54 protein-coding genes and 2 tRNA genes (2 of these 56 only partly in view) are annotated in these 57,671 nt (G+C 25.7%); 32 read left to right on the plus strand and 24 right to left on the minus strand.

What is annotated here, in order from left to right:
• Nucleotides 1–488, plus strand: partial view of an OmpA family protein gene (locus H0H35_RS01080; RefSeq protein ID WP_185883110.1) — the end only. 787 nt of this gene lie to the left of the window's left edge; the window shows 488 of its 1,275 coding nt (coding positions 788–1,275); its start codon lies beyond the left edge, outside the window; the stop codon is at nucleotides 486–488.
• Here the strand turns inward: H0H35_RS01080 and tatC are convergent, their stop codons facing one another.
• On the minus strand, nucleotides 489–1,289 hold the full coding sequence (tatC, locus tag H0H35_RS01085) for a twin-arginine translocase subunit TatC (RefSeq protein ID WP_185883181.1): 801 nt from the start codon (nucleotides 1,287–1,289) through the stop codon (nucleotides 489–491). It lies immediately after the preceding gene.
• A 54-nt stretch (nucleotides 1,290–1,343) separates the two neighbouring features.
• On the opposite strand from tatC, the gene H0H35_RS01090 reads away from it, so the two are divergent.
• On the plus strand, nucleotides 1,344–2,360 hold the full coding sequence (locus H0H35_RS01090) for a redox-regulated ATPase YchF (protein ID WP_185883111.1): 1,017 nt from the start codon (nucleotides 1,344–1,346) through the stop codon (nucleotides 2,358–2,360).
• Here the strand turns inward: H0H35_RS01090 and H0H35_RS01095 are convergent.
• Complete coding sequence (locus H0H35_RS01095; protein ID WP_185883112.1) at nucleotides 2,354–3,442, minus strand: zinc-binding metallopeptidase family protein; 1,089 nt, start codon at nucleotides 3,440–3,442, stop codon at nucleotides 2,354–2,356. The two genes, H0H35_RS01090 and H0H35_RS01095, sit on opposite strands and share 7 nt — an antisense overlap.
• 24 nt (nucleotides 3,443–3,466) lie before the next feature.
• Nucleotides 3,467–4,276 (minus strand): diaminopimelate epimerase, encoded by an 810-nt coding sequence (gene dapF / locus H0H35_RS01100; RefSeq protein ID WP_185883113.1) that lies wholly within the window; start codon nucleotides 4,274–4,276, stop codon nucleotides 3,467–3,469.
• A gap of 151 nt (nucleotides 4,277–4,427) precedes the next feature.
• On the opposite strand from dapF, the gene H0H35_RS01105 reads away from it, so the two are divergent.
• Nucleotides 4,428–5,903: a S1C family serine protease gene (locus tag H0H35_RS01105; RefSeq protein ID WP_238892366.1), complete on the plus strand. Its 1,476-nt coding sequence runs from the start codon at nucleotides 4,428–4,430 to the stop codon at nucleotides 5,901–5,903.
• Here the strand turns inward: H0H35_RS01105 and H0H35_RS01110 are convergent.
• Nucleotides 5,900–6,988: an LptF/LptG family permease gene (locus tag H0H35_RS01110; protein ID WP_185883115.1), complete on the minus strand. Its 1,089-nt coding sequence runs from the start codon at nucleotides 6,986–6,988 to the stop codon at nucleotides 5,900–5,902. The two genes, H0H35_RS01105 and H0H35_RS01110, sit on opposite strands and share 4 nt — an antisense overlap.
• A gap of 1 nt (nucleotide 6,989) precedes the next feature.
• Nucleotides 6,990–8,117, minus strand: coding sequence for a tRNA guanosine(34) transglycosylase Tgt (gene tgt, locus H0H35_RS01115; RefSeq protein ID WP_185883116.1), 1,128 nt, complete (start codon nucleotides 8,115–8,117; stop codon nucleotides 6,990–6,992).
• Nucleotides 8,118–8,175: 58 nt separating this feature from the next.
• On the opposite strand from tgt, the gene rsmH reads away from it, so the two are divergent.
• The 14 genes from rsmH to hisS all read left to right on the plus strand — a co-directional run bounded on the left by rsmH (nucleotide 8,176) and on the right by hisS (nucleotide 23,980).
• Nucleotides 8,176–9,075 carry a 16S rRNA (cytosine(1402)-N(4))-methyltransferase RsmH gene (gene rsmH / locus H0H35_RS01120; RefSeq protein WP_185883117.1) on the plus strand — a complete coding sequence of 300 codons (900 nt, stop codon included), beginning with the start codon at nucleotides 8,176–8,178 and terminating at the stop codon, nucleotides 9,073–9,075.
• An 11-nt stretch (nucleotides 9,076–9,086) separates the two neighbouring features.
• A complete protein-coding gene (locus H0H35_RS01125) occupies nucleotides 9,087–9,416 on the plus strand; it encodes an FtsL-like putative cell division protein (RefSeq protein WP_185883118.1) in 330 nt (109 codons plus the stop codon).
• Nucleotides 9,397–11,424, plus strand: coding sequence for a penicillin-binding protein (locus H0H35_RS01130; protein WP_238892370.1), 2,028 nt, complete (start codon nucleotides 9,397–9,399; stop codon nucleotides 11,422–11,424). The genes H0H35_RS01125 and H0H35_RS01130 overlap by 20 nt, the downstream gene beginning before the upstream one ends.
• Nucleotides 11,425–12,900 (plus strand): UDP-N-acetylmuramoyl-L-alanyl-D-glutamate--2,6-diaminopimelate ligase, encoded by a 1,476-nt coding sequence (locus H0H35_RS01135; RefSeq protein WP_185883119.1) that lies wholly within the window; start codon nucleotides 11,425–11,427, stop codon nucleotides 12,898–12,900.
• A 12-nt stretch (nucleotides 12,901–12,912) separates the two neighbouring features.
• Nucleotides 12,913–14,067, plus strand: coding sequence for a phospho-N-acetylmuramoyl-pentapeptide-transferase (mraY, locus tag H0H35_RS01140; RefSeq protein ID WP_185883120.1), 1,155 nt, complete (start codon nucleotides 12,913–12,915; stop codon nucleotides 14,065–14,067).
• Nucleotides 14,068–14,075: 8 nt separating this feature from the next.
• Nucleotides 14,076–14,552 (plus strand): Mur ligase family protein, encoded by a 477-nt coding sequence (locus H0H35_RS02895; protein ID WP_262889573.1) that lies wholly within the window; start codon nucleotides 14,076–14,078, stop codon nucleotides 14,550–14,552.
• On the plus strand, nucleotides 14,540–15,445 hold the full coding sequence (murD, locus tag H0H35_RS01145; RefSeq protein WP_262889574.1) for a UDP-N-acetylmuramoyl-L-alanine--D-glutamate ligase: 906 nt from the start codon (nucleotides 14,540–14,542) through the stop codon (nucleotides 15,443–15,445). The genes H0H35_RS02895 and murD overlap by 13 nt, the downstream gene beginning before the upstream one ends.
• Nucleotides 15,446–15,448: 3 nt before the next feature.
• Nucleotides 15,449–16,606 carry an FtsW/RodA/SpoVE family cell cycle protein gene (locus H0H35_RS01150; RefSeq protein ID WP_185883121.1) on the plus strand — a complete coding sequence of 386 codons (1,158 nt, stop codon included), beginning with the start codon at nucleotides 15,449–15,451 and terminating at the stop codon, nucleotides 16,604–16,606.
• Nucleotides 16,603–17,712 (plus strand): undecaprenyldiphospho-muramoylpentapeptide beta-N-acetylglucosaminyltransferase, encoded by a 1,110-nt coding sequence (gene murG, locus H0H35_RS01155; RefSeq protein ID WP_185883122.1) that lies wholly within the window; start codon nucleotides 16,603–16,605, stop codon nucleotides 17,710–17,712. Before H0H35_RS01150 ends, murG begins: the two co-directional genes overlap by 4 nt.
• On the plus strand, nucleotides 17,709–19,082 hold the full coding sequence (gene murC / locus H0H35_RS01160; protein ID WP_185883123.1) for a UDP-N-acetylmuramate--L-alanine ligase: 1,374 nt from the start codon (nucleotides 17,709–17,711) through the stop codon (nucleotides 19,080–19,082). Before murG ends, murC begins: the two co-directional genes overlap by 4 nt.
• Nucleotides 19,083–19,184: 102 nt before the next feature.
• Nucleotides 19,185–19,847, plus strand: a complete 663-nt coding sequence (locus H0H35_RS01165; protein ID WP_238892371.1) for a cell division protein FtsQ/DivIB — start codon at nucleotides 19,185–19,187, stop codon at nucleotides 19,845–19,847.
• On the plus strand, nucleotides 19,816–21,192 hold the full coding sequence (ftsA, locus tag H0H35_RS01170; protein ID WP_185883125.1) for a cell division protein FtsA: 1,377 nt from the start codon (nucleotides 19,816–19,818) through the stop codon (nucleotides 21,190–21,192). The genes H0H35_RS01165 and ftsA overlap by 32 nt, the downstream gene beginning before the upstream one ends.
• Nucleotides 21,193–21,198: 6 nt before the next feature.
• Entirely contained in the window at nucleotides 21,199–22,542 is a 1,344-nt protein-coding gene (ftsZ, locus tag H0H35_RS01175) for a cell division protein FtsZ (protein ID WP_185883126.1), read from the plus strand.
• Nucleotides 22,543–22,573: 31 nt separating this feature from the next.
• Complete coding sequence (gene hisS, locus H0H35_RS01180; RefSeq protein ID WP_185883127.1) at nucleotides 22,574–23,980, plus strand: histidine--tRNA ligase; 1,407 nt, start codon at nucleotides 22,574–22,576, stop codon at nucleotides 23,978–23,980.
• 153 nt (nucleotides 23,981–24,133) lie between these two features.
• Here hisS and H0H35_RS01185 read toward each other — a convergent pair whose 3' ends face one another.
• Nucleotides 24,134–24,760, minus strand: a complete 627-nt coding sequence (locus tag H0H35_RS01185; RefSeq protein ID WP_185883128.1) for a 4'-phosphopantetheinyl transferase family protein — start codon at nucleotides 24,758–24,760, stop codon at nucleotides 24,134–24,136.
• A gap of 81 nt (nucleotides 24,761–24,841) precedes the next feature.
• Between H0H35_RS01185 and H0H35_RS01190 the strand changes: the two genes are divergently transcribed.
• Entirely contained in the window at nucleotides 24,842–25,846 is a 1,005-nt protein-coding gene (locus H0H35_RS01190) for an Mrp/NBP35 family ATP-binding protein (protein ID WP_185883129.1), read from the plus strand.
• 13 nt (nucleotides 25,847–25,859) lie between these two features.
• On the opposite strand, the gene H0H35_RS01195 is transcribed toward H0H35_RS01190, so the two are convergent.
• Nucleotides 25,860–26,645 carry a phosphorylase family protein gene (locus tag H0H35_RS01195; RefSeq protein WP_185883130.1) on the minus strand — a complete coding sequence of 262 codons (786 nt, stop codon included), beginning with the start codon at nucleotides 26,643–26,645 and terminating at the stop codon, nucleotides 25,860–25,862.
• A gap of 81 nt (nucleotides 26,646–26,726) precedes the next feature.
• Nucleotides 26,727–27,755, minus strand: a complete 1,029-nt coding sequence (gene murB, locus H0H35_RS01200; RefSeq protein ID WP_185883131.1) for a UDP-N-acetylmuramate dehydrogenase — start codon at nucleotides 27,753–27,755, stop codon at nucleotides 26,727–26,729.
• A gap of 91 nt (nucleotides 27,756–27,846) precedes the next feature.
• Between murB and H0H35_RS01205 the strand changes: the two genes are divergently transcribed.
• Entirely contained in the window at nucleotides 27,847–28,122 is a 276-nt protein-coding gene (locus H0H35_RS01205) for a YtxH domain-containing protein (RefSeq protein ID WP_185883132.1), read from the plus strand.
• 340 nt (nucleotides 28,123–28,462) lie between these two features.
• A complete protein-coding gene (rlmB, locus tag H0H35_RS01210; RefSeq protein ID WP_394798830.1) occupies nucleotides 28,463–29,224 on the plus strand; it encodes a 23S rRNA (guanosine(2251)-2'-O)-methyltransferase RlmB in 762 nt (253 codons plus the stop codon).
• Between the two features lie 2 nt (nucleotides 29,225–29,226).
• On the opposite strand, the gene pheS is transcribed toward rlmB, so the two are convergent.
• Nucleotides 29,227–30,222 carry a phenylalanine--tRNA ligase subunit alpha gene (gene pheS, locus H0H35_RS01215; RefSeq protein WP_185883134.1) on the minus strand — a complete coding sequence of 332 codons (996 nt, stop codon included), beginning with the start codon at nucleotides 30,220–30,222 and terminating at the stop codon, nucleotides 29,227–29,229.
• A gap of 260 nt (nucleotides 30,223–30,482) precedes the next feature.
• Between pheS and H0H35_RS01220 the strand changes: the two genes are divergently transcribed.
• Together H0H35_RS01220 and H0H35_RS01225 are read left to right on the plus strand one after the other, a co-directional pair.
• Complete coding sequence (locus H0H35_RS01220) at nucleotides 30,483–31,001, plus strand: CvpA family protein (protein ID WP_185883135.1); 519 nt, start codon at nucleotides 30,483–30,485, stop codon at nucleotides 30,999–31,001.
• A gap of 233 nt (nucleotides 31,002–31,234) precedes the next feature.
• Complete coding sequence (locus H0H35_RS01225; RefSeq protein WP_185883136.1) at nucleotides 31,235–31,558, plus strand: hypothetical protein; 324 nt, start codon at nucleotides 31,235–31,237, stop codon at nucleotides 31,556–31,558.
• A 360-nt stretch (nucleotides 31,559–31,918) separates the two neighbouring features.
• On the opposite strand, the gene H0H35_RS01230 is transcribed toward H0H35_RS01225, so the two are convergent.
• Genes H0H35_RS01230 through der form a run of 3 tightly spaced genes read right to left on the minus strand, consistent with a single transcriptional unit; the run spans nucleotide 31,919 to nucleotide 36,248 of the window.
• Nucleotides 31,919–34,207, minus strand: a complete 2,289-nt coding sequence (locus tag H0H35_RS01230; RefSeq protein ID WP_185883137.1) for an inorganic phosphate transporter — start codon at nucleotides 34,205–34,207, stop codon at nucleotides 31,919–31,921.
• Nucleotides 34,208–34,259: 52 nt separating this feature from the next.
• Complete coding sequence (gene ruvA / locus H0H35_RS01235) at nucleotides 34,260–34,862, minus strand: Holliday junction branch migration protein RuvA (RefSeq protein WP_185883138.1); 603 nt, start codon at nucleotides 34,860–34,862, stop codon at nucleotides 34,260–34,262.
• 27 nt (nucleotides 34,863–34,889) lie between these two features.
• A complete protein-coding gene (gene der, locus H0H35_RS01240; protein ID WP_185883139.1) occupies nucleotides 34,890–36,248 on the minus strand; it encodes a ribosome biogenesis GTPase Der in 1,359 nt (452 codons plus the stop codon).
• A gap of 86 nt (nucleotides 36,249–36,334) precedes the next feature.
• On the opposite strand from der, the gene trmD reads away from it, so the two are divergent.
• The 4 genes from trmD to truB all read left to right on the plus strand — a co-directional run bounded on the left by trmD (nucleotide 36,335) and on the right by truB (nucleotide 40,713).
• Nucleotides 36,335–36,994, plus strand: coding sequence for a tRNA (guanosine(37)-N1)-methyltransferase TrmD (gene trmD, locus H0H35_RS01245; RefSeq protein WP_185883140.1), 660 nt, complete (start codon nucleotides 36,335–36,337; stop codon nucleotides 36,992–36,994).
• Nucleotides 36,995–37,247: 253 nt separating this feature from the next.
• Nucleotides 37,248–39,191, plus strand: coding sequence for a DNA topoisomerase (ATP-hydrolyzing) subunit B (gene gyrB, locus H0H35_RS01250; RefSeq protein WP_185883141.1), 1,944 nt, complete (start codon nucleotides 37,248–37,250; stop codon nucleotides 39,189–39,191).
• A gap of 11 nt (nucleotides 39,192–39,202) precedes the next feature.
• Nucleotides 39,203–40,003 (plus strand): undecaprenyl-diphosphate phosphatase, encoded by an 801-nt coding sequence (locus H0H35_RS01255; protein WP_185883142.1) that lies wholly within the window; start codon nucleotides 39,203–39,205, stop codon nucleotides 40,001–40,003.
• Entirely contained in the window at nucleotides 40,000–40,713 is a 714-nt protein-coding gene (gene truB, locus H0H35_RS01260; protein WP_238892372.1) for a tRNA pseudouridine(55) synthase TruB, read from the plus strand. Before H0H35_RS01255 ends, truB begins: the two co-directional genes overlap by 4 nt.
• Before the next feature lie 17 nt (nucleotides 40,714–40,730).
• Here truB and rpsP read toward each other — a convergent pair whose 3' ends face one another.
• On the minus strand, nucleotides 40,731–41,069 hold the full coding sequence (gene rpsP / locus H0H35_RS01265) for a 30S ribosomal protein S16 (RefSeq protein WP_185883143.1): 339 nt from the start codon (nucleotides 41,067–41,069) through the stop codon (nucleotides 40,731–40,733).
• Between the two features lie 113 nt (nucleotides 41,070–41,182).
• On the opposite strand from rpsP, the gene H0H35_RS01270 reads away from it, so the two are divergent.
• From H0H35_RS01270 to H0H35_RS01285, 4 genes are all read left to right on the plus strand, one after another.
• Nucleotides 41,183–41,253, plus strand: a tRNA-Gln gene (locus tag H0H35_RS01270).
• A gap of 53 nt (nucleotides 41,254–41,306) precedes the next feature.
• Nucleotides 41,307–42,704 (plus strand): dicarboxylate/amino acid:cation symporter, encoded by a 1,398-nt coding sequence (locus H0H35_RS01275; protein ID WP_185883144.1) that lies wholly within the window; start codon nucleotides 41,307–41,309, stop codon nucleotides 42,702–42,704.
• 6 nt (nucleotides 42,705–42,710) lie between these two features.
• Nucleotides 42,711–43,787 carry a diphosphomevalonate/mevalonate 3,5-bisphosphate decarboxylase family protein gene (locus H0H35_RS01280; protein WP_185883145.1) on the plus strand — a complete coding sequence of 359 codons (1,077 nt, stop codon included), beginning with the start codon at nucleotides 42,711–42,713 and terminating at the stop codon, nucleotides 43,785–43,787.
• A gap of 20 nt (nucleotides 43,788–43,807) precedes the next feature.
• A tRNA-His gene (locus H0H35_RS01285) sits at nucleotides 43,808–43,882 on the plus strand.
• A 20-nt stretch (nucleotides 43,883–43,902) separates the two neighbouring features.
• Here H0H35_RS01285 and H0H35_RS01290 read toward each other — a convergent pair.
• Nucleotides 43,903–45,096, minus strand: a complete 1,194-nt coding sequence (locus H0H35_RS01290; protein WP_185883146.1) for a pyridoxal phosphate-dependent aminotransferase — start codon at nucleotides 45,094–45,096, stop codon at nucleotides 43,903–43,905.
• 659 nt (nucleotides 45,097–45,755) lie between these two features.
• Here H0H35_RS01290 and H0H35_RS01295 point away from each other — a divergent pair.
• Nucleotides 45,756–46,721, plus strand: coding sequence for an amidohydrolase family protein (locus tag H0H35_RS01295; RefSeq protein WP_185883147.1), 966 nt, complete (start codon nucleotides 45,756–45,758; stop codon nucleotides 46,719–46,721).
• A gap of 5 nt (nucleotides 46,722–46,726) precedes the next feature.
• Here the strand turns inward: H0H35_RS01295 and lysS are convergent, their stop codons facing one another.
• Nucleotides 46,727–48,214 (minus strand): lysine--tRNA ligase, encoded by a 1,488-nt coding sequence (gene lysS, locus H0H35_RS01300; protein WP_185883148.1) that lies wholly within the window; start codon nucleotides 48,212–48,214, stop codon nucleotides 46,727–46,729.
• A gap of 70 nt (nucleotides 48,215–48,284) precedes the next feature.
• Between lysS and lipB the strand changes: the two genes are divergently transcribed.
• Nucleotides 48,285–48,962 carry a lipoyl(octanoyl) transferase LipB gene (gene lipB / locus H0H35_RS01305; RefSeq protein ID WP_185883149.1) on the plus strand — a complete coding sequence of 226 codons (678 nt, stop codon included), beginning with the start codon at nucleotides 48,285–48,287 and terminating at the stop codon, nucleotides 48,960–48,962.
• Nucleotides 48,963–48,982: 20 nt separating this feature from the next.
• On the opposite strand, the gene mtaB is transcribed toward lipB, so the two are convergent.
• The 9 genes in view from mtaB to H0H35_RS01350 are tightly spaced (at most 57 nt apart) and all read right to left on the minus strand, a layout consistent with a single transcriptional unit that may run on beyond the window.
• Nucleotides 48,983–50,305: a tRNA (N(6)-L-threonylcarbamoyladenosine(37)-C(2))-methylthiotransferase MtaB gene (mtaB, locus tag H0H35_RS01310; protein WP_238892373.1), complete on the minus strand. Its 1,323-nt coding sequence runs from the start codon at nucleotides 50,303–50,305 to the stop codon at nucleotides 48,983–48,985.
• A 20-nt stretch (nucleotides 50,306–50,325) separates the two neighbouring features.
• Nucleotides 50,326–50,958, minus strand: a complete 633-nt coding sequence (locus tag H0H35_RS01315) for a peroxiredoxin (RefSeq protein WP_185883150.1) — start codon at nucleotides 50,956–50,958, stop codon at nucleotides 50,326–50,328.
• Nucleotides 50,959–51,006: 48 nt separating this feature from the next.
• Nucleotides 51,007–52,857, minus strand: coding sequence for a DNA primase (dnaG, locus tag H0H35_RS01320; RefSeq protein ID WP_185883151.1), 1,851 nt, complete (start codon nucleotides 52,855–52,857; stop codon nucleotides 51,007–51,009).
• Between the two features lie 24 nt (nucleotides 52,858–52,881).
• Nucleotides 52,882–53,538, minus strand: coding sequence for a ribulose-phosphate 3-epimerase (rpe, locus tag H0H35_RS01325; protein WP_185883152.1), 657 nt, complete (start codon nucleotides 53,536–53,538; stop codon nucleotides 52,882–52,884).
• Nucleotides 53,539–53,595: 57 nt separating this feature from the next.
• On the minus strand, nucleotides 53,596–54,393 hold the full coding sequence (locus tag H0H35_RS01330) for an enoyl-ACP reductase FabI (protein WP_185883153.1): 798 nt from the start codon (nucleotides 54,391–54,393) through the stop codon (nucleotides 53,596–53,598).
• Nucleotides 54,394–54,401: 8 nt separating this feature from the next.
• A complete protein-coding gene (gene metK / locus H0H35_RS01335; protein WP_185883154.1) occupies nucleotides 54,402–55,658 on the minus strand; it encodes a methionine adenosyltransferase in 1,257 nt (418 codons plus the stop codon).
• Between the two features lie 21 nt (nucleotides 55,659–55,679).
• On the minus strand, nucleotides 55,680–56,768 hold the full coding sequence (locus H0H35_RS01340) for a chorismate mutase (protein WP_185883185.1): 1,089 nt from the start codon (nucleotides 56,766–56,768) through the stop codon (nucleotides 55,680–55,682).
• Between the two features lie 18 nt (nucleotides 56,769–56,786).
• Nucleotides 56,787–57,632 (minus strand): prephenate dehydrogenase, encoded by an 846-nt coding sequence (locus H0H35_RS01345; protein ID WP_185883155.1) that lies wholly within the window; start codon nucleotides 57,630–57,632, stop codon nucleotides 56,787–56,789.
• On the minus strand, nucleotides 57,629–57,671 hold the 3' portion of the coding sequence (locus tag H0H35_RS01350; RefSeq protein WP_185883156.1) for a pyridoxal phosphate-dependent aminotransferase. It continues 1,115 nt past the right edge of the window; the window shows 43 of its 1,158 coding nt (coding positions 1,116–1,158); the start codon falls outside the window, past its right edge; the stop codon is at nucleotides 57,629–57,631. The genes H0H35_RS01345 and H0H35_RS01350 overlap by 4 nt, the downstream gene beginning before the upstream one ends.

Below are 57,671 nucleotides of genomic sequence, written 5' to 3' on the forward strand. Positions count from 1 at the left end.
AGCCAGTACAACAAGGAAAGCCAGTACAACAAGGAGAGCCAGTACAACAAGGAGAGCCAGTACAACAAGGAGAGCAAGTACAACAAGGAGAGCAAGATTTATATAAAGATGATCTTTTATATAAAGCAGATGTTTGCCCCAAAAAATTTGAATTAAAAAAATTTCAAGATTGTCCTAAAGTAACATTCCAACCCATATTTTTTAATTCAGGTAAATATTCATTATCAAATCGTAATATTTTCGCTATTGAAAAAATGGCTAATACAATGAATAATATTATACCTAATTCTAAATTTTATATAGATGGATATGCAGATTCTCATGGAGGATATAATCTGAATAAAATATTATCAACTAAAAGAGCAAAAGCAGTATATAATATTTTAGTTCGTAATGGGGTCGATCCTTCCAGAATTGAAACAAGAGTATTTGTTGGAAAAAAACATACTAAACAAGGAAGACGTGTGAATATTATTTTGAATCAATAATTATTTCGAATTGATAAAAAAATAAGAAATATATATACTTCCTTGATATAGTATCATCAAAGGTATCATAACAATGATTGTGCTTAATATATCACCAGGCGTGATAGCAGAAGATATAATTAACATAATAAAAAAAGCATATCTCCTATATTTTTTTAAATATATAGGAGATATGATTCCTATTTTCGTAAAAAAAAATATAAAAAATGGAAATAAAAAAAGGAAACCCATAGATAAAACAGAATGGATCATCAATGATATATAATCTGACAAATCAAATATATTTTTTGGAAAATGACTGATTTTAAAAGAAAATCCAAAATGAATTAAAAATGGAAATAAAATAAAATAACCAAAAAAAATACCAATAAAAAATAGTGTAGATAAAAACATAATAATTCCTTTCGAATATTTTTTTTCTTTAGCAGAAAGAGCTGGTTTTATAAATTTCCAAAATTCATAAAATATATAAGGAGATGATAAAATCAAACCTCCCATTAAACAAAACCATATATAAGTATTAAATTGTCCAAATATTTTTCTATTTTGAATTTCTAAATTGTCGGATAAATAAAATACAGGTTTTATAAAAAAGCTTATTTTCTTTGTAAAAAGAGATAATAAACGATAAGTAATAAAATTTTTTTTTGCTGGACCGAATAAAATGTAATCAAATATAATTTTCTTATTATTCATTAGAATAACCGTAGATATCGCAATGGCATAAAAACAATGAATTATGTGTTTTCTTAATTCTTCAATGTGTTCCCAAAAAAAAATCTCTTTTTGTTCATCCATGATTTATAGTTAATTTTGAATTATTCAATTTCTTGAAATTTTTTAAATTAAAATCAAATGAAATGCGGAATTATTGGACTTCCAAATATAGGAAAATCGACATTTTTTAATATTATTTCTAATTCTAAAGTTCTTTCACAAAATTTTCCATTTTGTACTATAGAACCTAACCATGGAATGGTAATAGTACCGGATACAAGATTAAATCAATTACAAAAAATCCACCATTCAGAAAAAATTATTCCATCTTTAATCAAGATAGTAGATATAGCAGGATTAGTTAAGGGATCTCATAAAGGAGAAGGATTGGGTAATAAATTTTTATCTCATATCAGAGAAACAAATGTTATTATTCATATGATTCGTTTTTTTCATGATAAAAGTATCACTCATGTCGAAAATTCGATAGATCCTATTAGAGATAAAGAAATTATTGATATGGAATTACAATTAAAAGATTTGGAAACGATCGAAAAAAAAATAAAAAAAATTATAAAAAAAAATAAAAACGATCAACGTATAAAAATATTAAACAATCTTCTTTCTTTTTTAAAAAAAGGAAAAAATATTAGAATGTATCCATTTCAAGAAATGGAAAAAAAATATGTAAAAAAATTTCAACTATTAACTGAAAAACCAGTAATATACATAGCAAATGTAGATGAATTTCAAAACAAAACTTTTTCATATATAAAAAATATGAAAATATTAGTTGAAAAAGAAAAATCAATTCTTATTACATTACCTTTGAAAGGTAGAAAAAACATATCACATAATATACAAAAATTCATCCAAAAAACTCATCATTTATTATCATTACAAAATTTTTTTACCGTAGGTAAAAAAGAAATCCGATCTTGGAGCATACCTAATCCATGTACAGCCTATCATGCTTCTTCCGTCATTCATACCGATTTACAAAAAGGTTTCATCAAAGCAAAAATCATACATTACAATGATTATGTTACATATCAATCAGAAGAAAAAATAAAAAAATTAGGAAAACTACTAATAGTCGGAAAAAATTATTTAATACAAGATGGAGACATCATTCATTTTCGATTCAATCAATAAAATAATTTGTCATGATGATCATTAATACTTTTTAAAGTTTCAAACATTAATGAAATGCCCATTTCTACATCTTTTTTATGAACCATTTCTACCGTAGTATGCATGTATTTAAGTGGAATAGAAATTAACGAAGATAAAACTCCTTTATTGGAATATGCAAAAACATCTAAATCTGTTCCTGTATATCTAGACAAAGACAAACGTTGAAATTTAATATTTTGTTCATTAGCTGTATTAATAATTAATTCTCTAATGTTTTCTTTTATAGATGGAGCGTATCCAATGACAGGACCAGATCCACATTGAATATCTCCTTCTATTTTCTTATCAATCATAGGAGTAGAAGTATGATGTGTCACATCAGTTACAATAACTATATGAGGTTTGATAGATTGTGCTATCATTTTCGCTCCTTTTAGACCAACCTCTTCTTGTACTGAATTAACTATATACAATCCATACTTCAAATTAATGTTATGTTCTACTAATAATTTTGTTACTTCTGCTATAATAAAACCTCCTATTTTATTATCTAAACTTTTGGATACAAAAAAATTATGATTCATGATAAAAAAATTATTAGGATAAGTAATGATACATCCTACATGAATTCCTAATTCCCTCACTTCTTTTCTACTTGAAACTCCAACATCTACGAATATATTATATACGTTAGGATATTTTTCTTCTGAAGATTTTCTTGTATGAATGGCTGGCCATCCAAAAATTCCTGAGATAGTCTTCCCTGTTTTTGTATGAATAATAACTTTTTTAGATGGAGCGATGATATGATCAGAACCTCCATTACGAGATACATATATTAATCCATCTTCTGTAATATAATTTACATACCATGATATTTCATCTACATGAGCCTCTATAATTAATTTATATGGAGAATCTGGATTAATAATACCAATAGCTGTTCCATATAAATCTATATCCATTTTTTCTACATAATGATTCACATAATCCATCCATATTTTTTGTCCTTCATTTTCATTTCCTGATGGTGAAAAGCTCTGAAGATATTTTTCAACAAATTTTATCGATTCATTTTTGATTTTATAACAATTTTTCATATTATGAAATATAATTTGATATAGTTAAACAAAAAAAACACCTTGATATACCATTTGTACTGGTCCAGTTAAATAAATATTTTGATATTCATTTTTTTTTTTTTCAAAAGATACCTCTAGCATTCCTCCTAAAGTTTGTACAAAAAATGTTGTACAATGATGACTAATTCTATTAGTTTCATATGCAGCTATAACAGAAGCAACTACTCCTGTCCCACATGATAAAGTTTCATTTTCTATTCCTCTTTCATAAGTACGAACTTGTATATAATTTTTATCTAATATTTTTACAAAATTAACATTTACACCTTTTTTAGAAAAAGGATATTGATATCGAATGCTGCGACCTTTATCATATACATTTATATTATTAATATTTTCTAAAAATGTAATATAATGTGGAGATCCTGTATTTAAAAATACATATTTTGGTTGAATGATTATATTTTTTTGATTTAAATCAATCAATTTAATGGAAACTATATTTTCATTATCGGTTTTTATATTTCCATAATGATATCCATCCGATGATCGAAAAAATATTGTATGTTTCTCGCATTTTTGGGATTGTTTATAGAAAAATATAGAACATCGAGCTCCATTTCCACACATGGTACTTTCTATTCCATCTGAGTTATAATATTTCATGTAAAAATCACTTTTAACATCTTTTTGAATTAAAATAATTCCATCAGCACCAATTCCAAAATGTCTATCGCATAATTTTTTAAAAAACATTTCATTTTGATCGAATAATTGTAATTCGTTTGTGATAGAATTCAAAATGATAAAATCATTTCCGGTTCCATGCAATTTGAAAAAAACTAAATTCATAATAAACAAAAACCAAGTTTATCCAATTTAAAATAATATCTTGACATACCAAAAGTATCATCTCTATTTTCTATATTTGTTATATACAAGTGATTTTCTATTTTATGTATATATGAAGAGAATAGTTTTTTATATTATAATCAGCAGTTTGATGAGCTCTATCATCAGTATAGTTGCATACAAAAAATATTCTAAAGAAAACAAATCGAAAATTCCAACTTATGCATTAGAAGAAAATAAATTAACGTCATCTACCTTAAATTATTCATCATTGGAACATTCTAACATTCCTGATTTTACAAGAGTAGTCAAAAAAACGATCCATACTGTAGTTAATGTAAAAAATTATTCGGATAAGTATAATGATCAGTTTGATCCATTTGACTTTTTTTTTGGTTTTTCAGAAGATTTTAATAATAACCATCAAAAAATGCAACAAGAGGAACATCCTGGACTTCATGGATCAGGAGTCATCATATCATCTGATGGATATATTGTAACGAATCATCATGTAATACAAAATGCAGATAAAATTGAAATTACTTTGAATAATCAAAGAACTTATGAAGCAAAATTGATCGGTTCAGATCCTAGTACTGATATTTCTTTATTAAAAATAAACGAAAAGAATTTGCCTTTTATATTTTTTTCAGATTCTAATAAAGTCCAAGTTGGAGAATGGGTCTTAGCTATAGGTAATCCTTTTGATTTGAATTCAACTGTAACAGCAGGAATTATTAGCGCAAAAAATAGGAGTATTGGTTTATTAAAAGGAGAGCCTCATTCATCTTCTTCAGCTATCGAGTCTTTTTTTCAAACAGATGCTGCAGTAAATCCAGGAAATAGTGGTGGAGCATTGATCAACACTCAAGGAGAGCTTATTGGAATTAACACCGCTATATCATCAGATTCGGGAAATTTTATAGGATATAGTTTTGCTGCACCTTCTAATTTGGTATCTAAAGTCATTCAAGATATTCAAAAATATGGATCCGTTCAACGTGCTTTTTTAGGTGTTAAAGGAATGGATTTATCTCATTCCGAATTTTTACAAGATTTTAATAAAAAAACAAATAAACATATACAAACCCAAAAAGGATTTCTAATTGGAGAAGTATTTGAAAAAAGTGCAGCAGATGAAGGGGGTCTGATGATGGGAGATGTGATCAAAAAAATAGATGGAAAAATGATAGAAAATGCATCTGATTTATCATTTATTATAGGAATGAAACATCCAGGAGATCAAATTAACATGGATATTTTACGTGATGAACAAAAAATATCATGCAAAATTACTTTAAAAGATTTGATAGGTAACAAAAAAATTGAACATAAATATACAATCACTCCATCTGAATTATTAGGAGGTTCTTTTGAATCAATTGATTTCGATTCAAAGAGATATTTTAATATTAATTTTGGAATAAAAATTAAAAAAATAACAAACGGATTTTTACATGATATGGGTATAGATGAAGGAGATATTATTTTATATATTAATGGAAAAAAAATGGAAAAACCTAAGGATGTAGATCAAGTTTTAAAACAATATTCAGGAGATGTTATGATCAAATTTATCAAGAAAAATGGTCAACTATATATAGTTGGATTTGAAATCAATCATTAATCTTTGATAAAATTTCTGTAACAAAAAAATAACATAGCAATAAATCCAAAAAAAATATTGGGTAACCAAATAGAAATTAAAGAAGAAAGACCATATTTTGTAGATAATATTTTGGATACTTCTGACAAAAAAATATATACAAAAGAAAAAATAATTCCTATTATAATAGGATAATGTATATTTAATTTTTTTATTGAAGAAATAGATAAACCAAGAATAGTAAAGATGAAAGTTGAAAAAGGAAGACTTGTTCTTTGATAAAATTCATTCAAATAAATATTTATGTTTTTATCATTTGTTTTTCTATCGATAAAATTTTTTAAATCATGTATATTCATGGTTTCTGCTATATATTCTTCTGGTAACAATTCATTTGGAGATAATGGAATTTTTACAATTTTATATTTTCCATGAGTTAATACGTCTCTTTTTTTTTGAATTCTAGTTTCATAGTAGTCATATAAAGTGTAAGTTTTACTTTTATGATTCCAAAAAATATATTTTGATTTTATAATATATGTTAATTTTTTCTTCAAAAATTTTTCATATATGTATTCTATTCCTATATTTTTTTTTTTGAAAAATTTTTGAAGAAAAATATATTCATTTTTGGAAATTTGATCAATTATATATTGATTATTTTCATATTTATTTTTATATCTTGAACTTAGTAAATATTGGTAATGAAACTCATTTTTTTTTTTATTAGCTATAGGTAATAAATAATAATTGATTAATAATGTCATTGTTCCTATGATCATAGATGATATAATATATGGATAAGTAAATCTTTTAAAACTAATTCCACTGGTCATGATAGCATCAATTTCCAAATTTTTAGTAAGTTTTGATGTAAAAAAAATAACGGATAAAAAAACAGAAATAGGAGAAAAAGTATTAGCTAACCATATAGACCAAAAAGGATAATATAAAAATAAAGCTTCCTTGATCGTTCCTTTATTTTGTTCTAAACGATGCATCCTTTGTGAGATATCTACAATTATGGATATTGATTGCGATGATATCGTAAAAAATAAAAAAGTAATGATCAAATTTTTCATAATATATCGATCTAGAATCTTCATATTATAAACGTTTTGTTAACGATGAAATAACGGATCGTTTCCAAGAAACAAAATTATTTTGTAAAATATGATCCCTTGCTTGTTTTACTAAGTTAAAATAAAAATAAAGATTATGTATAGATGCAACTTCTTTTCCCAAATTTTCTTTAGAAAGGAAAAGATGTCTTACATAAGATTTGCTATATAATTGATCTACAGGTGATGTTCCTCCTTCGTCTAAACAAGAATAGTCATATTTCCATTTTCTATTTTTTATATTGACGATTCCATTCCATGTAAATAACATACCATGACGACCATTTCTTGTAGGTATGACACAATCGAACATGTCTATTCCAAGTTCTATATTTTCTAAAATATCTTTTGGGCTTCCAACTCCCATCAAATATCGTGGATTTTTTTTAGGTATTATGTTTGTTAATAAATCAGTTATACTATATGTTTTTTCTTTTTTTTCACCTATACTTAAACCTCCAATGGCATACCCATCGACTTCTTCTACAAAATTCATTGTTTCTTCTACAGAATGTTTCCTTAAATCAGGATAAATACTTCCATGTATAATAGGAAAAAAGTATTGTTTATGATTATATATTTCTGGATTTTTTTTTAAAAAATATATACATTGTTTTAACCAAAAGAGTGTCCTTTTTAAGGATTGTTTAGTTTCTAAATAACTACATGGAAAAGAAGGACAATCGTCAAAAGACATAATAATGTCACCTCCAATTATACGTTGTATTTTCATTGATTTGTCTGGAGAAAATAAATGAGAAGATCCATCTAAAATAGATCGAAATATAACTCCATGTTCAGTTACTTTGTTTAATTTTTTTAGTGAAAAAATTTGATAACCACCACTATCTGTTAATATAGGTTTGTTCCAATTCATAAAAGAATGAATTCCTCCTATTTTTTTTATCACTTTCATTCCAGGTTGAATAGATAAATGGTAAGCATTTCCTAATATTATTGATATATCACTAAAATTTTGCATAAGTATAGATTTAATATATCCTTTTGAAGCTATTGGTATAAAAACAGGAGTTTTTATTTTTCCATGATCTGTTTGAATAAGACCTACTCTTGCTTTAGAAAACACATCTGTTTTTATTAAATTGAATTCCATGAATATTTTTTTAAAAATTTATACTTATAAGGTATAATTTCGTGTATAAATAAAAAAAATGAAAAATCCATATCATATATCAGTACTTGTAAAAGAAAGTATAGAAAAATTAATTACCGATAAAAATGGTATATATATAGACGCTACATTTGGAGGAGGAGGCCATTCACATGCTATTTTGAATAGATTAGATCAAAAAGCGACTTTAATTGCCATGGATCAAGATATAGATGCTGTAAAAAGAAATTTGATTAAAGACAAACGTTTTCATTTATTTCATACGAATTTTATTCATATAGAGGATATTTTAAAAAAAAAACAAATAGAAAAAGTATCAGGAATATTGGTTGATTTAGGACCATCTTATTTTCAGATAACAAATCCCAAAAGAGGTTTTTCTAATCAATTAAATTGTATGTTGGATATGAGAATGAATCAAGAATCAAATTATTCAGCGAAACATATTATCAATGAATATTCTAAAAATCAATTAAGCCAGTTATTTCAAAAATATGGAGAATTTAATAATGCAAAAGAAATAGCAAATAAAATATTAAAAAAAAGAATAAAAAAGGAAATTATCACTACTTTTGATTTAAAAAATATTTTTTTCATCAAAGGATCTTCAAAAAGTAAAAAAAGATTTTTTGCTAGATTATTTCAATCTATACGAATAGAAGTAAATAATGAAATCAATCTTTTCCAAGATTTTTTGTTCAAATCGAAGAATATTATTTCACCAGGTGGGCGAATGGCTATTATATCCTATCATTCTATTGAAGATAGAATAGCAAAATTTTTTTTTAAAAATAGAATGTTTTTTATGAAAAAAAATGATATTAGTCGTTTTTCATTTAAAATGATTCATAAAAAAGTTATTAAACCGAGTGTACCAGAAATCAAAAAAAATCCTAGATCTAGAAGCGCTAAATTAAGAGTTGCAGAAAAACAAATTTGAAAAGAATAAAAATGAGTATTCAAGATATTTTAAAAGGAACATTTTTGATTCAAAAAAATTCTCATAAAACATGGAATTTTATTATTTTTCTTACCGCATTATCATTAATTAGTATTACTAGTTCACATATAATGGATCGAAAAATTCGCGAATTTACAAAAATTAGTGAAGAAGTCATCGGATTAAAATCTGAATACGCATATTTACATAGTAAATGCATGAAAATGCAATTGGCATCTTTTTTACAAAAAAAATTATCTCATAAATTAAAACATTTAGAAGAACCTCCATATGAATTAATTTTGAATGATCAAAAAAGAAATGAAAAAGAAATATCCTAGAAAAATAGGTAATATAGAAATGAAAATCGAAAATAAAAATAGATATCTTCCTTTGTATAAATCTTACTTAATTGGTCTACTATTTGTTTTTATTGCTTTGTTGATCATTTTCAATTTATTGCATATTCAAAATGCATACGAAAAGTATAAAAAATATATTATAGAAAAAAGAATAAAAATTAATTTAATTCCAGCTAAACGGGGTAATATTTATTCTGCAGATAACCGAATATTATCTACATCAGTGATAAAATATGATGTTCATATTGATTTTCAATCAATTTCTGATGAATTATTCAATCATAATATCGTTTCTTTATGTAATTCGTTAGAATTTATATTAAAAAGACCAAAAGGTTTTTTTTATAAAAAATTTATAAAAGAAAAAAAAAAAGGAAATAGATATTTTTTATTAGCAAAAAATTTAGATTTTTCAAAATTACAAATGCTTCAAAAACTTCCTATTTTCAATAAAGGAAAAAGGATAGGAGGATTTATTTCAGAACATAAAATATCTAGAATTCATACATTAAATATAGGAATCCGAACATTAGGATATGATGATCATCGAGGAAAAATTGGAATAGAAGGAGCATTTAGTAAATATTTAAGAGGAAAAGATGGAAAAAGATTAGAGCAACGTATTAGCTCAAATATATGGAAACCATTACAATCAAAAAATGAAATCGATCCAGAAGATGGAAAAGATATCCATTCTACTATTGACATATCTTTACAAGATATTTCTTATCATGCCTTGCTACAAAAATTATGTGCATTTAAAGCTGATCATGGATGTGTAGTCTTAATGGAAGTAAAAAGTGGGAAAATATCTGTTATGATCAATCTTGAAAAAACCAAAAATAATACTTATGAAGACATAAGAAATTTTTCCGTATGGGAAGGAAATGAACCAGGATCTACATTTAAAACTATAGCTCTTTTAGCAGCATTATCAGATAAAAAAATAGATATGAACATGTTAGTAGATATTAATGGTGGAGTCATGAAATTTAAAGGAAAAGAAATACGTGATAGTCATCATTATGAAACATACAAAAAATTAAATCCAAAACAAATTTTAGAAATTTCTTCTAATGTAGGAATAGCAAAACTGATTCATGAAAAATATAAAAAAGAACCAGAAAAATTTATCAATCACTTATACAAATGGAATTTAAATAAAAAAATAGGAATAGATATTCCTGGAGAAGGAACTCCTTTTATCCCAAAACCTGGAAAAAAAGAATGGAATGAAATGACTTTACCATGGATGACTTTTGGATATAACATCAAATTAACTCCTTTACAGATCCTTACTTTTTACAATGCTATAGCAAATGGAGGAAAAATGGTAAAACCTATGTTTGTCACAGAAATTAGAGATAAAGGAAAAAATATCAAAACATTCAAAACACCTATTGTCATTAATCCTTCTATAGCAGATCAAGATTCTTTGAACAAGATTCGGTATATGTTAGAAGGAGTAGTGAAAAATGGTACAGCAAAAAAATATTATCATCCAAAATGGCCATATGCAGGAAAAACAGGTACAACTCAATTTGAATATTGGGATAAAAATAAATCTACTACTTATATTAGTTCTTTTGTTGGATTTTTTCCATATCAAAAACCAAAATATACTTGTATTGTCGTCATTTCTAAACCTAAAAAAAAACATTATGGTGTTGAAGTAGCTGTTCCAGTATTTGATCAAATTGTCCAATCAATTTATACAAGAATGAAAAAAAAGGAATTTCCTATTAATAAAAAACGAAATCAAACAGATTGGAAGAAAAAAATCAAAGAACGCAAAAATATTTTTTTATCCGATAAAAAAATTATGCCAAATGTTCTATCTCTTCCTGGTAAAGAAGTGATTCCATTGTTAGAAAATAAAGGATACATCATTCAATATGATGGAATAGGGAAAGTCATTCAACAATCAATCAAACCAGGAAAAAAAATAAAAAAAAACCAAGTTATTTTTCTAAAATTAGAAAAGTAGATGAAAAAAGTATTAAAAAATGTATTGAAAGGAGTCCATATTATTAAAAAAATTGGTAAGGAAACTTCTCAATGGATCATAGGAATTTCTATATCATCTCCAATGATTCATAAACATATGATTTTTATTGCTATAAAAGGAGAACAAACAGATGGTCATTTTTTTATTGAAGAAGCGATCAAAAATGGATCACAAACCATCGTTTGTGAATATGTTCCTATTTCTTATCAAAAAAATGTATTGTATATATTGGTTCCAAATTCTAAAAAAGCTTTAGGAAAAATTTCGTCTAATTTTTACGAAAATCCCACAAAAAAAATAAAATTGATAGGAATTACAGGTACAAATGGAAAAACATCTGTAGCATATATATTACATCAGTTATTTTCCAATATAGGAAAAAAAAGTATTCTTATTTCTACAATAGGAGTGAAAATACTATCCAAGGTCTATCCTAATTCACATACTACGCCCAATATTATTGATATCAATAAATATTTATATGTTTCAATTCGAAAAGGATGTCAATATGCTTTTATGGAAGTCAGTTCACACGGAATTCATCAACAAAGAATTGAAGGTTTGTCATTTGAAGGAGGAATCTTTACTAATATCACTCACGATCATTTGGATTATCATCAATCTTTTCATCATTATTTATATACTAAGAGAAATTTTTTTCAAAGTTTATCCAAAAAATCTTTTGCTTTGATTAATATCGATGACAAGAATTCACATAAAATAACAAGAAATATTTTGGCCAAGAAATATTTTTATGGATTAAAAAACAATAAAAATTTTTTTGTAAAAGTATTACGAAAAAATCTTAATGGAAGTCAATTATTGATTGATGGTACTTATCCAATATTTACTAAAATTATTGGAAAATTTAATATATACAATATTTTAGCTGTATATGCAACATCTATTTTATTACAAATGGATAAAGATATCATCATAAAAAATTTGTCAAATATAAAACCCGTAAAAGGACGTTTTGAGCAGTTTTTATCAAAAAAAGGAATACGAATTATTGTAGATTATGCGCATAATCCAAATGGATTAAAATCAGTTTTAAAAACTATTACAGATCTTACAAAAAAAAAGGATTCTAAATTGATATGTGTCGTAGGTTGTGGAGGAAATCGAGATAGAAAAAAACGTTCTATTATGGGTAAAATGGTTTATGAAACATGCGATATTTCTATTTTTACATCTGATAATCCAAGATCAGAGGATCCACATAATATAATAAAAGATATGAAAAATTTTTCATCATATTTAAATTCAAAAAAAAATTTCTCTTTTATCAATCGAAAACAAGCAATTAATCAAGCTATTCAAATTGCAAATAAAAATGATATTGTTTTAATAGTAGGAAAAGGACATGAAAATTATCAAGAAATAAAAGGAATTCAATATCCTTTTAATGATATGAAAATTGCTAAAAAATTTCTTTTTGATAACAAAAAATAATTCAAACAAATAATGTTAACCTATTTATTTAATATCGATTCTATTTTTTATAGATCATTTATTTCTTTTTTATTATCATTTTTTATATCTCATTTCTCTTATAAAAGAATTATATGTTGGAATCATAAAACAAAAAATGGTATCAAAGAAAATGTGAGAAATCTTGGTTTGATAGAGGAAAAAAAAAAAATTGGAATTCCAACAATGGGTGGTTTCGTTATGATATTTTCTACACTAATTTCTACTATACTATTTTCATCATTACAAAACATATATGTTATTATACTCATTATTACTTTGATTTTTATAGGATTGATTGGATTTATAGACGATTATATCAAAATAAAATATCATAATAAAAAAGGATTAAGTATAATGGGAAAAATATTAGGACAAACGATTATAAGTTTTTTTATAGGAACTATTATATATTTTTATCCAAATTCTTCTATTCATCAATCATTTTTTGATAAAACAAAACATGGATTCCAAACAACTATTCCTATGTTTTCTCAAAAATATTCAAAAAAAGAATTTGATTATTCTTATATATTAAGTTGGTATAATAAAAAATTAGAAAAATATACATGGATTATTTTTATTCCTATAGTTATTTTCATTGTTATATTTTTTTCTAATGGATCCAATATCACGGATGGAATAGATGGATTAAATGCTGGTCTTTCTGCTATTAGTTTTGTCACTTTATCTATATTATCTATAATTTCAAGTAATAAAATTTATTCTCAATATTTTCATTCAATTTATATTCCTGGTTTAGAAGAAACAATTATATTTTCTTGTTCTTTTTTAGGAACTTTAATCAGTTATCTTTGGTATAACTCCTATCCAGCTCAAATTTTTATGGGAGATATGGGTAGTCTACCTATAGGAGGATCAATAGCTATACTAGCTATTTTAAATAGGAAAGAATTGTTATTACCGTTTATATGTGGAATTTTTTTCATGGAGAATATTTCCGTACTTATACAAATATGTTATTTTAAATTTTCTAAAAAAAAATATGGAATAGGAAGAAGAATTTTTAGGATGACACCTATTCATCATCATTTTCAAAAATTAGGATATCACGAAAATAAAATTTGTAGTCGTTTTTTTATCATACAAATAATACTTTCTATATTGGTATTTATTTTTCTTATATAAAAAAATTGATGAAAAAAGATTTAATCGTAATATTAGGAGGAGGAGAAAGTGGAATAGGAGCTGCTATATTAGCTAATAAATATGGATTGAAAACATTTGTATCAGATTCTGAAAAAATTCCCAATAAATACAAAAATATGTTAATTAAACATCAAATTTCTTTTGAAGAAAAAGGTCATTCAAGGAAATTTATAATGAAAAAAGCGAGTAAAATTATTAAAAGTCCAGGTATTTCTGTCAAAAATTCATTTTTAAAAAAAATAAAATATATGGGAATTCCCATATTATCTGAATTAGAATTTGGAAAAAGTTTTTTAAAAAAATCATATATCATAAGTATTACAGGAAGTAACGGAAAGACTACTACCAGCAAACTAATATACAATATATTGAAAAACAATCAAAAACAAACTGTAGGTTTAGCTGGAAATATTGGAAATAGTTTCTCCAAAGAAATTTTAAAAAAAAAAAAATTTATGTATTAGAGGTAAGTAGTTTTCAATTAGATGATTGTTTAAATTTTCGTTCGAATATTGCAGTTATATTAAATATAACAAGAGATCATTTGAATAGATATGATAATAATATAGATAAATACATACATTCTAAACTAAAACTAGCAATATTTCAAAAAAAAGAAGATATTTTAGTTTACAATTATGATGATCCAATTCTTCGAGAAGGACTGATGAAATATGCAATCCATCCTCAATGCATTCCTTTTTCTATAGAAAAAAAATTACATATGGGTGCTTATTTCAAAGATGATAAAATATGGATTCAAAGTGGAAATAAAAAAAAATTCAAATTTTTGAATATAAAAGATATTCTTTTAATAGGTCATCATAATATTTACAATGTAATGGCTTCATTAATTGTATCTCAAATACTCAACATAGATAAAAAATTTGTAATAAATACTATATCAAAATTTAAACCAATGAAACATCGTATGGAGTATTTTTTTCATATAAACGGAATAACATTCATCAACGATTCTAAAGCTACTAATGTTAATTCCGTTTTTTATGCATTGGATAGTATAAAGGGACCCATTATATTGATTATTGGTGGATATGATAAAGGAAATGATTATCATGAATTGATCCCATTACTGAAAAAAAAAGTTAAAGCTATCATATGTTTAGGGAGAAAAAACAAAAAAATTATTAAATCTTTCGAAAAGATTATCGATTGTATTGAAGAAACCCAATCTATGAGAGAAGCTGTACGAATGGCATATAGATTTTCTTCGTATGGAGACTGTATTTTGTTGTCTCCTGCGTGTTCTAGTTTTGATCTATTCAAGGATTATAAAGAAAAAGGGAACAAATTTAAACAAGAAGTGAAAGAATTGTTCACTAAAAAGATGAAATAAATAATGAAACTTGATATATTTATAAAAAAATATGTAAGAGGAGATAAATATTTATGGTCATTTATATCTCTATTATCTATTTTCTCTTTTTTACCTGTATATTCCGCAAGTATTAATTTAGTGAACGCATATGGATGTAGTTCTAATATTGTTTTTTATTTTTTATTCAAACATACTTTGTTCATATTAATTGGATATGGTATTCTTTTTTTTTCTCAATTCATAAATTATAAATATATTTATCGTACATCTATATATCCAATTCCATTCGTCTCGATTTTATTAATTTTAACATTAATTCAAGGAAAACAATTACATGGAGTGAATGCATCTCGTTGGTTATACATTCCTATTCTTAATATATCTTTTCAAACTTCGAATATTGCTGGATTAGCACTTTTTATTTATTGCTCCAAATTTCTTTATCAAAAAAAAAATTGTGGTTTTATTTATTCATTGTTTACATTGTGGTTCCCAATATTTTTTGTTATAGGACTAATTTTACCCGCTAATGGATCTACGGCTGTTCTTATTTTTTTTTCGATTTGCATTTTACTTTTTATAGGTGGATACCCAATATCAAGATTAATAGGAATTTTATTCATGGGAATATTATTTGCAACAATATACATTTACTCCGTTCTAAAATGGGGTGAAAACCAACCAGTTCATAGAGTTTTTACATGGAAAAGTCGAATAGAAAAATTCTATAATCCATCTGGAGACAATTATCAAATTCAATTAGCAAAATCAGCTATTTTTTTAGGAAAAAAATTTGGACGTGGACCAGGAAAAAGTGTATTAAAAGCTTTTCTCCCACAATCCTCTTCAGATTTTATTTATGCTATTATTATAGAAGAATATGGATTGATAGGGGGAGTTCTCCTTTTATTCATATATTTGCTTATATTACTCAGAATCATTATAATAGCAACAAAAATACAAAATTATTACTGTACTTTGCTTGTACTGTCATTAGGTTTCCCTATAATTACTCAAGCATTCATTAATATGGGGATAGTGGTTGGATTATTTCCTGTAACAGGACAAAATTTACCTCTGATAAGTTCTGGAGGAACATCTATGTGGGTTACTTTTTTTAGTTTTGGTATTATACTTAGTGTCAGTAAATTAATAAATAAAAAATCGATAAGTCAATGAATTTCAATTTGCATCCAAAAGTGTTAATTAGCAGTGGTGGAACTGGAGGTCATATTTATACAGGTATAGCCATCGCAGATGCCATCACGAAAATCATTCCAAAATCAAAAATTTTATTTATTGGTTCCAAAAAACACATGGAAATCAAAAAAATACCAAAATCTGGTTATTCTATTGAAAAAATTCATATAACAGGCGGTAGAAATAGATTAAAATCTGTTTTAGGCTGTATATCATTACTGATGGAAGTAATAAATAGTTTTTTTTTAGCAGATAAAATTCTAAAAAAATTTTTGCCTAATATAGTAATTGGTACAGGTGGTTTTACTAGTTTTCCTACATTAAGTGCTGCAATCAAAAATGGAATACCTATTCTTATTCAAGAACAAAATGCGTTCCCAGGATTGACTAATAGAATATTTTCTAGATATGCTAAAAAGATATGCATAGCCTATGAAGAAGCTAAACAATATTTACCAAAAAACAAAACAATAGTTACTGGAAATCCAATTCGTTCCAAAATTTTAAAAACAGATCTTAGTAAAAAAGATGCTTGCATTCAGTTAGGTATAAATATAGAAAATCCTGTTATTTTATCTATAGGAGGAAGTCAAGGTTCTGAAAATATAAATAATGCTTGGATGAATGGATTACAACGATTAATCCATTTAAATATACAACTGATTTGGCATACAGGAAAATTTATTCATCAAATTAAAAATAACAAAATATCTCATCATTCTAATTTTATTTTAATGGAATTTATTGATAATATAGAAATTTGTTATGCAGCTGCTGATGTAATTGTATCTAGAGCTGGGGCTTTAACTATATCAGAAATATGTTTGATAAGAAAGCCTTATATATTAATTCCTTTTCCTTGGTCAACGGATGATCATCAAAATAAAAATGCAAAAGTATTAGAAAATCAAAAAGCAGCATTAATCATTAAGAATAATGAAATAAATCAAAAGTTAGTGGATTCTACAATAAGATTATTACAAGATTCTTGTTTAAAAAAACAAATGATGCAAAATATGATTCAATTTGGAAAACCTAATGCAACAAAAGACATTGTAAATGAAATTTTACATATTATATTATGAATTTAAATAAAATTAATTTTTTTTATTTTCTAGGTATAGGTGGAATTGGAATGAGTTCATTAGCTAGATACTTTCATTATATGGGAAAAGTAGTACATGGACATGATCAAAATAAAACTTATCTAACTAAAAATTTAGAACAAGAAGGTATTATGATTAATTATCGTGATAATATAAAATTTTTACCAAAATGGATTGATTCTAAAAAATGTTTAATCATATATACTCCAGCTATTCCTCATGATCATCAACAATGGATGGCTTTAAAAAAATGTGGAAAAAATATAAAAAAAAGATCTCAAGTATTATCTTTAATAACAAAAGAATCTATTTGTATCGCTATAGGAGGTACTCATGGAAAAACAACTACATGCAGTATATTAAGTCATATTTTTTATAATGCTGGAATAAGTTTTACTGCTTTTTTAGGAGGAATACCAGATAACTATGGATCGAATTTAATATTAAATGGGAATAAATTTATTCTAGTAGAAGCTGATGAATTTGATCATTCTTTCTTATACTTATCACCAAATATAGCTTGTATTACATCTATAGATCAAGATCATGTAGATATTTATCCTAAAAAAACATGTATGAAAAAAGCTTATATCAATTTTTCAAATCAAATAAAAAAACCATATAATAAACTCTTTCTTTGTAAAGAAGATACATTTTTTCAAGAAAATGCTATTTATTATTCAGTAGAAAAAAAAGAAAGTTATTATTCGAATCGAATTTACATTAAACAAAATAGATGGTATTTTGATTTTCATACTCCAAAAGAAATATGGAGATCGATCCCATTACCTATTCCAGGAATTCATAATGTAAAAAATACTACTGCGGCTTTGGCTATTTCTGATTATTTAAATATTCATCAAGAAAAAGTTCGAAATGCATTATATTTATTTTCAGGAATTCAAAGAAGATTTTATTTTCATTATATATCTAAAAAAAAAATATATATAGATGATTATGCTCATCATCCAACAGAAATTAATGCATTAATTCATACTGTGAGAAAATGCTATCCTAAAAAAATCATATTAGGTATTTTTCAACCACACTTATTTAGTAGAACTAAGTTTTTTGAAAAATCTTTTGCAAGAAGTTTGGAAAAATTAGATTTATTAATCTTGCTAGATATTTATCCAGCAAGAGAATCTCCTATGGATCATAATATTAATTCGAATATTTTATTGCAAAAAATAAAAATCAGTCCTCAAAATAAAGAAATATCTTCATTGTCAAAAATTTTAGAAAAAATTAAAAAAAAATGTTTCGATATTATTATTACAATAGGAGCAGGAAATATAGATAATTTAATTATTCCTATCAAAAAATGGTTGAATAAAACATATGGATAAATGAAAAGAAAGAGAGTCTCTTTTATTTTTATTTTATTCTTATATATTATATTTTTAATGTTATTGACTTTTTTTACTGTTAAAAACCATAAAAATAGGAGTTTGAAAAAATTCCATATTATTATTCATTCCAAATCCAATAATCATTTTATCAATAAAAAAATCATTCAAAATATTATTTTTCATGAATCAAACAAAAATGAAAAAACCATTGGTCAATTATGTATATTAGAAATAGAAAAAAAATTGAATCGTTATCCTTTTATAAGAAAATCCGAAGTATTTTTGAATACAAATGGATCGATATATATCGAAATTTTTCAAAAAAAACCTATTTTAAGAATCAAAAATAACAGTCAAGAATATTATCTTACTGAAGATGCAGAAGAATTAAAATTATCGAACTTTTATTCATCTCCAGTCATGTTAGCTAATGGTGCTTTTTCAAAAAAGGAAAAAAAAATTTTAGTAGAATTAATAGAATTTATAAATTCTGACTATCTATTAAAAGATCAAATTATCAGCTTGAAAAAGGAAAATAACCATTCAATTATTTTAATGCCAAAAGTAGGAAATCATCGTATTATATTAGGTGATATGAAAGATTTTAAAAATAAATTGAATAAATTACGATCATTTTATGAACAATATCTAAACAAAATAGATATCAATCAATATCAAAGTATTAATTTACAATATAAAGACCAAGTAGTAGCAAAAAAAAGATTAATCTATGGAATATCAAGATATAGCTATAGGTCTTGATGTAGGGACCACAAAAATTGTAGCTATGGTAGGAAGGAGAAATGAATATCATAAAATTGAAATTTTAGGTATAGGTAGGTCTAAAAGTATAGGGGTACATAGAGGTGTAGTAAATAATATTACTCAAACTATCGAAGCAATTCGCGAAGCCGTATCGGAAGCCGAACATAGTTCTGGATTAAAAATAAAAGAAGTGATCGTAGGAATAGCAGGGCAACATATTAGAAGTTTGCAGCATAATGATTATATCACTCGTTTAGATTTTGAAAATGTGATCAATCAAAAAGATATACAGAGATTGATCAATCAAGTTCATAAATTGGTTATGTTACCAGGAGAAGAAATCATTCATGTTCTTCCCCAAGAATATAAAGTAGATAGTCAATCGGAAATAGGAGAACCTATAGGAATGTATGGAAGTCGTTTAGAAGCTAATTTTCATGTAGTAGTAGGACAAATTTCTTCAATTCGTAATATTGGAAGATGTGTAAAAGCTGCAGGATTAAATTTATCAGGTCTAACCTTAGAACCTTTAGCTTCTGCTGAAGCAGTATTAAGTAAGGAAGAGAGGGAAGCAGGCGTTGCTTTAGTTGACATTGGAGGAGGAACAACCGATATTGCTATATTTAAAGATAATATTATACGACATACAGCTGTGATTCCTTTTGGAGGAAATGTGATTACTGATAATATTAAAACAGACTGTTTAATTATTGAAAGACAAGCAGAACTACTAAAGATTAAATTTGGATCAGCATGGCCAGGAGAAAACAAAGAAACAGAAATAGTTTGTATTCCCGGATTAAGAGGACGTGATCCTAAAGAAATTTCTTTAAAAAATCTTTCTCAAATTATTCATGTACGAGTTGGTGGAATTTTAGAACATGTGAATGTAGAACTCAATAATTATGGAAATGAAGAACAAAAAAAGAGATTAATAGCAGGTCTAGTTATGACTGGAGGAGGTTCGCAATTAAAACATATCAGACCATTGACAGAATATATTACTGGTATGGATGTACGTATAGGATATGCAAATGAACATATTTCAGGAGGAGAAAACGGTTTCATCAGTAATCCGGAATATGCTACATCTATAGGTTTAGTGATTAAAGGTATTGATGACAAAGAAAAGTATATGAGTGGAATAGATAATTCATTTATACATAGCAGAAATAATAAAAAAGAAATTTTTTCCAAAAAAGATTATAATCAAAGCAATAGTTATCATCCGAATTTAACGAATAATTTGAATCATACTATAAAGAAGAAAAAAAATAAAACAAAATCTTTTTTTGAAAATTGGGCAGATAAATTTCGTCAAATATTGAATGATACAGAATAAAAAGCAATGAAAAAAGAATATTTTATAAAAAAAGAAAAAATTGATACTGAATTGTCTAAAAATCGTTCTGCTTCTATCAAAGTCATTGGAGTAGGAGGAGGAGGAAGTAATGCATTGAGCTATATGTATGAACAAGGGATTGATGGCGTAGATTTTATAGCATGTAATACGGATGTACAAGCTTTACGAAATAATCCAGTACCTAAAAAAATACAATTAGGTGTATCTATTACAGAAGGATTAGGTGCTGGAGCAGACCCTGATATAGGAGAAAAATCTGCATTAGAAAACATTGAGGAAATAAAAGAAATATTAGATGCTCATACGAAAATGACTTTTATTACGGCAGGAATGGGTGGTGGAACAGGGACTGGTGCAGCTCCAATTATAGCAGGAATTTCAAAAGAAAAGGGAATTCTTACTGTAGGTATCGTTACAATCCCATTTCATTTTGAAGGGAAAATGAGGTTAAAACAGGCTCAAAAAGGAATTGAATCATTAAGAAAAAACGTAGATTCTCTTATTGTTATTAATAATGATAAATTAAGAGAATTGTATGGAAATTTAGGATTTAAAGCTGGTTTTGCAAAAGCAGATGAAGTTCTGACCACTGCAGCTAAAGGGATAGCTGAAGTTATTACTCATCACTATAAACAAAATATAGATTTAAGAGATACTAGAACTGTCTTGAAAGATAGTGGGACTGCTGTCATGGGATCATCTATTGCTGTTGGAGAAAACAGAGCAAAAGAAGCCGTAGTTCAAGCTTTAGATTCTCCATTATTAAATGATAATAAAATTACGGGTGCTCAAAATGTTCTACTTCTCATTGTTTCAGGAAAAATAGAGATTACTATAGATGAAATAGGAATTATTAGTGATTATATTCAATCAGAAGCAGGAAATAACGCAAATATTATTATGGGAATAGGAGAAGATGAAAAATTAGACGAAAGTATATCGGTGACTATAGTAGCTACTGGTTTTCCTACAGAAGTTCAGAGAGTAATTAATCATGAAGAAAAAAAAGTATTCCATAGGTTAGAAGAACCTTTTGAACAAAAGTTGATGAAAAAAAGACATATCCATGCAGATCAAGAAAGGATAAAATCATTTTTCCCTGAAAATAAACATGTTAAAAAATCAGAAAAAATTTCTAATAAAAAAGATAATATTTCTTTAAATGAAAATGTTTTTGATCGATCTATAAATTCTGATTTTTTCATGGAAAAGAAATATAAAAAATACCATTTAGAGGATAATTTTGAAATTCCTATTTCATCTTACAGTAGAAAAAAAAAAATTATGGACAAAGAGCTTCATAAAGAAGAAGATCATGAAAATAAATGAATTTATATAATATCATCATTTTACATTGATTATGAAGTACTTCGATATTCCTAAAGGAACAAGAGATTTTTCTTCAATTGAGATAAATAATAGAAATTTTATAATTAATATTATTCAAAATCAATTTGAACTTTTTGGATTTCAGCCCATAGAAACACCATCTTTTGAAAAAACTTCCATTATTAATGGAAATTATGGAGAAGAGGGTAACTCTTTAATTTTTAGGATACTTAATTCGGGAGATGTTTTGAAAAAAAAAATATCTGATTTTTTAAAATCAATCAAGAATTTAGACAAACAAAATATTTCATCCAACGTATCGGATATATTAACTCAATATGTATCTGACAAAGTACTTAGGTATGATTTAACGGTTCCTCTTATACGATACATAGTTATGTACAAAAAACAAATTCTTTTTCCTTTTAAACGATATCAAATACAACCTGTATGGAGAGCCGATAAACCACAAAAAGGAAGATTTAGAGAATTTTATCAATGTGATTCCGATATTATTTCATTTCATCCTTCGTTATGGGAAGAAATAGAATTAATTCAACTTGGTAACAGTATTTTTACTAAACTCAATCTTCCTATCATTATCTATATTAATCATATAGATGTTTTAAAAGGATTAATAGAGATTTCTGGTATACAAAAAAAATTTTGGAAACAATTTATTATATGCTTGGATAAATGGAATAAAATAGGACAAGAATTAGTAAAAAAAGAAATGAAGTCTAAAGGGATGTCCTCTAAATCTTTGGATAAGATATCACATTTCTTAAATATGAAAACAAGTTTTCATGAAATATATGAAGATTTATATATAGCATTTGAAAATTCCAACAGTGGAAAAAAAGGAATAGATGAACTTTATTTTATTTTTAAAATGATAAAACATGTTTCTAGAAAACACATAAAACTTAAATGGAGTCTTTCTTTATCAAGAGGAATGAATTATTACACGGGCATAATATGGGAGATGGTTCCGGACAATGACATGAATGAATATTCTATTGGAGGAGGAGGTCGATATAATTTAAGTCATTTTTTTGGAAAAAAAAACGTATCTGGAACAGGTTTCTCTTTAGGACTAGATAGAATTTATTTATCAATGGTTCAAAATAATTTATTTAAAAAAAATATAAATTTTTGTTCATCAAAAATTTTATTTATTAATTTTGGACATAAAGAAGTTCTACATGCATATAGTATCATAAACTTTTTAAGAGAAAAAGGTATATCAACACAATTATATCCTAATAACATCAGGATAGGAAAACAATTTAAATATGCGAAAAAACAAAATATTCCATTTGTTATTATTATCGGAAAAAATGAAATAAAAAACAATAAAATAAAAGTAAAATATATAAAAGAACAATTGGAAAAAGAATATAATAATATACATGATTTGTTAAAGGATTTATTTTGATTGAAACAAGATATAAAATCATTATATTTTTTATTCTTTTATGAATTTTGTTTTCAATAAAAAAAGGATGAATCGATACTAAAATAAAATCCTTAAAATTGTAAATGGTACAATTGTTGAAAAAAAAAATGAATAAGTAATATTCATTTATATTCAACATTTTTTTTCTATATTGTCTATAATATAAACGAGATAATGGTTTTCTATTTTTCTATAAAAAGCAAAAAATTTTTTACTATAGAATTCTTTTATAATCCAACATGATATATAAGTATCATTTTCCATGCAAAAGGGAGATACTTTATAATGATCTAAAAAACTATAAAATATTCCACCTTCTAATTTGTATAAACTTTCTTTAATACCCCATATAATGTGAAGATAATCTTCTTCATAATTTGGATCAATAAATATAGATTCATCATTTCGAATAAATCTATTTTTTATTTTCACTATTTTTTTATCCTCTCGTAATTTTTCTATATCTATTCCTATTCGATACAAACTTATAGCAATAGCCATTCTTTCAAATGAATGGCTAAATGAGACATATTCTTTTCTTCCTTTTAGAAAAGGTTTTTTTTTATTGTAAAAAAAATTTTTAATACCCATTATATGTTTGATAACATAAATAATTCCTAAAAATTCTTTCTTTCTTTTTTTTTTCAAAGTAAAAAAAAATAATTTTTCTTTTTTAGAAAGGTTGATTTCTTTTAATAAAATAGATTCTGAGAAATGTTTCCATTTTATAATAAAAATCTTTGTATGAAATTTAATCATAATCTATTTTTCATCTCTTTTTTTTAATCTAATCATTTTTTTATACTATTGTTATTGAATTAAATTTTGCATCAACTATTAATGAAAGATAAAATTGAAAATATATTAAAAAATATTATAATTAATAATATAAATATTATTGAATCTAATTATGTAAAACATATTGATTTATCAAAAAAAAATGAAATTATTATTCATTTATCCTTACCAAATCCTACTATGCATTTGAAAAATAAAATGATAAAAGAAATTACTAAATCTATCAGATGTGATCAGGATATAGGACATAATACAAAATTATCTATAAATATAGAATCGATATCCCAAAAAAAATATTCAATAAATAATATCATAGCTATAGCTTCTGGAAAGGGGGGGGTAGGAAAATCAACAATAGCATCTAATATAGCCGTTTCTTTATCAAATATGGGTTATAGCGTAGGACTATTGGACGCAGATATTTATGGACCTTCTATTCCATTAATGTTCAATATTAATATTGAAGAAGATTCTATTTTAGAACATGAAAAAGGCATTATCAAACCAATCTATAGTCATGGTATTAAAATATTGTCTATAGGTTTTTTTTCAAAATATGGCCAGGCAATTCCCTGGAGAGGTCCTATGGTTACTAAAGCAGTAATGCAATTTGTTTATGGAACTTATTGGGGGAATTTAGATTTTTTAATTATCGATTTTCCTCCAGGAACAGGTGATATACATTTGTCTATTTTACAAGAAGTTTCATTAAAAGGAATTGTAGTAGTTAGCACTTCTCAAAAAATCGCAATTTCTGATGTAGCTAGAACAGTGGAAATGTTTCGTATTAAATCTATTTATGTTCCAATACTTGGAATAATAGAAAATATGTCTTATTTTATTTATAAGGAAAAAAAATTTTTTTTATTTGGAGAAAATGGAGTGAAAAATTTTGCTAAAAAAATGAATATTGTTTTTCTGGGCGAAATTCCTATGTTAAATATCATACAAACATATTGTGATTTAGGGATACCAGTCATTTTCAAAAATGATGAAATTAAAAATATTTTCATGAAAATTACAAAAAATATGATCAATCAAATATAATGTTTTTTTCAAGTTAATAACATTGAATAAGATCATTGATGATTAATATGACAAGAGATATAGAAGGTTCTATTTCTGGAATAAAAAATGAACGTGCATGTTTTTTTTTATATGATTCTATCATGATGATCATGGTAATAGCAAATATTTTTATATTCATATACTTAGCTATTAAAACATCTGTTGGCAAATCCATTCCTATGCAATCTCCACCCATAGATCGTATCATGGAATATTCAGCATAAGTTCTATAATTGAAATATGGAATAGAAACATATATACCTTTTTGAATCATAATATTATGATTCATCGCTATATTTTCTGCTATTTCGAGCATATTTTGATCATATGGTTGAATAATTTCCCAAAAATTATTTTTTATAAGTTTTTTGACTTTATTTTTTTCTGGAAAAAAATTAATATGATCTTGAATAAACATCACATCTCCAATTTTGTAATTAGGATTTACTCCATATGATTCATTGATGAATATTAACTTATTGATTCCTATATTTTTGCATAATATAATAGGAAAATAATGATGATTTATTTTTTGTATCTCAATCAATGTTTCCATGAAAAAAATAATATTTTTATTGTTCATTTTTCCAAATAGTAATTTTCCATATAAATGTTTAAGTATAGGAATGTCTTTATAAGGAATACATATCAGATCTTTTATGTTTTGGATCAATTCATGAAATTGATTTTGAAATCCTAATAAAAAAATTCCAATATCAGGTTTTTCTTTAACTTTTTCTTTTATATATTGTTTTGATTTTTCTAAATTTATGGACATATATTTATATTATTTTTATGAAATTTTAGAATAAAATATCATATTCCAAAATAGAAAATTAAAAAAAAATAATAAAATCGTTCATCGTATAATGTTGACTTCTTTGGATAAAAAAATTCCAAACTTTTTTTGTACTTCCTTTCTAAGAATGACGGAAATATTATATATATCCATTCCACTAGCTCCTCCGTAGTTCACTAAAATTAAAGGATTTTTATCATGTATTCCTACATTTCCTATTTTTTTTCCTTTCCATCCTATGTGTTCAATAAGATAACTAGCAGATATTTTAATTTTATTATTCAAAATATATATTCCTATAATATTGGGATATTGATTCTTTAATTTTTGAAATAAAGTATTTTCTATAATAGGATTTTTAAAAAAACTACCGGCATTTCCAATTATTTTAGGATTGGGAATTTTTCGTCTTCTAATATTGAAAATAGCTTTTCTTAAATCAAACAAATTTGGTTTTCTAATATTCATATTTTTCAATTCTTTTCTAATTTCCACATAAAATGAATTAAATTTTTGATATTTGTTTTTTTTTAAAATAAAAAAAACAGACAATATTACAAATTGATTTTTCCCATCAGGATTTCTAAAAATAGAATTTCGATATTGAAATCGACATTTTTTACGTGGAATTTCTATTATTTTGTTACTATTAATTTCATATACTACTACTTTTAATAAACATTCTTTTACTTCAGTTCCATATGCTCCAATATTTTGTATGGGAGAGGCTCCTACTGTACCAGGAATAAATGATAGGGTTTCTAAACCACTAAATCCATTTATTATAGTCCATTCTACAAATTCATTCCAATCTTCCCCAGCATATGCTTGAACCAAAACTTGATCCTTATTTTCATATACAACTTTTTTTCCTTTCATATTCATCTTAATGACTAATCCTGAATAATAATCATTTAAAAAAAGAATATTACTTCCATTTCCCAAAACACATTTTGGAATAGAAGGATCCTCCTTCAAAAATATATTTCGAATATCTTCTAAATTGTGAATTTCTGTGTAATAACGAGCATAAACATCTACACCAAATGTATTTAATTTTTTCAAAGAAAAATTTTGTTTAATTAACATAGTGAAAAATATTTCCTAAATACATAAATACAATTTTGCCCATAAACATGAGATGAGTAAATTTATCATAATAATAATAAACCGTTTTTTTATGAAAAAAGGAGGGAGTTTTTTTTTGGGGATAATTATAGGAACTATGACCGGTTTGATTCTGGGAATCATGTTATCTCAAAAAAAAGAACATAAAATTCAAAACATATTTGAAAAAAAGACAGAAAACTTGAAAAATAATATACAAAATATGAGTAAAAAAATAGGAAAAAAAGTTCAACACTTGAAATCAAATATTGAAGGAAATTGGAAAAAAAATAAAATAACAAACAATTTAGATAAAATAGATCAAGTAGAGGATGAATTAGGAACTTAATGAGGAAACATGTTCATTTTTATTAGAAATTTAATCCATAGTAAATGGTGTCATTTAAAAAATACAATTACAAAAATATTAGTAACTATAATCACAGAAATTTTTCTGAACTTTTTTTTATTAATATATTTCATTATTGTATTTTTCCTAATAAGCTTTTTATTAGGTTTTTTGTTCTCTTTCTATTTTGAAAATTATATTATTGGATTCGGTATTGTCACTATTTTTTATTCTGTAATTTTCTTATTTTTATTCTTTTTATGTAAAAATTTTATAAAAAGTTTGATTAAACATTTATTAGATAAATCAATTATTAAAATTTTTAATAAAAAATAATATGATGAAACCTTCATATATCATCGTTTATGGAATTCAACCCTTAATAGAAGCTATTCAAGCTAACAAAAATGTTCATCAACTTTTTTTACAAAATGGACTTCAAAAAGGATCGAATGCATACAAAAAATTGATACATATTTCTAAACAAAAAAATATTCCAATTCAAATTGTTTCAAAAAATAAATTTTTGAAATTAAAAAATAAAAATCATCAAGGAGTATTTTCTTTTATTTCACCTATAAACACCTATAAAATTAGAGATTTAATACCTATTTTTTATAAAAAAGGTAAAAATCCTATTTTAATTATCATGGACCATATTACCGATGTAAGGAATTTTGGATCCATAATACGTACTGCCGTATGTTCTGGTGTAGATGCCATCATCATACCACAAAAACATAATGCTATAATTGGATCCGATTCTATCAAAACTTCTTCAGGTGCGTTATTTAAAATTCCCATATGCAAAGAAAAAAACATAAAAAATACTCTACATTTTTTGATAAATTCTGGATTAAAAATTGTTGCAGCAACAGAAAAATCTAACGAATATTTATATAATATTGATTTTTCCGTTCCCATTGCATTGATATTTGGAAATGAAGAAAAAGGTATTTCTCGTAAACATATAGAATTTTCTTGTGAAACAGTAAAAATACCAGTAAAAAAAGGGATGGATTCTTTCAATGTATCCGTAGCATGTGGAATTATTTTATATGAAGTATTGAGACAAAGAAATATATCGAAAATTGTTCCATAAAATTAATACAATTCACTTCGAAATTGACTCAAAAAACGAATGTCATTATCAAAATAGATACGAAGATCTTTAATATTATAAATGATAAGAGCTAACCGTTCTAATCCGATTCCAAAAGCAAATCCGGAATACATTTCCGAATTAATATGGACATTGTTTAAAACTTCAGGATCAATCATCCCACATCCCATAATTTCTAACCATTCATTATTATAAAATATGTCAATTTCAGCACTAGGTTCTGTAAATGGAAAATATGAAGGACGAAATCTTATTTTTATGTTACCCAAAATCGAATCAATCATATAATGAATCGTTTTTTTCAAATCAGAAAAAGATACTTTTTTATCTATATAAAATCCTTCTGCTTGATGAAACATAAAATTTGAACGTGACGAAATCGTTTCATTTCTATATACTTTTCCTATAGATAAAATTTTTAATGGAGGTTTATTTTGTTTCATATATCGTATTTGTACGGAAGAAGTATGTGTTCTCATTAATACATTTTTATTTTCACATAAAAAAAATGTATCATGCATATCTCGAGATGGATGATCAAATGGAATATTTAATGCAGTAAAATTATGCCAATCATCTTCTATTTCAAATCCATCCACATAGGAATATCCTATATTAGAAAATATATCTATCATCCTATTTTTAAGAATAGAAAGTGGATGTAAAGATCCTATTTCGGAATATTTTCCTGGTATAGTGGTATCAAATGATTTTTTACATTGATGTGTATAATAAGATGATTTTTTTTTGAAATCAAAAGATTGTATTTTTTTGTTCACTTGAACTTTTAAATCATTCAGAATCTGTCCATAAATTTTTCTATTTTCTATCGAAAGATATTTTAATTTTTTCAGTAAAAATGGTATAATTCCTTTCTTTTTTCCTATGAATTCAATTCTAAATTTTTCTACATCTTGATGTGTTTTTATATAAAACGATTCTATATTCTTTTTTATTTGATCGATTTCTGTTTTCATTGATATCAATAATTTTTTCATTATTTATGTTATCAAAAATAATGTGATTTGAAAAATCATATTTATAAATATTACCTGTTTAATCATAAAACAATATCTAAAAATAAATATAAAAAAAATAGTCTATTCTTTTTATTAAATATTTAAAAAAAAAATAAATAGGTAAATCATTACATATCAATTTTTTATTTTATCAAGAATTGATTATAATATCATTGTTTGATGATTTAGATCAATTTTGTTTATTAATAAAAAAAATTATGATTTACTTAGATATAATGATATTATTTATCGTTTTTTATGGAGGATATCATGGTTATCAAAAAGGATTTATATCCCAATTTTTTACATTTTTTATATTTCTAATTTTTTTTTACAAAGGTATTTTTATCTATAAATATTTTATAAAAGTATTAAAACATATACATATTTTCGAAAATAATGCATTATTATTTATGATATATTCTGCATTTATTTCATTTTTTTCGGTTATTATATTTTCTTTTTTTACAAAAAAAATCATTCAATGTATCATGAATGTTCTATGTATCCAACCTATTGATAAGTGTATAGGTGGCATTTTAGGTATGGTTAAATATTTTTTATATGTTTCAATATGTTTTTTTGTAATACAAGAAATGAATCAAAAAATGAACTTAATTCCGAAACATCTTTTAAATAATTCCTTTGAGAAAGAAATTGAATTTCTTTTATATAAAAAAGGATCGTTTTTTGATAGATATAATGAATACAAATCAAAAATAAAAAATGAACTGTAACAAACATATTTTAAAAACAAAATCAAAAACTGATTTTGAATAATTAACATTCGATATATTTAAAAATCAATACAACAAAAATAAAAAATATAGATAATATTATTTTTATTCCTATTTTTTTTTTGAAACATGTCGTATTGATAGTGCTCAAAAAAAGTATAAATTCTGATATTCTGCTTTCTAGTAATGGTACAATAGGAACTAATATATACCATTATATTTCAAATTGAAATATGCACAATCAAAGTATAGAAAAAGAATGGAATGTTTTTTACGGGTTAATCAATCAATTTCAAATTGAAAGTATCTTTCCTAAAAAAAGAAACAACGATTCATTGATTTATATGATCAACTATTTCATTCAAAAAAAACATGAAAAAATGGTAGTTATTGTTTTTCATTTGAAAATTCAAAAAATATCGATCATTCCATTTTTTGTTCTAAAAATGAAAAAAATGTGGATTTTGGTCTTTAGTTTCTTGTTATTCTATTTTATAGAAACATATGATATGGAATTTTTTTACGATCAACCAATCATCAATATGAAAAAAGAATGAATGAAAAAAAAAAAAATACACGAAATGATCAGAAAATATTTTTTTTAAAAAAATCCATTCGAAAGATGGAATAATAACATACATTTTCCAATCATACGAAACAAATAATTTGGTATTTCAAAGTATTCCTTGGATGAAAATTGAGATTAAATCCATTGAATATTCTTTTTCCACATGTATCAAATAATAAAATAGAAGAAATTGATATGATTGATTTTTCTAATGATGTATCTTGTTCTTTTATATAGACTGAATATACAGGAAAAAGAGACACTAATAATGAATTCGAAGTATTATATCGTATATATTTGTCGTATATACGAAAATTCCATACAAGATCCTCTTTTTTTTTAATTTTTTTTATCTTTTCATCAAAAAATACGTATCATCTTTGTATGATCGATATGCAAAAAATTTTTTGTATAAAAATAGTATATCTTCTATATTGACCGAAATTTTTTTCGATTCTAGGAGAATTTTTAACATTAAAAATGTATTTTTTTCTCCGTATTTATTATGAATAATACCTATTACTTGTTGATTCAATTGTTCTTTGATTTGATCAAAAATTTTTTTTTTTGTGTATGAAGAATATTTTATATCTTTGCAATTTCTATCTATTGTTATTTTTTTTATGATATTGAAATGTTGAATCATGATAAGTTCAAGGGATGATAAATTTTTTTTTTGTTTATACGTTATAGGTTTATGACTGTTTTGTACATGAAATAAGGTTTGATCTGTTAAAATATCTGATGAATCAATAATTTCTTTAATTTTATCATATATGTATAAGTAGAAAACTCCAGCAATGGGTTCTCTTATTTCCGTTTTTTTAATTACTTGAATTAGAGAATTTTCAACATATAAAAAACTTTGTTTTACTTTCATAAACCTATTTCTACTCTGTTTCAGAGTTTCTATATTATCTTTTGTAATTCCTTCTATTGTTTTTCTATAAATGTTTTCAATGCATTCAATATTAGATTTTACAAGATCAAAAGTTTGACTTAAAGAACTTTCTAAAGTGAGAGGAATTACGTTCATAAACGTTTTCTTTTCTTCTATATTTTTTATTTTATAATAACTTTTATAAAAAACAAATAATATGAAAATAAAAAGAATCAATAGAGCTAAAGATTTGAAAAAATACAAAAATGTAGCATTGATTCCTGCTATAGAAAAAGCAATCAAACCTGTTAATATCCATCCTCTTATAACCTTTATTACACCAGATATTCTATAAACAGCACTTTCCCTATCCCATGCTCTATCTGAAAGAGATGTTCCCATTGAAACCATAAAAGTTACAAATGTAGTAGATAATGGTAATTTTTGTACAGTCGCTAGTGATATGAGTATACTAGATATAGTTAAATTAGAGGAAGCTCTCACTAGATCAAATGCTATATTATCTGTTTTTTTCACATTTGTATTTTTAAAATTTTTTTCTATTTTAACTAAAAATCTTTTTGGAAATAACCGAAAAAAAAATCGACTAAAATATATACAAAATCGAACAATTCCCCTAGAAAAAGAATTAGAAAAAAATTTTTCTTTTCCTTCATTTTGTCTACTTAAATTCAGTTCTGTACTAGTAATATGTTTGGTTTTATTCGAAAACCATAGTGTTAAAATCATAATGATACTGGATAAGATCAGAACCCATGAAGATACCTCTACATTTCCAGATAAATCTTCCATATTGAATGTTTCAGATGGAGGACTACCTTTTTCTTTCCATATTTTATATGATTCGATACTTGCGATAGGAATTCCTATGAAATTAACTAGATCATTTCCTGAAAATGCCATAGCAAGAGAAAAAGTTCCATATAATACAACAAATTTTAATATGTTATATCCTAAGGATATAAATATTTTTGCAATGATCATCCATGTCAAAAACATTACAAATAAAAATAGAATAGAATGATGAAGACTCCAATCTATTACATGGTGAAGAAACCAATAAAATCCTGTGATTTTTTTTCCATATAATCCTTTAAAAGAACTATGTAATCCTTTAACAATAAGAAAATAGGTCATACTGCTTAAAGAAATAGCAGTCCATATAACACCAAAATATGGTAATCGTCTTTCATAATCAAAACTGAAAAAAAAACGAATAAAATAATGAATTAAAGTTCCTGATATAAAAGAAATGATAATAGATAAAAAAATACCTAAACTAATATTTATGGTGGTTTCGGTTTTGATATATTGAGTTAAGTATTCAAAAGGTTCATGGTTTAATACCATTTTAATAATAGCTATGCTAAAAGAACCTCCTAATAGGCAAAAAACCATAGATACGGTAGTAGATGTAGGTAACCCAATAGTATTAAAAATATTTAATAAAATAATATCGGATATCATTACCGCCAAGAAAATAAAAATTATATCCGAAAAATAAAAATATGATGGATTAAATATTCCTTTTCTCGCTACTTCCATCATTCCATTAGATAAACATGCTCCTAATAATATTCCTAAGCTGGAAAAAATCATTATTGTTTTTCGAGTAGCAACTTGGGATCCAATTGCAGAATTTAAAAAATTCACCGCATCATTAATTAATCCAACAATAAGATCAAATATAGACAGTAAAAAAAGGATTCCTATAACTAAAGGATAAAAAAGTTCCATAATAAGTAAGGATATTTAATTAATAAAGATGTATTATTTTTTTTGTAATATTTTACAATTTTTTTAAAAATTCTTTAATTACGTCTTCTACAGAAAATTTTGGATGATTGTTTAAAATGTTTTCCAGAATTTTGTTCGAATTTTTAAAAGAAATTCCAAGTGCGTTTAAAGCACTTAAAGCTTCTTTTTTAATTAAATACGATTCATTTTTCAATAATTTTTCATGTTTTTCTTTTTTATGGATTTCTTTTGAAATTTTTTCTTTTAGTTCAATGATAATTCTTTGAGCCATTTTTATTCCAATTCCTTTAACTCCTTTAAATGATTGGACATCTTCTTTATATATACATTCTATTATCTCATATGGATTAATAGATGATAATATAACTATAGCTAAATTAGGACCGATTCCATTAACATATATCAGATAAATAAATATTTTTCTTTCTATTTTTTGAAAAAAACCATATAAAACATGTTGATTATCTCTGATAAAAAGATATGTGTAGATATATACATTCTTTCCTTCTTTTTCTTTAATTAGAAAGGAATAAGTATATGAAGAGATATAAACATGGTATCCTATTCCATGACAATCTATTATTAAATAGGATTTATTTTTTTCAACTAATTTTCCTCTTAAATGTGTTATCAAAGTATTTTCAAAAAAACGGAATAAAAATTATTTTTTTCTAAAGTGAATTTTCATTGGAACTCCTATGAAATCAAAATGATAACGTATTTGATGCTCAATGAATTTTTTATAAGATTTTTTTATATGTTGAGGAAAATTTGAAAAAAAAATGAATTTGGGAGAATATGAAGGTAATTGAGTACAATACTTAATCGTTATCAATTTGTTCAATTTATTATTTTTTACAGGAGTAGGTGGATGTTTTTTGAAAATAGGTAACATGATTTTATTTAGAATATTGGTTTTTAATTTTTTTTCTTTAGATCTTATGATCTGAAATGCTATGGGGATAATTTTTTGTATTCCATATTTATTTTTAGCCGATATAAAAATAATAGGTACATTGGAAAACGGATAAATTTTTTTACGAATCAAAAATTCGAATTGTTTTTTGATAAACCAATTTTTTTCATAGAAACAATCCCATTTGTTAATAAGGATGATCACACATTTATGGTACCTTTCTATTATTTTGAAAATATTCATGTCCTGTCTATCCCATCCAATCAATGCATCTACCATAAGTAAACAAACATCTGTATATTGTATGGTTTTCAAAACTCTCGTAGTGGAATAAAATTCCAGATTTTCTGTTATATTTGATTTTTTTCGCATTCCAGGTGTATCTACTAAAATACATTCATGTCCTATATCATTATAAATGATATCCAAACAATCTCTTGTAGTTCCGGAATTTTTGGTAACAATGTTTTGTTCCCTTTCGAAAAAAGAATTTAACAATGTCGATTTTCCTACATTTGGACGACCTATTATAGATATTTTTGGATAAGATATTCTTTTTGTCAAATATTTATTTTGTTGTTCATACAATAATTTTTTTTTTTGAAAAATATCAACTAAATTATCCAACAATTCTCCTGTTCCACTCCCATTTAATGCTGATATATAATAATAACGTACGAATCCTAAATAAAAAAAATCTGTATGAGAATGACATGTATATTTTCTACTATTATGATTATCAACTTTGTTAACTACTAAAAATATAATTTTATTATACTTTCTTATAAAATGTGTGATTTCTAAATCCAAATTAACTAATCCTACTTTTATATCTACTAAAAATAAGACTACATCTGATTCTTTGATTGATAAAAATATTTGATCATTGATTTTTTTTTCAATAAATTGATTTGGTTTCAAAGAAAAACCACCTGTATCTATTACAGAAAATACAAATCCATTCCATTCTGAATATCCATATATTCGATCTCTTGTTACTCCACTTATTTCATGAACAATCGCTTTTTTTTCTCCTATAAAACGATTAAATAACGTTGATTTTCCTACATTTGGACGACCTATTATAGATACAATATAATTCATATTTAAAAATTATTCATAAAGGTAGATTTTTTTTACTAGTTTCATAATTAGATTATTAGTCAAAATGTATCTTATTAAACAAAATTATGCGTATAGATATTGTTTGTGTCAAACCAGAAATTCTTTCTAGTCCATTTTATCATTCAGTTATAAAAAAAGCAATCAATAAAGGATATATCGATATCATTATTCATGATCTTAAAGAATATGGATTAGGGAAATATAAAAAAATAGATGATTATCCTTATGGAGGTGGATCTGGTATGGTTATTAGAATAGAACCAGTTGATCAATGCTTTTCTAAACTATTATCAAAAAGAAATTATGATGAAATAATTTTTATGACTCCAGACGGTGATCTATTTTCGCAAAAATATGCAAAATATTTAATCAAAAAGAAAAATATTATCATTCTATGTGGACGCTACAAAGGAATTGACCAAAGGATTCGAGATCATTTGATTTCTAAAGAAATTTCTATTGGAAAATACATTTTATCTGGAGGAGAATTAGCTTCTGCCATTTTAGTTGATACTTTAGTGAGATTATTACCTGGAGTGATTAAAAATAAAGAATCTATTCTTACAGATTCATTCCAAAAAGAATCTAATTTTATATCTCCTCCCATTTATACTCGTCCAGTCATTTATAAAGGATGGAAAGTTCCAAACATACTTTTATCGGGACACCATAAGAAAATCAAACATTGGTTAGAAGAAATGGAACAATTACAAAAAATCAAATAATTTGTTTCCAAAAACTGTTGATCATACATTGTTTCATATTGTATGATATAATTTGATTTACTTTTTTCATATCAAGGTATTTTTACCGTAAAATTGTATACATTTTTTATAAAAATGATTGATTTTTATAAAAAAAATGCTTTTTTACAACATTTTTTTCTTATAAGAAAATATTAATATCAAAATATTTTTTCTATATTTAGATTTGTTTCATAAATTTTTAGAAGAAAAAAACTCTAAAAAATTGTATTTGATGATTAAACAAAATAATAAAAATACTGATCCAAATTATACAGCAGATAGTATTCAATCTTTAGAAGGAATAGAACATATCAGGTTAAGACCTTCTATGTATATTGGAGATGTTGGAATTAGAGGATTACATCATTTAGTGTACGAAGTAATTGATAATTCAGTTGATGAATCTTTAGCTGGTTTTTGTAATAAAATATGGGTTACGATCGGAAAAGACGGATATATAACAGTACTTGATAATGGAAGGGGTATTCCAATTGATATCCACAAAAAAGAAGGAATATCTGCTTTAGAAGTAGTGATGACTAAAATCGGAGCAGGAGGAAAATTTGACAAAAATTCTTATAAAATATCGGGTGGATTACATGGAGTAGGAATTTCTTGTGTAAATGCTCTGTCCCAAAAACTTATAGTCACCATATATCGTGATAGAAAGATTTATAGACAAGAGTATTTGAAAGGAAAAGCAGTTTATCCTGTAAAATTATTAGGTAAAACGGATATGCGAGGAACAAAAATTCATTATATAGTAGATCATGATATTTTTCAATATACAAAATATAAATTTGAAATTATAGCTAATAGGTTAAAAGAGCTTTCTTTTTTAAACAAAGGATTACATCTATTTTTGATAGATGAAAAAAATTATACAAAAAAACATTTTTTTTCAAAAAATGGATTAAAAGAATACTTACTTATTTTAAATAAAAATCAAAACCCTTTAACAAGGGATACTCTTTTTATTGAGGGAGAAAAGAATAACACTAGAGTAGAAGTCGCTATGTTATATAATTCTTCTTTTCAAGAAAAAATTTATTCTTATGTGAATAATATTAATACTTTTGAAGGAGGAACTCACATTACTGGATTTAGAAGATCCTTAACAAGGACATTAAAAAAATATACAGAAAGTTATAGTCGATTTTCTCATAATAAAGAGAAAATAGAATTTACAGGAGATGATTTTAGAGAAGGTCTAACAGCTATTGTTTCTGTTCGTATCACACATCCTCAATTTGAAGGACAAACGAAAACTAAATTAAGTAATCATGAAGTAGGTGGTGTAGTAGATAAAATTGTAGGAAAAGCATTTCACATTTTTTTAGAAGAACATCCAAGTGATAGAAAAAAAATTATTGATAAAATTATTCTATCCGCCAAAGCGCGTCAAGCTGCAAGAAAAGCTCGCGAATTAATACAAAAAAAAAATCCCCTAGTTAATAGTATATTACCTGGAAAACTTTCCGATTGTTCTTCAAATAATCCAGAACATTGTGAAATATATTTGGTAGAAGGAGATTCTGCAGGAGGTACGGCAAAACAAGGTAGAGATAGAAAATTTCAAGCAATTTTACCACTACGAGGTAAAATACTCAATGTAGAAAAATCGGTTCAATATAAAATATTTGAAAATGAAGAAATAAAAAATATATTTACTTCTTTAGGTGTTACTATTGGAACGGATGAATATCAAAAAGTTTTAAACGTTCAAAAACTTAGATATAACAAGATTATTATTATGACCGATGCAGATATAGATGGAAGTCATATTGCTACTTTAATATTAACTCTTTTTTTTCGTTATATGAGACCCCTCATAGAAAATGGACATATTTATATAGCAACACCTCCACTATACTTTATTCGAAAAGGACCCCACCATCAATACGCTTGGAATGAAAAAGAAAGAAATCATATCATTGATCAATTTGGGGGCGATAGAAAATTGATGAACATACAACGTTATAAAGGGTTAGGAGAAATGAATGCAGATCAACTTTGGGAAACGACAATGAATCCAAAAAAAAGAACTCTACGTAAGGTTCATATAGAAAATTATTCCAAAGCGGATAAAACGTTTTCTATTCTTATGGGTGATGAAGTTCCACCACGAAGACATTTTATAGAAAAAAATGCAATTTATGCAAATATAGATGTTTAACATTGGTTTCCATGAATTATATTCAATCAGTTATATTAGGTGTTATTGAAGGAATAACGGAGTTTTTTCCTATTTCTTCTACAGGTCATATGATTATTGCTGCTTATTTGATGAGAATATTAGATGATAGAATCACGAATTTATTCCTTACTTCTGTTCAAATTGGATCCATTTTATCGATCATATTTTTATATAGAAAAAAAATTTTTTTTCAAAAATTTAATTTTTACTTCAAAATTTTTATTTCTAGTTTTCCTATATGTATTTTAGGTTTTTTAGTTCAAAAAAAAACCGATATATTTTTTGATAATCCATTAATAGTTGCTATATCTCTTTTTATAGGAGGTCTCATCATTTTACAATCTGAAAATTTGTATGAAAAAAACATTTTGGATAAAACCACCCATATTACTTATTACAAAGCTTTTATAATTGGATTATTTCAATGTATTTCTTTAATACCAGGTACTTCTAGAAGTGCTTCCACTATTATATCTTGTATGTTACAAAATATTAACAGAATAGCATCTATCGAATTTTCTTTTTTTTTATCTATTCCGGTTATTATTATTGCTACATGTAAGAAATTATTTGATTATTATTATTCAATGGATTTTTATTTTTTTTTCAAAGAAATGAAATTTTTATTATTAGGTAATACGATATCTTTTTTTACATCCATTATGTCCGTAAAATATTGTATGAAATATTTAAAAAATCATAGTTTTAGATTATTTGGATATTATAGAATTTTTCTAAGTATCATTTTTTTGATGATACATTATTTGGTTCAACCTATTCAAAAATTTTGATAGAATTTTTATCAGAAATCCAAGATGGACAAATAATTCTAATCGATAAACCATGGGGTTGGACATCTTTTCATGTTGTGAAAACAATTAAAAAATATATCCATAATATTCATAGAATAAAAAAAGTACTCAAAATTGGACATGCTGGGACTTTAGATCCTCTTGCTACAGGATTATTAATTATCCTTATTGGTCCGTGTACTAAAAAAATGAATATTATTCAAAATTATAAAAAATGTTATACAGGTATCATTAAATTAGGATGCGAAACTTCATCTTATGATTCCGAAACTGAAGAATATAATTTTTCGTCCTTTTCACATATCACTCCTAAATTGATTCAGGAAACATCTAATCAATTTATAGGAAGAATTCAACAATATCCTCCTTATTTTTCTGCTTTAAAAAAGAAAGGAAAAAAATTTTATGAATATTCCAGAAATGGGGAAAAAATGGATTTTATACAATCTAGATGTATAGAAATTGATAAATTTCATATTTTAAAAATCAGTATTCCATATATAAAATTTTTCATCCAATGTGGAAAAGGGACTTATATTCGATCTATAGCTAAAGATTTTGGAATTGCTCTAGAAAGTCGAAGTTATTTGCTTTCTCTAAGAAGAGAAAGTATAGGTCATTTTTCAATAAATAGTAGTTATAACATCAACCAAATCATTCATTTTCTTGTGAATAAAAAAAAATTATAATGAATTTTTATATAAGATTAAATTTTATATTTTTTATACCAAACATCAAATTTTTTATGAGCTTCTTCATGAGTAAATGCTCCTTTTTTTACGCCTTCTAATAAATGTTTTTGAAGTAGTACTCCCTTTTTGGAAAAAATAGATTTGACCGTATTTGTAGGTTGAGCTCCTTTCATTAACCAAGAGATCGCACTTTTTATTTTTAATACCGTTGAAGGTGGATTTGTATGAGGATTATAATTTCCTATTTTTTCAATAAATTTTCCATCTCGTGGAGAACGAGAATCCGTTACAATGATATGATAAATAGGTTTATGTTTTTTTCCAATTCTTTGTAAACGTATTTTAACTGACATAATTTATAAAAGTTTTGAATGATCAAAAAATGATTAAAGTTCATAAAGCAATCCAAATTTAGATATAATTATCATGTTTTTGAAAAAAAATGGTATATATTTACATTTTTCATAGACCCGTTGTGTAACGGTAGCACAGCAGATTTTGGTTCTGTTAGTTGGGGTTCGAGTCCCTACGGGTCTGTTGCTTGCTTTTTTTGAATACTTTTTTTTTGGAGATATATCGAATTTTATAAAATGAGTATTGAAATGAATATAAAGAAAGAAACAATTTTATTTATTGCTTTTATTAGTGTTTGTACTTATATATTTCTTCATATTTTCAGGGATTTTCTAGAACTAAATCAGTTCAGTCTTTGCATATTTAGATATCTAGTTATATCTTTTTTTATTTTATATGCTATACTAAAAAAAGATTTAACTACTTGGATTTTAATATCCATGATGATAGGAATAGAATTGGGATTAGACCAACCCAAGATCGCAGTAGAATTACGTTTTTTATCTCAAATATTTTTGAGATTGATCAAAACGATCATAGCTCCTATCTTATTTTCAACTTTAGTAGTTGGAATAGCAAGTCATTCTAATATTAAACAGCTAGGTAATATGGGATGGAAGTCTTTATTATATTTTGAAATAGTAACGACTTTAGCTTTATTTGTTGGACTTATTGCTATTAATATATCTCAAGCTGGAGTAGGAATTGTCATTCCTTCAGGAATAACAGAACAAATTCTTCCTAAAGTACACAAAACATCTTGGCAAGATACGATTATTCATGTTTTTCCAGAAAATTTGATAAAATCCATATATCATGGAGATGTTTTATCTATTGTTCTATTTTCCGTTATATTCGGAACGTCTATGGTTTTTTTAGATGAAAAAAAGAGGAATCCTATTTTAACATTTGCAGAAAGCCTGTCAGAAATTATGTTTAAATTCACAAAAATCATCATGTATTTTGCTCCAATAGGAGTAGGATCTGCTATAGCCTATACAGTAGGTAACATGGGATTAGATGTCTTGTTCAATTTATTTCAATTATTGTTAACTCTTTATCTAGCTTTATTTATTTTTTTATTAGTTGTTTTTTTACCTATTCTTTTATGGATAAAAGTTCCATTGAAAGGTTTTATCAAAGCATTATCTGAACCGGTTTCATTAGCTTTTGCTACTACAAGTTCCGAATCTGCATTACCTATACTTATGGAAAATTTAGAAAAACTAGGAGTTCCGAAAAAAATTGTTGCTTTTGTTATTCCTACAGGATATAGTTTTAATTTAGATGGGACTACTTTATATTTATCTTTATCTACTGTTTTTGTGGCACAGGCTTCTGGAATACCGTTGAGCTTAAGTCAGCAAATATTTATTGGATTAACTTTAATTTTAACTAGCAAAGGAGTAGCGGGAGTGCCTCGAGCTTCTTTAGTCATTCTTTTAGGTACTGTAGCTACTTTTGGATTACCTAACTGGCCCATATTAGCTATTGTCGGTATTGATGAATTAATGGATATGGCTAGAACGACTGTTAATGTGATAGGTAATGGATTAGCTAGTTGTGTCATAGCTCGTTCTGAAGGAGAATTAGATGATAAAAAAATGTTAGATTATATAAAAAAAGATTTGTAATTGATTTTGAATTCGGAAAATAATGGTTTCTTTTTTAGCAAAAAAAAATATTTCATAGAATCAAATGGAACAGTTACAAAAAAAAGCCATTCTAATATAGCTTTGATCAAATATTGGGGAAAACATACAAAAGAAATTCAAATACCTTTGAATTCATCCATTAGTTATTCACTTGAACAAGTTTATACCGTGACACGGCTTATTTATTATATGAAAAAAAAAAAATCCAAAAATTTTTCTTTAAAAATTTTCCTATCCGGAGAAAAAAAAAATATTTTTCTTCAAAAAATTCGAAATTTTTTTCATAGAATTGCATATTATTGTTCTTATTTACAAGATTACAATTTTATCATAGAAACCCATAATACTTTTCCCCATAGTTGTGGAATAGCTTCTTCTGCATCGTCTATTAGTGCTTTGTCATTATGTATCATGGAAATTGAAAAAAAATTGGGGTCTTTTTTGACAAAAGAATTTTTTTTCAAAAAAGCTTCTTTTTTGTCCAGATTAGGTTCTGGTAGTGCTTGTCGATCTATTTATTCTGGATTAGTTGTTTGGGGATATCATAAATATATAAAAGGAAGTAGTAATCTTTATTCTATCAGATATCCATATCAAGTACATCCTATTTTTACAAAAATGTTAGATACTATATTAATAGTAGATGAAAAACCAAAAAAAATTCTGAGTTCAAAAGGACATCAATTAATGAATCGTCATCCTTATGCAAAAGAAAGGTTTAAATATGCTAATCAAAATATGAATCGTATGATATCAATATTAAAAACTGGAGATTTACCAGAATTTGGCAAGTTAGTAGAATATGAATCATTAACACTTCATGCAATGATGATGACATCAAATCCATATTATTTATGTATGAAACCAAATACTTTAAGCGTTATTCATACTTTATGGGATTTCAGAATAGAAAGCAAAAAAAATATTTATTTTAGTCTTGATGCGGGAGCTAATGTCCATTTATTATACCCTATTCAAGAAAAAACATCCATATCAAAATGGATTAATAGCGATCTTTTATCTTACTGTAAACAAATTATTACAAGCTTTTGTATTTATTAGTTATATTTGTATGATTCATGGTGGACGTAGCTCAGTTGGTTTAGAGCATCAGATTGTGGTTCTGAGGGGCGCCGGTTCGAATCCGGTCGTTCACCCTTCGATTTTTTTTAGAAATCTAAATATTTAATGTGGATTTAATTCTTGTAAAAGCTTCGATTATTTTATCCTCTGATGATGCATAGGAAATTCGTAAAAAATTATCATTACCAAAAGCACTTCCACTGACAGTCGCTACTTGACTTTGATCAAGTAACAATTCAGATAATTCATCTGCATTATGAATACGTTTTCCATGTAACGTTTTTCCAAAAAAATAGGATACATTTGGAAAAATATAAAAAGCTCCTTTAGGTTTATTAAATTCGAATCCATGTATTTCCTTCATCATATCTAATACTAGATTTCTTCTTTTTTTAAATTCTATAATCATATATTTTATTTTACTTGGACAAGATTTTAATGCAGATACAGCGGCTCTTTGTGCTATAGAATTTGTACAAGATGTCATTTGACCCTGTATTTTATCACAAGAATTCACTATCCATTCTGGAGCTCCAATATACCCAATTCTCCATCCAGTCATTGAAAATGATTTCGATAATCCATTGACTGTTATGACTTGAGGATATATATCTGAAAATATTCCAATACTAGTAGGATGTTTTTTATCATAATGGATATGTTCATAAATTTCATCGGATAAAACCATGATATTCGGATATTTTTGTAAAATTTTAGATAGTTCTTTCAATTCTTGATAAGAATATACACTTCCTGTAGGATTACATGGGGTACTCAAAATGAATAATTTTGTTTTATTTGTTATCGACTTTTCTAATTGTTCTGGTTGAATTTTAAAATGATGATCCATACTTGTTTGAATGATAACGGGAATCGATTCACAAAATTTTACCATTTGAAAATAACTAACCCAATAAGGAGATGGAATGATCACTTCATCATTTTTATTAAGTAAAGATAACAAAACATTCATAATAGATTGTTTTGCTCCAGTCGATACTATAATTTGAGAAGGGTTATATCTTAAATTATTATCACGATAAAATTTTTCGCATATAACTTCTTTCAAATCTGAATATCCAGAAACTGGTGTATAATAGTGATATCCATCATCTATAGCTTTTTTAGATGCATTTAAAACAAAATCAGGTGGCAAAAAATCAGGTTCTCCTAAACTTAAATTAATAATATCATATCCTTTACTTTTTAAATATCGAGCTTTTGCTGACATAGATATTGTTTGTGAATATGATAGGTTTTGTAAACGATGGGACAATCTATTTTTCATAGATAGAAAATTTGAAATGAATACAAATCTAAATAAATTTAGAAATAAATTGATTTATATTTCCATTATGGAATAGATGAAAAAATATTATACCAATTAATTCAATCAAACAACTAATCTATGAAAAATGTTTGTATACATATTGTAATACATATATTAACGTTTGATAACATTGGATAATGTTTATCCAAAACATGTTTTTTTACATTTATGAATAGAAAAAGTATTGAAATATTTTTTTTGTATCATTGATGATGAAATTAGGAACATAGATGCCAATAGGTCCATTATCTATCACCTAAAATTAAATGTTGATTAGTAGATGATGTAGACAAAAATATTCAAATTGGACAACAAATCATATATCATATTCATTTTCAAAATACACATACTATTTGTATACAATAAGAATAAATTCAAAAAAAAATTATATTTTGGGAATACCATAGATATATCAACAATAATATACTATTCATAGTTGAATAACAATTTATTTTAAAAAAAAACAATTATAAAACTGAAAACGGATCATTATATTTTCAAGATGTCAACATAATTGTTGAAATGAATAGGATAAATCATGCAATTTTTTTGACACTAAATAAGTCATTTATATTTCCCATATTTAAAATAATAATATGATGAAAGTGATTTCAAAAATGAATTTAAAAAAAATATTGATAGACAAAATAAAACAATCAGGTGGATGGGTCAATGCTCATTCTCATTTAGATAGAGCATATACCCTGACAAAAAAAAATTTCAAATACTCGTATTTTTCTTTGAAAAAAAAATGGTATTTAGTCGACGATATGAAACGTTTATCTACCCAAGAAGATATTTATATGCGCATGGAAAAAGCTTTAGAAAATTTTTTAATACAAGGTACACAAGCTTTGTGTTCATTTATTGATGTAGATGAAATTATTGAAGATCGTGCTTTAAAAGCTGCTCAAAAGTTGCAAAAAAATTATGAAAATTCTATCAAAATTTGTTTTGCAAATCAAGTTCTAAAAGGTGTTTTGGATAAAAATGCTCAATATTGGTTTGAAAAATCAGTTGATTTCGTGGATATTATTGGTGGATTACCTGCAAAAGATGATGGAAAGGAAAATCAACACTTAGATTTGTTATTGAAAACAGCAAAAAAAAATGGAAAAATAGTACATGTTCATGTAGATCAATTTAATTCTAATCAAGAAAAAGAAACAGAAAAATTAGCAAAAAAAACAATTGAACATGGTATGCAAGGAAAAGTAGTCGCTGTACATAGTATTTCTTTAGCCGCACATTCCAAATATTATCGTTATCACACATATCAATTAATGAAAAAAGCAAATTTAATGGTCATATCTTGTCCAATTGCTTGGATAGATCATAATAGAAATGAATTGTTAACTCCAAATCACAATTCTATCACACCAGTAGATGAAATGGTTCCTGAAGGGATTATCGTCGCTATAGGAACTGATAATATATCTGATATATACAAACCGTTTTCCGATGGAGATCTTTGGATAGAACTACGTGTAATGTTAGAAGCTTGTCACTATTATAATATTGATCAATTAGTAAAAATTGCTACAGTAAATGGATTGAAAGTATTAGGATTGAAACAAACATAAATTTTTTATTTTTCTGGACGCATTTGTGGAAAAAATAAAACTTCTTGAATCGAATCTTTTTTAGTAAGTAACATCACTAATCGATCGATTCCAATTCCAACTCCTGCAGTAGGAGGCATTCCAAATTCTAAAGCACGTATAAAATCCTTATCCAGATAAAAATTTTCATCATGATTCCTATTTTTTTCCTGTGATTCTATTTGTGTTTTCAAACGATTTAGTTGATCAATAGGATCGTTTAGTTCTGAATAAGCATTTGCAATTTCTTGTCCATTTACTATAAGTTCAAAACGTTCCGATAAATTTTGTTTTACCCGATGTTTTTTAGTTAAAGGACTCATGTATAATGGATAATCAATAATAAATGTTGGATTCACATAGTGCATTTTACATTTTTCTTCAAAAATATTTTCAATCAGTTTATCTTTTCTCATTTTTTCATTTTCTTCTATGGATAATTTTCTGCATATATTTCTCAATTCTTTTTTTTCCATATTTTTTATATCAAATCCAGTATATTTTTGAATCGAATCTAATATAGGAATACGTGGTATAGGAGAATGGAATGGTATACTATTTTTTTCTTGAAATTTTTTGAAAATTTGTTCCATAAACCTTTCTATAAAATTCATCATCCAATAATAATCTTTATAAGCAACATAAAGTTCTAAAACAGTAAATTCTGGATTATGAACACGATCCATCCCTTCATTTCTAAAATTTTTAGAAAATTCATATACACCATGAAATCCTCCTACTATAAGTCTTTTTAAATAAAGTTCATTAGCTATTCGTAAATATAGTGGTATTCCAAGTGCATTATGATAAGTCATAAATGGTCGAGCTATAGCTCCACCTGGTATAGATTGTAATATTGGAGTCTCTACTTCTAGATATTCCTTTTGATTCAAAAAATTTCTTATTTCTTGTATAATTTGAGTTCGTTTTACGAAAGTATTTTTTATATGATCGTTGACTATCAAATCGACGTAACGCATACGATAACGCTGTTCTACATTGGTAAATTCATCATATATTTTTTTTTTATTATCTTGTTTGACTTGTGGTAAAGGACGTATCGATTTAGATAACAAAGTAAACTTTTGAACATATATAGTCATTTCTTTCATCTTAGTTTTGAATAAAAAACCTTGTATTCCAATAATATCTCCTATATCTAGGAGTTTTTTTATAAAAATGTCATAAACTTTATCCTTTTCTATTTTATCCAAAAGTAAATGATTCTTCTTCAAATATATTTGAATACTACCCGTATGATCCTTAATTTCTCCAAAAGATGCTTTTCCTAAAATACGCAAACGCATTAATCGTCCTGCTATACTAATTTCTTTTTTTTCTATGAACTCATCTTTTATCTTACGAACAGTAGTAGTAATGATATATTCTTCTGAAGGATAAGGATCTATTCCCAGTGTTTTTAATTGATCTAGTTTTTTTCTTCGTATAATTTGTTGTTCTGATAAATAGAGCATAGATTTCTATATAAAATGAAAGAAATGAAGGTACATTTGTTTTTTTTATTATATAAATTTTCAAAAAAATATGGATAAAAAAAAACTTGTTTTTGAAGACTTAGGAAAAAAAGAATATGAAAAAACATGGAATTATCAAAAAAAGTTGTTTAATAATATGATAAAAAGGAAACATTATTCTTCTAAAGAAGTAGGATATATTCTTTTTGTAGAACACCATCATCATGTATATACAATAGGAAAAAATGGAAACAAGAAAACCAACTTATTAGTTTCATCGGATTTTTTAAAAAAAAAACAGGTTTCGTTTTATCATATAGATAGAGGTGGAGATATTACTTATCATGGACCAGGTCAATTAATTGTATATCCAATTTTAGATTTAGAATATTTTTTCAAAGATATTCATAAATATCTTCGTTTTTTAGAAGAGGTTATTATCCATTTTTTATGGAGTAATTACAAAATTCATGGAATCAGAGAAAAAGGGAAAACTGGAGTATGGTTAAATAATCAAAAAAAAATATGTGCTATGGGAATTAGAATCAGTCGTTGGATTACCATGCATGGATTTGCTTTAAATGTGAATACAAATCTGAATTATTTCAATTATATCATTCCTTGTGGAATTCAAAATAGAAAAGTCACTTCTTTAAAAGAGTTTTTCAAAAAAAAAGTTTCATTTCATGAAGTAAAATATCAAATTAAAAAATCTTTTGAAAAAATATTTAATGTGGATATGATATGAAAACATTCACAAAATGAAAATTAATTGAATGGATTGGCTATCACAATTCCATCTTTATCTATTTCCGTTAGAATCACATTTTGTAACGTATTATGATAATATATTGGCTTTATTAATTTTTTCAGAATTTTAGTTCTAATATAATTTTCTGTATAACCATATAAATATTTTTTATTGTTAGTCGACTTTTCAAAAAGTACTGTCTTTTTTGTGAAAATTTGCATTTCACAAAAAATACGGTACTTTTTATATGAAAGTATTCTCAATACTTTATTCCGTTTATTTTTAATTTTTTTAGATACGTGTCCTGACATAGAAATAGATTTTGTATATGGTCTTGGAGAATAAGTAAATATATGAAGATATGAAAGGTCTAATTTTTCCAAAAATTGATATGTTTCATAAAAATGTTGATGTTTTTCTCCAGGAAATCCAACAATAACATCTGAACCTATACAAGCTTCAGGATTGGATTGTTTGATTCTATATATTTTTTCTTGATACAGTTCTCTATTATAACGTCTTGACATAGATCCTAAAATCGTATTACTACCCGATTGTAACGGAATATGAAAATGAGGTACAAAACATTTACTTTTGGATAAAAAATCAATAAGTTCGTTTTTTAACAAATTAGGTTCTATGGATGATAAACGTATTCTTACTTTTTCTTTTATTTGATCTTCTATCATTTTGATTAAATCGAAAAATGTATATGTATGACTACTTTTAGTATATATTTTTTCTTGATAATCTCCAATATTTATTCCGGTAAAAACAATTTCTTTCACTCCTTTGTTTATGAGAAAATGAATATTATTCAATATATTTTCTATTTTTTCAGATCTTGAAGGTCCCCTAGATCTAGGAATCACACAATAATTACATTTGTAATCACATCCATCCTGTATTTTTAGAAAAGAACGAGATCTATGATCTCCCGCAATAGAAAATGAAGGAAAATAAGAATATTTTTTCTTTTCTGTTTTCGTAATATTCTTTTTTTTTTTAGAAATATAATCTATTATTCGAGATTTTTCTTCATATCTTAAAACTAAACTCACTCCCATAATAGATGATACTTCTTTATAATTAAGTTGCGCATAGCATCCTATTGCTATAATAAAGGCTTTCGAATTCATACTCTTTGCTTTACGAACTAACATTCGAAATTTGATTTCGGCATTTCTAGTTACGGAACAACTGTTAATTACATAAATATCAGCATAGCTTTTAAAAGAAACGTGTTTATAATATAAATTGGAAAACTTTCTAGATATAGTTGATGTTTCCGCATAATTCAACTTACATCCTATAGTATAAAATGCAACTTTTTGTTTCAATACTTTTTGAATATTTTATTTTAATATGACAAATAATCTATAATTCCCTCACGATTGGCTTTCATGGTTTTTTCTCCCTTTTTCCAATTTGCTGGACAAACTTCTCCACTTTTTTCATGATGTTGAATCGCATCGATCATACGAATCGCTTCATTCACATTTCTACCGAAAGGAAAATCATTGATTAAAATATGTCGTATAATTCCTAATTTATCGATTATAAATAAACCTCTATAAGCAATTAACTCTCCCGATACTTTCCATTTTTCATTTTTGTTGCAATAATGAAAATTTCCAGATAAAACTCCATAATCATATGATATAGTTTTATTGATATCCGAAACAATAGGATAAGTGACTCCCAATATGCCTCCTTCTTCTTTTGGAGTATGTAACCAGGCCCAATGAGACTGTTCCGAATCTGTAGATACGGCTATCATTTGTACATTCCTTATTTCAAAATCTTTTATTTTGTTTTGAAAAGCATATATCTCTGTAGGACAAACAAATGTAAAATCTTTTGGATAAAAAAAAAGCAATACATATTTTTTACCTTGAAATCGTTCTAAAGTAAAATCTTGTATCAAATCTTTTCCATTTAATACTGCATTAGCGGTAAAGTTCGGTGCTTTTTGAGATATCAAATTTTTCATTACTCTTTATTTATATATAATTGCGAATTTATAAAAAAATTTGTATGATCATACATACCTATGTAATTTTTTAAAAATTTTATTTTTCATATTTGTTAAATACATAATCTTTTTTATAACACATTTACTATTGTTGATATGTTTGATATTATCAATTTCTTTTTGAATTAATTTTAAAATATATAAAGATTTATATTTTAATAAAATGTCATCTACATATTGATGCAGATGATCTTCTTCCGAAGGAATTTGAATTCCTTTTTTTTTCCATTTTGATAATAGATTCCATTTTTTGTTTTGGTTTTGTCCTGTAAAAGGAACACTTTTTTTCAAAAAAATATTTTGGTTTTCTTTCGAAATAAAAGATATTTTCCAATATTTGAAAAAATGAAGTAATCGTTCAAAAACGGTCATCAGTTTTCCATCTATTTTGATTGTTTTATTCCCATGATTTAAAATTAATTCTATTAATTTTTTTTCTAGGAAAATTACGACATCTTTTTCATGATTGTTTAATTTGATTTGAAAATTATATTTTTCATTATCACTATTTTGAATAATCAAACTATGAATACTTTTTTTTCGATTAGTTGATTGTTTTTTATTGATTCTTTCCAATTCAAAAATTAAAATATCTTGACGTATGTTTAGTATTCTAGAAGCCTCTTGCAAGAATAATTCTCTCTGTATGAGATTCCATATTTTTGATATACTATGCAAAATACTATCAACTAAAAATGATTTTTTCACTGGATCATCACTATAGAATTCACTAAATATTTTTTTTTTAAAAGAAATAAAATTATAACTATGTCGATCCAAAAAATGTTTTAATTCCATATGAGAATATTGTTTCGATATCAAATCAGGATCATATCCTTTAGGGACCGATAGTAAACGCAAATTCATTCCTTGTTCTAATATCATATTAATAGATCTCAAAGAAGCTTTGATTCCGGAATAATCTCCATCATAAAAAATGATGATATTTTTTGTGAATTTCTTAATCAATGATATTTGATAGATAGTGAGTGAAACTCCAGAAGAAGAAACTACATTTTTGATTCCTGATTGGTGTAAAGAAATAACATCAGTATACCCTTCCACTAAATAACACAAGTTTTCTTTTAAAATATATTTTTTAGATTGAAATAAACCATATAATGTTTTTCCTTTTTGGAAAATATCGCTTTCCGATGAATTCATATATTTTATATGACAAGATCCATCATCAATATTTCTTCCACCAAAACCAATAATTTTTCCGGACCAATCGTGTATTGGGAACATGATTCGTTTGCGAAAACGATCAAAATGATTGTTATTTTTTCTCGGAACAGTCAAACCAGATTTGATGAGATCCGATAGAATAAACCCTTTTTTCAAAGCTTCTTCAGTAAATGTTCTCCAATAATTGAGAGCATATCCCAATTGAAATTCTTGAATAATTTCCGATTTAAACCCTCTTTTTTGAATTAAATAATCCAATCCAATATCTTTCCCCTCTTTTGTTGAATATAATTGCTTGATAAATACATATTTTGCATACTTTTGTATAGTATATAGTTTATCATAATTCTTATCATTCTCATTTTTTTCATGAAATTCTTCATTATAAAGTTCAATATGATATTTCTTAGCTAAATAGGATAATGATTCTTCATAAGAAAAATGTTCATGTTCCATAAGAAAAGTAATAATGTTTCCACCTTTTCCAGAACTAAAATCTTTCCATATTTTTTTTATAGGAGAAACGATAAAAGAAGGATTTTTTTCCCTTGAAAAGGGGCTTAACCCTCTATAATTTAATCCACTTCTTCTTAATTGTACAAAATCTCCAATCACATCTTCTATACAAGAAGAAGAAAGTATTTTCTCTTTCATTTTTTTCGAAATCATGATTTTTCTTTTTTTTCTTGATTATTATAATCCTCCAAATTTCATTTGACGAATAATTTTTTTTGGATGAGAATTGGAAAAAATTGTAGATCCTGATACTAAGATATCTGCTCCATTATCGAACAATAAAGAAGAATTTTCTACATTCACTCCTCCATCAATTTCTATAAGAGCAGAAGAATCTTTTTTTAATATTAAATCTTTAGTTTCTTTTAATTTCTGATATGTTTGTTCGATGAACTTTTGTCCACATGAACCAGGATTGACACTCATCAATAGAACAAAATCAACATCATTGATCACGTCTTGTAAAAGAAATATTGGAGTATGTGGATTCACAGCTATACCCACTTTCATTCCATATTCTTTAATATAAGAAATTGTTTTATGTAAATGAATACAAGTTTCGTAATGAATATGCAAATGATTCGCTCCACTATTTTTGAATTCTTGTATGAAACATTCTGGACGAAGAATCATTAAATGAACATCTATTGGTTTATTAGTGTATTTTTTTACATATTTTGTAAATAAAGATCCGAAAGATATATTCGAAACAAAAGATGTATCCATAATATCAATATGGAACCAATCTGCTTCACTGTTATTTAACATTTCTATATCACGATATAAAAATGCTAAATCAGCTGAAATTAAAGATGGAGCTATAATTTTTTTCATGTTTCCTTTAAGATAACAATAATTTTATTCCGTATTATCACGATTTGATAGAATCGATCATTTGATCATTTCACTCAATCCAGTACTAGAAAATCCACCATCATGATATAGGTTTTGCATTGTGACTTTTCTCGTTAAATCCGAAAAAAGTGTAATAATATAATTAGCACAATCTTGTGATGTAGCGTTTCCTAATGGAGATATTTTTTCAGACATCATCATAAATTGTTGTAATCCTTGAATCGATTTTGAAGATCGGGTTACACAGGGTGATTGTGATATTGTATTTACCCTAACTTTTTTCTCCTTTCCCCAATAGTAACCAAAATTTCGTGTGATACTTTCTAAATAACATTTATAATCCGACATATCTCCGTAATGAGGAAAACATCGTTGAGAAGCAATATAAGTCAATGCGACAATCGATCCCCATTTTTTCATGGCTTGTTTTTCCCATGCAACTTTCATAATTTTATGAAAGGAAACAGCAGAAATATCCCATCCTTTTTTTAAAAATTCATAATTGATACAAGGATATGTGAAACCCTTTCTTAGGTTAATGGACATTGCAATAGAATGTAACAAAAAATCAATCTTACCTCCAAAATGAATCAACGCCTTATCAAACAACATATGAAGATCCGAAATCGACGTTGCATCTGCAGGTATCATCATAGAATTCGTTTTTTCAGACAATTTATGAATATTTCCAATTCTTAAAGAAGCTGGAGTATTAGTTAATACTAATATTGCTTTTTCTTCATGTGCACGTTCTGCTACTTTCCAAGCAATTGAATCTTCATCTAATGCTCCAAATATAATTCCTTTTTTTCCAATCAATAAATTGTAAGACATAAAAAAAACTAATTTTTTAATTTAAAAATATCTTGTATTATTGGTATATAATCTAATTTTTCCCATGTAAAAAGTTCTACATCTTTTCTTATTTGATTTCCTTTATCATCCCAAAAAAATTTGGAAACTTTTTTGGGAATTCTGCCCATATGTCCATAAACCGAAGTTTCTTCATACATGGGGTGACGCAATTTTAATCTTTGTTCTATATCGTATGGCCGTAAGTCAAATATTTTTTTTATATTCGATGTAATGAATTCATTGCTCATTGATGACGTACCATAAGTATTGACAAAAACATTGATGGGATTGGAATAACCTGCTGCATAAGATATTTGTACCAACAATTCATCCGAAACTCCTGCAGCTACAATATTTTTTGCTATATGTCTAGCTGCATAAGCACCGGATCTATCCATTTTAGATGGATCTTTTCCAGAAAATGATCCACCTCCATGAGAACCTTTTCCTCCATAAGTATCCACAATAATCTTTCTTCCAGTTAGTCCGGTGTCTCCATGAGGACCTCCTATTATAAATCTACCAGTCGAATTCACTCTATATTTAGTTCGATGTGTAAATAGATTTTTGATATTTTTGGATAAAAAATTTTGTATTACTCTAGGTATTAAAATATTTTTTACATCAAAAATCATTTTCTTGTTCATTTTTTCTTGGGTATCAAATTCGTCATGTTGAATCGAAAGTCCTACCGTATGAATCCTAATTGGAATATTATATGGAGAATATTCTATAGTAATTTGAGATTTAGCATCTGGACGTAAGTAAGTCATTGCTATTCCTTCTTTTCTAATGAATGATAGTTCTTTCAATAAATGATGGCATATTTCTAACGATAAAGGAATATAATTATTTGTTTCTTTAATAGCATAACCAAAAACAATACATTGATCTACAGATTTTATGTCTTCTTTTCTCAAATTCTGAAATCCCTTTACTAAATCAGGAGATTGTTCTTGAATAGATGATAATATTCCACAAGAATCTGCATGAAATTTGTATTCATTTCTTGTATATCCTATTTTTCGTAAAATATTTCTAGCTATTTTTTGAATATTTACAAATGTTTTAGAATGTACTTCTCCAGCTATTATGATTTGCCCAGTTGTAACTAAAGTTTCGATTGCCGTTCTGGATGATGAATCGTTTGCCAAAAAATGATCCAATATAGCATCTGATATTTGATCGGATATTTTATCGGGATGTCCTTCGGAAACAGATTCACTGGTAAATAAGTAAGACATTATATCAAAATGATTATTGATTTATTTTCTGACCTCATTTTGAATTTTAATCGACTCTTTATGTAATAATTGAAATATTTTTTCTAAAAGTTCTTCTGATATATTCAATTTCTTACCTAAAGATAGATATTTATCCATGATAAAATTCCATCTTTCGGGTTGAACAGTTGCTATATCGGAATCCATTTTCAATGGACCTAATTTTCGAGAAATATTCATTCTGTTATACAAAAGGATAATGATATTTTCGTCCAATTCCTCGATTAAAATTCTGCAAATATTTAATTTTTCCTGATGTGTAGAAAATATGTTTTTTTCTTTCATCAATTGATTAATCATATTCAACAAAACCTTTGGAGTGATTTGTTGTGTTCCATCACTCCAAGCAAGATCAGGATTGCAATGACTTTCAATCATTAATCCTTCACAATGAAAAGACAATGCTTGTTTTGCCACATCTAAAATACCTTTTCTATTTCCACAAATATGTGATGGATCACATATAACAGGAACTCTTGGAAATAGTTTTTTGAATTTTAATAATCCCATCCAATTTGGTTGATTCCTATATGTTGAACTTTTATAAGTATAAAAACCACGATGTATGACTCCTAAATTTTTAATACCTTTGCTCAATAAACGTTCTAAAGCCCCTATCCATAACTCAATATCCGGATGTATTGGATTTTTCACTAAAACAATTGTATTTTCATTTCCTTCTAAAGCGTTTGCAATTTCTTGAACAGTGAATGGACTTGCCGTACTTCTAGCTCCTATCCAAAGGATATCTATATTAAAAGATAAACATAGCTTAACATGTTCTTTATTAGCAACTTCTGTTGCAACTAACATTCCAGTATTTTTTTTGACCTTATTTAACCATTCTAGACCTTTTTCTCCAATTCCTTCAAAATTATTTGGTTTAGTTCTTGGTTTCCATATTCCTGCACGAAATATATGAACAAGATTAGGATGTTGATTTAATTGAGCAGCCGTTTCTAAAACTTGTTTTTCACTTTCTGCACTACAAGGACCAGATATCACTACAGGTTTATTCCATTTTTCGATCCATGATCGATCTATATTATTATTAAGGATGTCTTTGTTCATCATGACACGTTGATTAAATTAATTATACACATTTTTTATATCATTTCCTTTTTTAAGATACTGATGAATTTTATGAAATTGATTATTCAATAAATAATTACGAAATAATTCTAAATAATAAATATTAGTATCTATAGCATGAATTAAATTTTTTTTATTAGAAAGAAAAATAGGTAACCATGTTTCAGGGTTGCTTTTTGACAAACGTGTAGTAGATTTGAATCCGCTACCCATTATATGATGAATAACGTCTTTTTGATTATGAAATATTTTTAGTATGGTATTAGATAAAGAAAAAGATATTACATGAGGTAAATGCGATATATAGGAAATATAGAAATCGTGTTCCTTAGAAGTGATATAAATTAAATGCATTTCCATCATAGAATAAATTTTCATCACAACAGACATGGCTTCTGGATCACTAAGTCCAGAGTCACAAATAATACAATTTTTTCTATAAAAAAGGTCATGACGTGCTGAAATGGGACCGGAATCTTCTACTCCTGCAATTGGGTGAGTGGCTACAAATCTACTTCTTTTTGGATGAGATGATACTTTATGACAGATATCATATTTAGTAGATCCTGTATCAAAAATCACGGCATCTTCTTTAATATTATTCAAAATATTAGGTAATATTTTTTCAATTCCATCTACTGGAATAGATAAAATAATGATAGATGATTGCATGACAAGATCATTTAAAGGAATGATCTCGTCTACAATACCAAGTCTCAGTGCGTAGTTCGCATTGTGATCATTAGTATCTGTACCTATGAATCTATCTCCAAAATTGGAATGTCTTAACCCCAAACCGATGGACCCACCAATTAAACCTAATCCTATTATACCAATATTCATAAACAAAGTCGATTTTTTGCTTCCTTCAAAATTTCTATA

It is taken from the genome of Blattabacterium cuenoti, from assembly GCF_014252435.1.
GTDB lineage: Bacteria > Bacteroidota > Bacteroidia > Flavobacteriales > Blattabacteriaceae > Blattabacterium > Blattabacterium cuenoti_X.

Bases quoted from the DNA above. Each gene is read 5' to 3' on its own strand.
- mraY (WP_185883120.1), top strand. From the start codon at position 12,913: ATGTTAACCTATTTATTTAATATCGATTCTATTTTTTATAGATCATTT.
- metK (WP_185883154.1), bottom strand. From the start codon at position 55,658: ATGTCTTACTTATTTACCAGTGAATCTGTTTCCGAAGGACATCCCGAT.
- H0H35_RS01150 (WP_185883121.1), top strand. From the start codon at position 15,449: ATGAAACTTGATATATTTATAAAAAAATATGTAAGAGGAGATAAATAT.
- tgt (WP_185883116.1), bottom strand. From the start codon at position 8,117: ATGGAATTCAATTTAATAAAAACAGATGTGTTTTCTAAAGCAAGAGTA.
- pheS (WP_185883134.1), bottom strand. From the start codon at position 30,222: ATGAAAACAGAAATCGATCAAATAAAAAAGAATATAGAATCGTTTTAT.
- lipB (WP_185883149.1), top strand. From the start codon at position 48,285: ATGGATAAAAAAAAACTTGTTTTTGAAGACTTAGGAAAAAAAGAATAT.
- H0H35_RS01190 (WP_185883129.1), top strand. From the start codon at position 24,842: ATGAAAGATAAAATTGAAAATATATTAAAAAATATTATAATTAATAAT.
- rpsP (WP_185883143.1), bottom strand. From the start codon at position 41,069: ATGTCAGTTAAAATACGTTTACAAAGAATTGGAAAAAAACATAAACCT.
- H0H35_RS01110 (WP_185883115.1), bottom strand. From the start codon at position 6,988: ATGAAGATTCTAGATCGATATATTATGAAAAATTTGATCATTACTTTT.
- H0H35_RS01220 (WP_185883135.1), top strand. From the start codon at position 30,483: ATGATTTACTTAGATATAATGATATTATTTATCGTTTTTTATGGAGGA.
- H0H35_RS01095 (WP_185883112.1), bottom strand. From the start codon at position 3,442: ATGAAAAATTGTTATAAAATCAAAAATGAATCGATAAAATTTGTTGAA.
- H0H35_RS01345 (WP_185883155.1), bottom strand. From the start codon at position 57,632: ATGAATATTGGTATAATAGGATTAGGTTTAATTGGTGGGTCCATCGGT.
- H0H35_RS01195 (WP_185883130.1), bottom strand. From the start codon at position 26,645: ATGTCCATAAATTTAGAAAAATCAAAACAATATATAAAAGAAAAAGTT.
- H0H35_RS01130 (WP_238892370.1), top strand. From the start codon at position 9,397: ATGAAAAAGAAATATCCTAGAAAAATAGGTAATATAGAAATGAAAATC.
- H0H35_RS01135 (WP_185883119.1), top strand. From the start codon at position 11,425: ATGAAAAAAGTATTAAAAAATGTATTGAAAGGAGTCCATATTATTAAA.
- H0H35_RS01340 (WP_185883185.1), bottom strand. From the start codon at position 56,768: ATGAACAAAGACATCCTTAATAATAATATAGATCGATCATGGATCGAA.
- H0H35_RS01295 (WP_185883147.1), top strand. From the start codon at position 45,756: ATGAATTTAAAAAAAATATTGATAGACAAAATAAAACAATCAGGTGGA.
- H0H35_RS01105 (WP_238892366.1), top strand. From the start codon at position 4,428: ATGAGCTCTATCATCAGTATAGTTGCATACAAAAAATATTCTAAAGAA.
- H0H35_RS01185 (WP_185883128.1), bottom strand. From the start codon at position 24,760: ATGATTAAATTTCATACAAAGATTTTTATTATAAAATGGAAACATTTC.
- H0H35_RS02895 (WP_262889573.1), top strand. From the start codon at position 14,076: ATGAAAAAAGATTTAATCGTAATATTAGGAGGAGGAGAAAGTGGAATA.
- rsmH (WP_185883117.1), top strand. From the start codon at position 8,176: ATGAAAAATCCATATCATATATCAGTACTTGTAAAAGAAAGTATAGAA.
- rlmB (WP_394798830.1), top strand. From the start codon at position 28,463: ATGAAACCTTCATATATCATCGTTTATGGAATTCAACCCTTAATAGAA.
- H0H35_RS01275 (WP_185883144.1), top strand. From the start codon at position 41,307: ATGAGTATTGAAATGAATATAAAGAAAGAAACAATTTTATTTATTGCT.
- hisS (WP_185883127.1), top strand. From the start codon at position 22,574: ATGAAGTACTTCGATATTCCTAAAGGAACAAGAGATTTTTCTTCAATT.
- gyrB (WP_185883141.1), top strand. From the start codon at position 37,248: ATGATTAAACAAAATAATAAAAATACTGATCCAAATTATACAGCAGAT.
- murB (WP_185883131.1), bottom strand. From the start codon at position 27,755: ATGTTAATTAAACAAAATTTTTCTTTGAAAAAATTAAATACATTTGGT.
- murG (WP_185883122.1), top strand. From the start codon at position 16,603: ATGAATTTCAATTTGCATCCAAAAGTGTTAATTAGCAGTGGTGGAACT.
- H0H35_RS01230 (WP_185883137.1), bottom strand. From the start codon at position 34,207: ATGGAACTTTTTTATCCTTTAGTTATAGGAATCCTTTTTTTACTGTCT.
- trmD (WP_185883140.1), top strand. From the start codon at position 36,335: ATGCGTATAGATATTGTTTGTGTCAAACCAGAAATTCTTTCTAGTCCA.
- H0H35_RS01290 (WP_185883146.1), bottom strand. From the start codon at position 45,096: ATGAAAAATAGATTGTCCCATCGTTTACAAAACCTATCATATTCACAA.
- H0H35_RS01330 (WP_185883153.1), bottom strand. From the start codon at position 54,393: ATGTCTTACAATTTATTGATTGGAAAAAAAGGAATTATATTTGGAGCA.
- dnaG (WP_185883151.1), bottom strand. From the start codon at position 52,857: ATGATTTCGAAAAAAATGAAAGAGAAAATACTTTCTTCTTCTTGTATA.
- ftsA (WP_185883125.1), top strand. From the start codon at position 19,816: ATGGAATATCAAGATATAGCTATAGGTCTTGATGTAGGGACCACAAAA.
- ftsZ (WP_185883126.1), top strand. From the start codon at position 21,199: ATGAAAAAAGAATATTTTATAAAAAAAGAAAAAATTGATACTGAATTG.
- lysS (WP_185883148.1), bottom strand. From the start codon at position 48,214: ATGCTCTATTTATCAGAACAACAAATTATACGAAGAAAAAAACTAGAT.
- rpe (WP_185883152.1), bottom strand. From the start codon at position 53,538: ATGAAAAAAATTATAGCTCCATCTTTAATTTCAGCTGATTTAGCATTT.
- H0H35_RS01125 (WP_185883118.1), top strand. From the start codon at position 9,087: ATGAGTATTCAAGATATTTTAAAAGGAACATTTTTGATTCAAAAAAAT.
- H0H35_RS01315 (WP_185883150.1), bottom strand. From the start codon at position 50,958: ATGAAAAATTTGATATCTCAAAAAGCACCGAACTTTACCGCTAATGCA.
- H0H35_RS01205 (WP_185883132.1), top strand. From the start codon at position 27,847: ATGAAAAAAGGAGGGAGTTTTTTTTTGGGGATAATTATAGGAACTATG.
- H0H35_RS01090 (WP_185883111.1), top strand. From the start codon at position 1,344: ATGAAATGCGGAATTATTGGACTTCCAAATATAGGAAAATCGACATTT.
- dapF (WP_185883113.1), bottom strand. From the start codon at position 4,276: ATGAATTTAGTTTTTTTCAAATTGCATGGAACCGGAAATGATTTTATC.
- H0H35_RS01225 (WP_185883136.1), top strand. From the start codon at position 31,235: ATGCACAATCAAAGTATAGAAAAAGAATGGAATGTTTTTTACGGGTTA.
- murC (WP_185883123.1), top strand. From the start codon at position 17,709: ATGAATTTAAATAAAATTAATTTTTTTTATTTTCTAGGTATAGGTGGA.
- der (WP_185883139.1), bottom strand. From the start codon at position 36,248: ATGAATTATATTGTATCTATAATAGGTCGTCCAAATGTAGGAAAATCA.
- H0H35_RS01255 (WP_185883142.1), top strand. From the start codon at position 39,203: ATGAATTATATTCAATCAGTTATATTAGGTGTTATTGAAGGAATAACG.